The sequence below is a fragment of the Planctomycetota bacterium genome (assembly GCA_035384565.1).
In the GTDB taxonomy this organism is placed as follows: domain Bacteria; phylum Planctomycetota; class PUPC01; order DSUN01; family DSUN01; genus DAOOIT01.
This window is the reverse complement of the sequence record DAOOIT010000013.1, coordinates 57,672-115,342: the sequence shown is the minus strand read 5'-3', so window position 1 is coordinate 115,342 and position 57,671 is coordinate 57,672. Positions and strand designations below refer to the sequence as shown.

The window sequence follows — 57,671 nt, the reverse complement described above, 5'->3', positions numbered from 1 at the left end:
CGATCAAATCGGAAATCGCGCGGGCGGGCCGCCGGTGCCATCTGCAATACTGGTCGGAGAGGAACGTCCGCCCACGGCTCACGGGATGCCGTAGTACCCGCTGGGCATGCTCCACGTGGTCACCTTCTCCCACTCCCGGATCCCCTCGATGACGTGCTGGACCCAGTCAATGCTCGGGATCCACTCCGCCCTGCCATCCAGGAAGAGCATGTTGCCGCCCCGCTTGCCGTGGTTCGACTTCGCCGTCAGCTCCAGTCCCTTATAGTCCTTGTTCACCAGGATCGCCTGCGTGTTTTCGATGTTCGAGTCGTCGTCGTGCACCAGCCACGCCTTGTTGCTGTTGATGCCGATGTACTGCATGCTGGGGTTGAACTCGCCCGCATACTCATAGCTGAGCTGCGGGGGCGGCGTCGGGGTGCTCGTGGTGAATGTGTAGCCGGAGCTCCACGTGAACGTCAGCGCCTTGCCGTCCCGCTTGTACCGGAGTTCCTTCCACCACTCCTCCTTCTGCTTCAGCTTGCCCGCGACGTCGCGGGTCGTGGGGCAGTTGAAGGCCCGCACATCCTGCACGTACGACTCGGTGACCACGGGCACATAGCGGAAGGTGCCGCCCTTCCGCTCGAAGCGGGCGGAGGGCACCCCCCACAGGGGGCTGAGATCGTCGAAGCTCGTGAACACGGGGTCGGGGATCTGCCGGGTCGAAGTCACCAGCGCCGGCGGCCGGTTCGCGATGAAGCGGCGGTCCCAGTTCACCATGTACGAGAAGAGCCCCTTGCCGATCTGGCTCAGGTTGTTCTTGCAGTAGGTCTCGCGAGCAGCCACCTGCGAGCGGAAGATGGCCGGCAGCGTGATCCCGGCCAGCATCACGATGATCCCGATCACCACCAGCATCTCGACGAGCGTGAAGCCCGTGCGGCGCGCCCTGAAGCCTCTGTGCGGCAAGTTCGAACCCCTCTCTCCCGCCGGCCTCGTGCCGCCCCCCTATGGGCGGCCCGTAATCGCTGGTCTCCACCCTTCTTATATTATCCCATGGGCACTCGACTTGCAAGTGTCACGGGGAATGGAAAAGGGGTGGTGGAGACGTCGGAAGTCCTTCGGGAGGAGGGCAGCCTGCTGGCCGCTTGCCGCAGCGGCCCGCGCCGCTGGCGGAGGGCCAGCTTGACCCCCATCCGCCGCACTCGCCGTTGACGCGAGCGGCGGGAACTGGTAGATCGGTATCATCCATCTGAAAGGAGGACTCGCGATGCTGCGGTTTTCCTGGCCAACGGGGGTCGGGTGTCTTGCGGTCGTGGCGGCGCTGCTCGCCGGCTGCGGCGGCGAGGAGGACCGAGGGGCCGCCGCCGCGCGCGGCGACTACCGGTTCCTCGCCTGGCACGACGACGGGGGCGTGACCCTCACCACCTTCGAGGACCAGGAGGCGATCCGCCTCACGAAGGACCAGCTCGGCGCGATGTTCGGCAAGGGCAAGGTGCCGTTCGCGGGCCAACGCATCGCCATCCTGGTGCTCAACAGCGGCCCCAAGGGCGGCATCTCCGGGCCGCTCTACCGCCTGCGGCCCGCCTGGGAGGAGCTGACGGGCGCCCGCCTCGACATCGTGGAGGTGCCCATCGCCGAACTGCTCAACAAGAGCATCACCGACCTGCGCCTCGGCAGCGGGCAGTTCGACGGCTTCATGCAGGCCTCCTGGTTCATGGGCGAGTATGCCACCCCCGGCTACATCGTGCCCACGGACGCCTACATCCGCGACCCGCGCTTCCCGCGGTGGGACCCCGCCTGGATGCCGCCCGCCCTCCAAACCCTCTACACCTGGGAGGGCAAGTGGTACGGCACGCTCAACGACAGCGACGGCCAGGTGCTCTACTGGCGCCACGACATCCTCTCCGACCCCGAGTGGCACAAGAAGTTCAAGGCCGAGACAGGCCGGGACATGCCCTTCCCCGTCCGGACCTGGCAGGACGTGCTCGCCATCGCGAAGTTCTTCAACGGGAAGAACTGGGACGCGAACGACCCCGAGCCCGACACGGGGATCGTGATGCACTTCCGCGTGAACGAGCAGGGCATGTTCCACTTCATGTCGCTCTCGGCCCCCTTCGTGGTCCTCGGCGGCGACAAGGTCACCCGCGGCACGAACAACTACTGGTTCGACCCCGAGACGATGGAGCCGCTGATCAACCAGCCCGGCCACGTGCGCGCGCTCGAGATGCTCTACGAGCTGTCGAAGTGCGGCCCCGCCGCCCAATCGGCCTGGGACCTGGGGACGGCCTGGGACTGGTTCCTGCGCGGCAAGAGCATCTTCGTCTTCTCGTGGGGCGACGTGGGCGCGCTGGTGCAGGACGCGACCCGCTCGAAGATCAAGGGCAAGCTCGGCGCGGCCATCCTGCCCGGCTCCACCGACGTCTACGACATGAACAGGAACGAGTGGGTGAAGCTCGACACCCCCAACGTCGTGGGCAACACCGTGGGCGGCTCCTGGCACGGCGTCATCTCCGCGAAGTCCAGGAACCCCGAGCTCGTCTACAGCCTCTACGCCCTCATGGCTACCGAGCCGGTGAGCCTGTGGAACGCCAACCGCGGCTGGACGGGGGTGGACCCCGGCGCGAGCATCCACTTCCTGCCGCCGCACGGCACGGCCACGCTCCAGGGCTACCTCGACGCGGGCTGGAACGAGAGCGACCTGAAGTTCTACCTCGACGCCTACCACGCCAACTTCTTCGCGAAGACGATGATGCCCTACCTGCGGATCAACGGGGCCGAGGAGTACTGGCGGGCGCTCGACCAGAACCTCTCGGCCACGATGGTCGGCACGCTCAAGCCCCAGGAGGCCCTCGACCGCACGGCGGCCGAGTGGGCCAAGATCACCGAGCGCCGCGGCCGCGCGGCGCAGCTCAAGCAGTACCAGAGAGCAATTGGCTACAGGAAGTAGGTGGATGGTTGGATGAATGGATGAGTGGATGAGTGGATGGTTGCCACAGAGCCACGGCCATCCGCTCTTCCATCCATCTATCCATCCGCCTATCCCTTGCTCCTCCTTGGACATCCCCGTGCGTCGCCAACGGCACATCCAGCTCCTCTTCATTCTCCCCGCCGTCGCGTGGGTGCTCTGCTTCACCCTGTTCCCGCTCCTCTACAGCGTGCGGCTGTCGTTCTACAGCGCCAAGGTGGGCGAGCCCGAGCAGTTCGTCGGCCTCGCCAACTACGCCGCGTTCCTCCACGACCGACGGGCCTGGGAGTCGCTCGGCGTCACGCTGGTCTTCGTGGCCTGCGGGGTCACGGCCCAGCTCGTCCTGGGCATGGCGCTCGCCCTGCTGTTCCACCGCCCCCTGCCGGGGCGCGGCGTGCTGCGGACGCTCCTGACCGCGCCGCTCTTCGCCACGCCCATCGCCGTCGGTTTCCTCTTCCGCACGATCTTCTACGAGGAGGGGGGCCTGGCCAACGGTCTGCTGGGCACGAGGATCCCCTGGCTCTCGAACCCCCGCTGGGCGCTCGCCTCGGTGCTGCTGGTGGACATCTGGCAGTGGACGCCGTTCTGCTTCCTCATCTTCCTGGCGGCGCTCCAGGGGATTCCCGAGGACTACTACGAGGCGGCGCGGCTCGAGACGAGGAGCGGCTGGGCGCTCTTCCGCCGCATCACGCTGCCGATCCTCATGCCCACGGTCACCCTCGTGCTGCTCCTGCGCCTCACCGAGGCGTTCAAGGTGCTCGACATCCCCTACACCCTCACGGGCGGCGGGCCGGGCACCTCCACCCAGGTGCTCAGCCTGTACGCCTACTTCGTGGGCCTGCGCAACCTCAACTTCGGCTACGCCTCGTGCGTCTCGGTCGTCATGCTCCTCCTGGTCACCGGGATGATCCTCGTGCTCTTCAGGCGGATGAGGCAGGTGTACCAATGACGCGCCGTGGCTCGCGGCACTTCTCGAGAGCCTTCCTCGCCGCGCTCGCCTTTGCGGTGGCGGGCGCCGTGTTCCTGCCCTTCTACTGGGCGATCAGCCTGAGCCTCCGGCAGCAGAGCCAGACGTTCACGGTCACGGGGCTGGGCGTGCCGTTCGTGCAGTACCAGCCGACGCTCGACAACTGGCGGGCGGAGCTGGCGACGGGCGAGATGCAGCGGGCGCTGGCCAACAGCCTGATCATCGCGGTGTCCACGGCGGCCATCGTCGTCCTGGTCGGTGCGCCGGCCGCCTACGCGGTCGCGCGGTTCCGGTTCCGATGGCCGTCGAACGAGGACCTCACGCTGTGGTTCCTCTCGCAGCGCGTGCTGCCGCCCGTGGCGACGGCGGCGCCGCTGTTCCTCCTCATCCACTGGCTCGGGCTGCTCGACACGCGGACGGGGCTGGTGCTGCTCAACGTGACGTTCAACCTGCCCCTCGCCGTGGTCATCCTGCGCCAGGCGTTCCTCGACCTGCCGGTGGAACTGGAGGAGGCGGCGATGGTGGACGGCGCGGGCCACGGCACGATCTTCCTGCGCATCTGCCTGCCGCTGGCCGCGCCGAGCCTGGCGGCGGCGGTCCTCATCGTCATCGCCTTCACCTGGAACGAGTTCCTCGCGGGGCTGATGATCGGCTCGCTCCACGCCAAGGTCATCCCCGTCCACATTGCCGGGGCCGGCGACACGCGGGGCGTGCAGTTCTGGTTCGTGGCCGTGCGGTCGCTGATCGCCATCACCCCTCCGGTGATTCTGGCGTTGCTGGCGCAGCGGTACATCGTGCGGGGGCTCACGTTCGGCGCCGTGAAGGGGTGAGCAGGCCCTCGCGCGGCGTCCGCGACCCGCCAGCCTGGTGGCGGAAGCCTTGCGCCGATCCCACGGCGCGGGGGGAGGCCGAGGCCCCGAACCGAGGGGCCGCGTCGTTCTTCTGCTTGACAAGCGTCGGCGATTCCGGGACCATGCTACACAATGGCGTTGGAGGAATGGCAACCGCCCAGCCGAATGAAGGGGGGCCTCCGGCGCACGCCTCCGATGGCGGGGAGGGGCGGAGTGCCGGCTTCAGCCCCTGTCCCTGACCTCCCGCGGGTTCGCAACCCGCGGGAGGCTTCAATGGCCGACTTCCGCCTCAGTCGGTGGTGCGTCGGGTTACGGACTGGTTCCTCGAGCGGCTCGGCATGACGGGGCTGCCGGCGGGCGGCGCTGAGGGCGCAACATGCTGATCGAAATGCTTCCTCCCGTGCGTCGGGAGGCCGTGACGGAACGCGATGCCGAGCCGCGCAAGGCCTACGTCGAGCTCACGACGGCCTGCAACCTCGACTGCCCGATGTGCCTGCGCCGCGCCTTCGAGGAGCCGGGCGGCGAGATGGCGCTCGCGACCTTCCGCCGCGTGGTCGAGCAGTGCGCGGAGCTCCCCGCGCGGGCGACGCTGAGCTTCGGCGGCTACGGCGAGCCGATGGCGCATCCGCTCTTCGCCGAGTTCCTGGCCCTGGCCAAAGGCGCGCGACTTCAGGTCGAGGCCGTCTCCAACGGCCTGCTCCTCACGCCCGAGCGAATGCAGCAGCTCTTGGAGTTGCGGCTCGACAAGCTGATCGTCTCGCTCGACGGCGTCAGCGGCGACGCGAGCCAGAACCTGCACGCCGGCACGTTCCCCGAGGTGGCCGAGCGCCTGCGGGAGTTCCACCGCCTGCGCCTCGCGCGCAGAGCCGAGCGGCCCGAGGTCGTCGTCGAGTTCGTCGCGACGAAGCGCAACATCGCCGAGCTGCCGGCCCTGGTGCGCCTGGCGCCCCACCTGGGCTTCACCGGCGTCGTCGTCACGAACCTCGTGCCCCACACGCCCGAGCTGGCCGCCGAGGTGCTCTACGAGCAATGGGCCACGCCCGCGCGGCGCCACCTCGCCACGCCGTGGGATCCCGTGGTCGAGCTGCCGCTGCTGGACGCGCGGTCGGCGGCGAGCGCCGTGGCCGAGCGGCTGCGAGGCGCCGGCGCGCGGCTGTGGATCAACGGGGCCGACGTCTCGGGGGCCGGCCCGCGCTGCCGCTTCGTGGCCGAGGGGCGGCTGGCGATCCGCTGGGACGGCGCCGTGAGCCCCTGCCTGCCGCTGCTCCATTCGCACACCTACTACTTCCGCGACAAGGCCAAGCGCCTCCGCCGCTACGCCCTCGGCAATGTGAACGACGCCAGGCTGCGGGAGCTCTGGGGCGGCGCCGAGTACCGCGCCTTCCGCGCCCGCGTGCGCGAGTTCGCCTTCGCGCCCTGCATCGAGTGCGGCGGCTGCGACCTGCGGAGCGACAACGAAGAGGACTGTTTCGGCGACGACTTTCCCCGCTGCGGCGAGTGCCTGTGGGCGGCGGGACTCGTCCAGTGCCCCTGACCGACGGAGCGAATCATGCAGAAGCTCAAGGTGCTGTTCCTGTGCACGGGCAACTCGTGCCGCAGCCAGATGGCCGAGGGCTGGGCGCGCCACCTCAAGGGCGCCGTGCTCGAGGCCTACTCGGCCGGCATCGAGACCCACGGCCTCAACCCCCACGCCGTGCGCGTCATGGCCGAGGCGGGCGTGGACATCTCGCGCCAGCGCTCGAAGCACGTGGACGAGCTGAAGGGCGTGGCCTTCGACTACGTGGTGACCGTGTGCGGCCACGCGCACGAGCACTGCCCCCTGTTCCCCGGCAAGGCCCGCGTGGTGCACGTGGGCTTCGACGACCCGCCCCGCCTGGCCAGGAACGCGAAGTCCGAGGAAGAGGCCCTCGGCCACTACCGCCGCGTGCGCGACGAGATCCGCGCCTTCGTGGAATCCCTGCCCGAGAGCCTGGCAACGAAGGAGTGACGCGATGACCAGGATTCAAGTGCTCGGCCCCGGCTGCCCCAGTTGCGCCAAGCTGGCCCAGAACGCCGAGGCCGCCGCCAAGGCCCTCGGCCTCGACTACCAGCTCGAGAAGGTCACCGACATCATGAAGATCCTCGAGTTCGGCGTGATGATCACCCCCGCGCTCGTGGTGGACGGCAAGATCAAGGTCGCCGGCAAGGTGCCCTCGGTCGAAGACGTCCAGAAGCTGCTTGCGTGAGAGCAGGCGTTGTGGCACGATAACAGAGGGCGGGCGCGTGAGCCGCATGATCGCACGACGCCTCATCGCTGGTCTACTCCTGGCCTTCGCCGCTGTGAGCGTGGCGGCGCTGGTGTACCTCGAGGTGCGCCCGCCGCGGGCGGCCGAGACCGGCAAGGTGCACGGGCCGGCCAACGGCGTGAGCGTGTACTACTTCCACAGGATGACGCGCTGCGCGTCGTGCCGCAAGATCGAGGCCGTGTCGAAGCAGGCCATCGAGCGGGGCTTCCCCCAGGCCCTCCGCGAGGGCCGCCTCGAATGGCACGTGGCCAACTACGAGACCCCCGAGTACGAACCCATCGGCAAGAAGTACGGCCTCTTCACCAGCACGCTCGTCGCCATCGAGTTCCGCGATGGCCAGGAGGTGCGGGCGAAGAGCCTCGACGAGACGTGGGACCACCTCGATGACGACGCGGGCCTGGTCGCCTACGTGCAGAAGGGCGTGGGCGAGCTGCTGGGCGAGGGCGCCGGGACCGCCGCAGAGGCCGCGGGCTCGACGGGCTTCCTCCTGGCCCTGGCCACGGCGCTCTGGCTGGGTGTGCTCACCTCGATCAGCCCCTGCCCGATGGCGGCGAACATTGCGGCCATCTCGTTCATCGGCCGCCGCGTGGGCAGCCCGCGGCAGGTGCTGTTCTCGGGCCTCCTCTACACGCTCGGGCGCATGCTGGCCTACGTGGTGCTCGCCGCGCTCATCGTGGGCGGCCTCCTCTACAAGGCCGAGGTGTCGGACGTGCTGTCGAAGTACCTCAACCGCGTCCTCGGCCCCATCCTCATCGTCGTGGGCGTAGTGCTGCTGGGGCTGGTGACCGTCACGCTCCGCGGCTTCGCGCCCGGCGAGAAGACCCAGCAGCGCGTCGAGCGCATGGGCGTGTGGGGCGCCGGCGTGCTGGGCATTCTCTTCGCCCTGGCCTTCTGCCCCATCTCGGCCGGGCTGTTCTTCGTGAGCCTCGTGGGGCTGGCGCTCGCGCACCAGTCGCGGGCGCTCCTGCCTTCGGCCTACGGCCTCGGCACGGCGCTGCCGGTGGTGGTGTTCGCCTTCGTGATCGCGCTGAGCGCGCAATCGCTCGGCAAGGTGTTCAACCGCCTCTCGCAGTTCGAATGGTGGGCGCGCAGGGCCACCGGCGCCGTCTTCCTGCTGGTCGGCGGATATTTCTGCCTCACCTATATCTATGGGGCCCTCTAGCCCAAGGCCACAGGCCCTTGGGGGAGGGGGACCACGAGGACGCTTCCCCGCGCGTCGCCCCGCGGAAAACCTGCACATTTTTCCTTTGCATTTGCAGCGGGAATGGTATAATGCCCGTAATCTCCCCGATGATCCCCGTCTGCGCTGCGCCTTGTGCCTCGTCCCACAGTGAGGGGCATTACGGAGAAATCTCGATGACGGACGCCCGTGTGCGCTGGTTGGCCGTGGCCCTGCTCGCGTGTGTCGCCGCCGGTTCCACAGGATGCACCTACCTGTCGCGGCAATGGAGCGACGCGAAGCAGATGATGGACCTCGGTTTCACCTTCTCGAAGAAGCCGCAGTTCGGCCTCTACGCCAACTGCCCGATGGTGACCCCCCTCGGCTACAGCAAGGTGGACGGCTATTTCGTGGGCATGGGCGGCGGCAAGTTGGGCGCCGGCGAGCACCGCCAGAACAACGCCGGCCTCCTCTTCTGGGGCCGCGAGGAGAATAGCTGGAAGGGCTTCGACAAGGGCGACGAAGCCGTCACCGAGAGCCACAGGGCCGGCGTCGTCGGCCTCGCGCAGAACGTCAAAGAAGGCAACGCCAAGTACCGCCCCGCCTGCGTGCACTACCTTCATCTCGGGTTCGTCGGCATCATGTGGAACCTGAACTACTACAAGATGGCCGACTTCTTCACCGGCTGGTTCGGCTATCGCGCCTTCGGCGACCGCAACGAGGTCAAGCACGACGACCGCGTGGCGGAGGCCGGCAACCTGGCTCCCGCGCCCGTGGAGCCGCCCGCGCCGGTGGCGGCGCCCGCCGCCAAGCCCCCCGTGGCCGCCACTGCCGCCGAGCCGGCCCCACCCGCGGCGCCCGAGAAGGCCGCAGCCGCCGCTCCCGCCAGCCCGCCTGTCGCGGCCCTGGCCGATGCCGCCGGGCCGCTGCCCAACGACATCGCCCTCGCTGTGGCGCGCGACGTGGCGGCCGTCAAGGCCCAACTGAAGCCGCCTGCCGCGCCCGCCCCGGCCCCGCAGATCGCCCGCTTCAGCCTCGAGCAGCTCGTGCCGTAGCGCCCCCGGCGGCCTTGCCTTTCGCCCCGCTCTCCGCTACACTGCCTCCTGGCCCCCCAGGAGGCAGCGCATGCTGTGCGCCCGAACCAGCCCCGTCGCCGCTCTCGCCCTCGCCCTCGCGACGCGCCTCGGCCCCGCCGCCGACTGGCCCCAGTTCAACGGCCTTAACCGCGACAACAAGTCGGCCGAGACCGGCCTCCTGAAGGAATGGCCCGACGGCGGCCCCAAACGGCTCTGGACCGCCAGGGGCCTCGGCCACGGCTTCGCCGCCGTCGCCGTTGCCCACGGCCTCATCTACGCCACAGGCAACGTCGGCGGCGACACCCTCCTCACCGCCCTCCGCCTCGACGGCACCGTGGCCTGGACCGCGAAGAACGGCCCCGCCTACCAGCGCGAGCACCCCGGCACCCGCTCGACCCCTACCGTGGACGCCGGCCGTCTCTACCACCTGAACGCCGACGGCGACCTCGCCTGCCTCGACGCCGGCTCGGGCAAGCCCCTCTGGGCCATCAACATCCTCAAGAAGTTCAACGGACGCAACATCCGCTGGGGCCTCGCCGAGTCGCCTCTCGTGGATGGCGATCGCGTGATCGCCGTCCCCGGCGGCGAAGAGATCAGCATCGTCGCCCTCGACAAGCTCACGGGCGAAACCGTCTGGACCTGCCAGGGCATCGGCGAGTTGCCCGGCTACTCCTCGCCCATCCTCATCCAGCACCAGGGCCTTCGCCAGATCGTCGCCCTCATGGCCAAGGCCATCGTCGGCGTCAACGCCCACACGGGCGAACTCCTCTGGAAGATGGCGCACGAGACCCCCTACGACGAGAGCATCTTCACCCCCCTCTTCCACGACGGCCACCTCTACTTCGCCACCGCCCACGCCCGCGGCAGCCGCCTCCTCAAGCTCAACGTCCAGGGCACGAAATGCTCCATCGAGCTCGCCTGGAGCACCGACAAGCTCGACAGCCACCACGGCGGCGTCATCCTGCTCGACGGATACCTCTACGGCTTCTGCCACGGCAACTACAAGCCGCGCTGGGACTGCCTGGAGTGGACGACCGGCAAGCTCACCCACTCCGAGCCCACCGGCGTCAGCGGTTCCGTAACCTACGCCGACGGAATGATTTATGCGATGGACGAGCGCGGCCGCGTGATGCTCATCAAGCCCTCGCCGACCGAGCGGCGGGTCGTCAGCGACTTCCAGTTGCCCAAGGGCGGCCCTGGCCCCTTCTGGGCGCACCCCGTCGTCAGCGGCGGCCGCCTCTACCTCCGCCACAGCGACGCCCTCCACGCCTACGACATCCAGGCGAGATGAGCCCCCGGATGCGCCGTTTGGCCATTCTCGGCCGTCCGGATCAGACTTGCACGGGGTTCTCCGCTTCCAAAGCACCCGTTTGCCCATCCTCGACCTTCCCGCTGGGAGAAACCCAGACTCCCCGGCCCCGCGACTCGCCGATCGCCTGTTCTCAGCCTTTCAGCCCAGAGTCGCTCAGACTCCCCAGACTCGACCACTTCCGAGCCCTCTGGGGTCAGGTCTCAACCTGCAACTTAGGAAACCACGGACATTAGGACATTGTAGGACATCACGGACATTGTGCCGGACATTGTGCCTGTCACACCGCTGACATGCAACTACCATACAGCAAGCGACTTATGCGAGTTCATGTCAACGCATGGCCGCAGTGAGCACTCCATGCCGGGCTCCATCGAGCGTGAGGCCTTGTGTGGTCTGGCCTTTGTGCTATACTGCCCTGGTCACAGGGAGATGCCAGATGTCGCGCGCGCCCAGGTTCACGTATGCCGGCGCTCTTCATCACGTCACGCTGCGGTGCAACAACCGCGAGTTCCTCTTCTCCGACGCCTCGTTTGGGCGCTTCCTCGACGTGCTCCAGCGCGCCCGCGGCAAGTTCGCCCTCGCCCTCTACCACTACTGCCTGATGACCAACCACGTGCACCTCCTCTTCGAGGTCGGCCGCGACGATACGCTGCCCAAGGCCATGCACTGGCTGGGCACTACGTTCGCGCGCGAGTTCAACAGGGCCGAAGGCCGACACGGCCACCTGTGGGAGGGACGCTACCGCAGCACGATCATCGAGGACACCGCCTACTTCCTCCGCGCGATGGCCTATGTGGACCTCAACCCCGTGCGTGCGGGAATGGCGCGCGCCCCGGCCGATTACCCCTGGAGCGGACACCGCGCCCTGCGCGACCAGGACGGTGAGAGCCTGGCGTTCCACCCCCTCTACACTGCCTTGGGAGCGGACGCTGCCGCGCGCTTCCGAGCCTATGGCGAGCTGCTTGCTGCCGAGGCGGCGCGGCCCGCAGCCAGCTTGGCGACCACCCATTTCGTGGGCACGCCGCGCTTCGTGCGCCGAATGGAACATCGGTTCGGCCTGGACCGGCCGGGAGTGAGCATCGTGCGTCGTCCACTGGGCCTTGGGGTCTTCGCCTCGGGCCCCCGTCTGGGCGACCCGCGACGGAGGCGATGACATGGCGAGCCATAACCTATTGCAAGGCAGTGACTTGCATGTCAGCGGTGTGACAGGCACCGCGATGGTGTGACAGGCACCGCGATGCCGCGATGACAATGCCCGATGGGGTGTGGGCCGGAATTGTGGGCGGCGGCGGGAGCTCCGAAGGAGCGAAATAGGATAGCCCAGGGCAACGCCCTGGGAACAAGACCGCCCCGCGGCAGCCCTGACAGGGCGGAATCGAGAGCTTCTATCTCGCCCCTTCAGGGCTGGACCCGTGGATCCCGCTGACCCCAGGGCGTTGCCCTGGGCTATCCCATGCGAGCCCTTCAGGCTCCAGAGACAATCACCCTGCCTACAATTCCGGCCCACACCCTTCCTTTCATTCCCTTTTGACTGGCCGCTGGCCTGCATGTACAATGCAGAAGATAGCCCCGGTCCGGTGCGCCCACCGCCACCCAGAGGAGCGCGATGATGAGAGTGTGGCAGTTGATCCCCGCCGGCCTCCTGGCCCTCTCCAGCCCCCTGCTCGCCGCCGCCCCGCCGCCCTATTACGTCAAGAAGGCGACATGGCAGGAGACGCTGCTCGCCTCGCGCGAGGCCCTGGCGAAGCACGAGGCCGATGCGGCGGCCAAGCCCTCCACCGAACCGGCCGCCAAGGCCGCCCCCAAGCGCTCCGACCTCGAACTCGGCACGTGGTACATGATCGGGCCTTTCTACCCGCCCAACAAACAGAAGGACTTCACGCTCGCCTTCCCGCCCGAGAAGGAGGCCGCCCTCAACAAGTACGATGACCTCTCCGCCGCCCTCGAAGGCGGAGAGGGCGGAAGGCCCGCCTGGCAGGACGCCCTCGCGAAGTCCTACGGCAACCTCCGCTGGAAGGCCTGCCCCCAGTTCGACGACGGCGTGCCTCACGACCTGTCGGCCGGGGCCTACGGCTCCACCTATCTCTACCGCACGATCAAAGCACCCCGCGACATGACGCTCACCGCCTACTTCGGCAGCGACGACGGCCTGCGCGCCTGGCTCAACGGCAAGCTCCTCATCTCCAACGACGTGCCCCGCGTCGCCGCGCCCAACCAGGACACGGCGAAGCTCGAGCTGAAGAAGGGCGACAACCATCTGCTCCTCAAAATCCACAACAACAGCGGCGGCCACGGCTTCTACTTCCACACCCAGCCCAACCCCGCGGGCGGTGTGGCCACCCGGCGCGACCCCAAGCAGATCGCCCGCGACGAACTCTGGAACCTCGTGAGCCGCGACTTCGGCGAGCCGTCCGCCGCGCGCGAGATGGCCTGGGAGCGGCAGGACAACATCTGGAACGCCGACTGGACGCCTGGCGACCTCGCCGCGCTGGCCCGCCGCTACGTGGCCGCCACCCGCATGCCCTCGATGGCCAAGGAAGCCGAGGGCGCGGCGGCCGGCGTGAAGGCCCCCGCCGACCTCGCCAAGGTGCGCGAGCCCTACTACCGCTCGCTCCGCGTCGAGGAAGCCTCCGCTCTGGTCAAGAACTTCAACTTCAAGGCGCTGCGACTCGCCATCGAGGACCTCGGCGAAACCTACCCCGAAAAGTACACGCGGGGCAAGGAGTTCCTCGGCCGCCTCGACGCGCTCGAGAAGGCCGTGGTCGGCATCGCCGAGGCCAAGGGCGACCCCGCCGCCGTGAAGAAGCTGGCCGAAGTGGGCGACGAGATCAGCAAGCTCCGCACCGAAGCCCTCCTCACCTGCAACCCGCTCCTGGACTTCGACAAGCTGCTCGTCGTCAAGCGCAGCAACCGCAACCTCGGCCTGCCCCAGAACTGGGTCACCAACGCCGACGTGCCGCGCACCGGCTACGACAACGAAATCGCCGTCGTCTCGCCCGTCCGCCCCGGCGCCCAGCCCACCACCCTCTACCGCCCCCCCAAGGGCGAGTACGTGGGCGACGTGGACCTCCACTGGGACGCCGATCGCCTGATGTTCTCGTCCGTCGGCACCCACGGCCGGTGGCAGGTCTTCGAGATGAACGCCGACGGCTCGGGCCTCCGCCAGGTCAACCCCGGCCTCGAACCCGACGTGGATAACTTCGACTCCTGCTACCTGCCCGACGGGCGCGTGATCTTCGCCTCCACCCGCTCGTTCCACGGCGTGCCCTGCGTGGGCGGCGGCTCGCCCGTCGCCAACCTCGTCCTCCTCGACCCCAAGACCGGCAAGGAGCGCCAGCTCTGCTTCGACCAGGACCAGAACTGGTACCCCGCCGTGCTCAACAACGGGCGCGTGCTCTACACCCGCTGGGAGTACAGCGACACCCCGCACTACTTCACCCGTCTGCTCTTCCACATGAACCCCGACGGCACCGAGCAGATGGAGTACGCCTTCTCGAACAGCTACTGGCCCAACAGCACCTTCTACGCCCGGCCCGTCCCCAACCACCCCACCAAGGTCGTCGCCATCATCTCCGGCCACCACGGCGTGCCGCGCATGGGCCAGCTCCTCATCTACGACCCCGCCAAGGGGCGCCACGAGGACCAGGGCGCCGTGCAGCTCATCCCCAGCGACGCCAAGCCCGGCCTCGCCCACATCGCCGACGGCCTCGCCGATCCCGCCTGGCCCAAGTTCCTCCACCCCTACCCCCTCAGCGACAAGTACATCCTCGTCTCCTGCAAGCCCACGCCCCAGGCCGAGTGGGGCCTGTACCTGGTGGACGTGTTCGACAACATCCTGCCCATCCTCGAAGTGCCCGGCTACGCGATCCTGGAGCCGGTGCCCTTCCGCAAGACGCCCAAGCCCCCCGTCGTGCCCGACAAGGTGGACCTCTCGAAAGACTACGCCACCGTGTACCTCAACGACGTCTACTTCGGCGACGGCCTCAAGGGCGTGCCGCGCGGCACGGTGAAGAGGCTGCGCGTCTTCGAGCCCCACTTCGGCTACAACGGCATGGGCGGCCACATCAACATCGGCATTGACGGCCCGTGGGACGCCCGCCGCATCCACGGCACCGTGCCCGTGAACGAGGACGGCTCGGCCATCTTCAAGGTGCCGGCCAACGCCCCCATCGTCGTCCAGCCCCTCGACGCCGAGGGCAGGGCCGTCCAGGTCATGCGTAGCTGGTACACCGCCATGCCCGGCGAGTTCGCCAACTGCGTCGGCTGCCACGAGCGCCAGAACACCACGCCCACGCTCCGCCGCACCCTCGCCGCCACGCAGAAGCCGGCCGACATCGAGCCCTGGCGCGGCCCCTCGCGCCCCTTCAGCTTCCTGCGCGAGGTCCAGCCCGTGCTCGACAAGCACTGCGTCGGCTGCCACGACGGCAAGCCGCGCCCCGACGGCAAGACCCTGCCCTGCTTCGCCGACACCGCGAAGGGCGCCGGCGGCTTCGCCAAGTCGTACCTCGCCCTCCACCCCTACGTCCGCCGCCCCGGCCCCGAGAGCGACTACCACCTCCAGGTGCCCATGGAGTGGGACGTTTCGACCAGCGAGCTCGTGCAGATGCTCCAGAAAGGCCACCACGGCGTGAAGCTCGACGCCGAGGCCTGGGACCGCCTCTACACCTGGATTGACCTCAACGTGCCCTGCCACGGCACGTGGACCGAGCACCGCGGCAACATCGAGAAGATTGCCCAGCGGCGGCTCGAGATGCGCACCAAGTACGCCAACCGGCCTGAAAACTACGAAGTGTATCCCACGCCCGCGCCCGAGCGCCCGGCCTTCGTGAAGCCCGAGCCCGTGCCCGAGCGCAAGCCCTTCGCCGGCAAGGTGCCCGGCTGGCCCTTCGACCCCGCCGAGGCCAGGAAACGCCAGGAGGCCCTCGGCCTGCCCGTCGAGGCGAAGGTCCCCCTCGCCGACAACCTGGCGCTCGACCTCGTGCTCATCCCCGCCGGCGAGTTCGTCATGGGCTCGCACGACGGCTACCCCGACGAGCACCCCCAGACCCGCGTGAAGATTGACAGGCCCTTCTACCTGGGCAAGGTCGAGATCACCAACGAACAGTACGCCGCCTTCGACCCCCAGCACGACAGCGGCTACATCAGCGTCTTCAACAAAGACCACTCGGACCGCGGCCGCGCCGTCAACGGCCCCAAGCAGCCCGTCCTCCGCATCTCCTGGAAGCAGGCGATGGACTTCTGCTACTGGCTGAGCCAGAAGACGGGCCGCAAGTTCACCCTCCCCACCGAGGCCCAATGGGAGTGGGCCGCCCGGGCCGGCACCGACACGCCCCTCTACTGGGGCGACTGCCAGGCCGACTTCGGCAAGTTCGCCAACCTGGCCGACGCCCGCGTGAACGACCTGTGCATCCGCGACTCGCCGAAGTGGATCCCGGCCATCATGACCGTCAACGACGGCTCCTGCGTGCCTGACAGCGTGGGCAAGTACGGCCCCGCCTCGGCCAACGCCTTCGGCCTCCTCGACATGGCCGGCAACGTGGCCGAGTGGACGCTCAGCACCTACAAGCCATACCCCTACGTGGACGGCGACGGGCGCAATGCCCCCAGCGACAGCGGCCGCAAGGTAGCCCGCGGCGGCTCCTACTACGACCGCCCCTTCCGCGCCCGCAGCGCCGTCCGCTTCGACTATGCCGCCTGGCAGTGCGTCCACAACGTCGGCTTCCGCGTCCTGTGCGAGGCCGACGGCAAGAAACTCGCCTCGGCCGACGCCAGGTGACCGGCCGCGTCCCGTTTCGCACCCGCAACCCCGAGGGGCAGGCCGCCCGGCCTGCCCCTCGCCGCTCAGGGCGCGCCCCACTTGCAATCCGCGGGGGGCGCGTTATACTGCACCTCGGTTCGGATCCGGCTTCTCTCGGTCGCCTGGGCAAGGAGCGCAAGAAATGAAGCGGCGCCAGTTCCTCGGGGCTTCGTGCATGGCAGGAGCAGCGGCGATGGGCAACACAGTGGCAGCGGGCGCGGAGGCGCCTCCGGCAGGCGCCAAGGAGTTCCTCGAGCTGCGCCTCTACAAGGCCACGGCCGGAGCGATGCGCGAACGGCTCGACAAGTTCCTGGCCGAGGCCGCCCTCCCCGCCTGGGGCCGCCTCGGCATCGGGCCGGTCGGCGTCTTCGCCTGGGCCGATGGAAAAGAGGCCGACCTCTACGTCCTGCTGCCCCACAAGACCCTCGAGTCGTTCGCCACGGCGCCCGCCAGGCTGGCGGCCGACGCCGTCTACCAGAAAGCCGGCGCCGCCGCCCTCGACCCCCCCAAGAACGAGCCGATCTACTCGCGCATTGAGACCACCCTGATGCTGGCCTTCGACAGCGTGCCCACGGTCGAGACGCCCACCAAGAAGGACACGCGGGTCTTCCAGCTCCGCATCTACGAGAGCCACTGCGACGAGCGCGCCCGCCGCAAGATCGCCATGTTCAACGACGGCGAGGTGGCCCTCTTCCGCAAGGTGGGCATGCCGCCCGTCTTCTTCGGCCAGACCCTCGCCGGCGGCAAGATGCCCAACCTCACCTACATGCTCGGCTTCGACGACGAGGCCGCGCAGAAGGCCGCCTGGGCCAGGTTCCTCGCCCACCCCGACTGGGACAAGATGAAGAACGACCCGCAGTACAAGGACACGGTGTCGAACATCACCAACCTCCTCCTCAAGCCGACCGCCTACTCGCAGATTTGATCTGATTCCGCCCCGAAGGCATCGAGGCCTTTGGAGGGGGGGCCTTGCCGAGAGGTGAAGCCGTGGTTGACCTTTCCGAGCACGTTCGCCGCGTGGCGATGGAGGCGGGAGCCGACCTGGTGGGCTTCGCGCCCATTTCGCGGTTCGAGGGCGCGCCGCCCGAACTGCACCCACGCACGATCTTCCCGCAGACGCGCACGGTCGTCGCCGTCGCGGTCCGCCAGTTGCGCGGCGCACTCAAGGGGGCCGAAGAGGGCACCTACTGGCAGGCCTACAACTGCGACTCCTACTGGTACCTCAACGAGATCGTCGGCCCGAAGATCCTCCGCGCCGTCGTGCTCTTCCTCGAGGACCGCGGCTTCACCAGCATGCCCGTCCACAACCCTTTCCACCCCCACACGGGGCGGCGGATTCGCGCGGACCAGCCCGCCGGGCCCGACGGCATGGTGTCGCTGCGCGTCGTCGGCGTGGCGGCGGGGCTCGGGGAGCTGGGCCACTCCAAGCTGCTCCTCACCCCGCAGTTCGGCCCGCGGCAGCGCGTGTTCGCCGTCTTCACCGACGCCGAGCTGGAGCCCACGCCGCTGTTCCAGGGCAGAATCTGCGACGGCTGCCAGAGCTGCGTCCGGGCGTGCGAGGCGTGCGCCATCGGGCCGCAGCGCGAGGTGAAGTTCACCATCGAGGGCCGCGAGTTCGCCCATGCCCCCTTCGACCCCAGGGCCTGCGCCCGCGTGCACTGCGGCGACGACCCGCGCTTCTCGCCCTTCTGGACCGGCACGGAGAAGGAAGGCGAGCGGCCCAGCTACAGCCGCTTCCTCACCGACCGCTTCCGCCACCTCTCGATTTGTGTGGGCCGCGGCTGCCTGCGCGCCTGCCTCGACCACCTCGAGAAGACAGGCCGCATCGAGGCCGCTTTCAAGGCCCCGCTCATCGAGCGCGAGCGTTGGAAACTCGACGGCCCGCCGCCGAGGCCGTCAGGCGGCTGAGCCCCCCAGGTGGCCGAGGGCGAGGAGGGCGTAGAAGGTGTACTCGGCGTCCGGCTCCTCGTCGAGGGCCAGACCGAGATAGCCACCCTCCTCGGTGCGAAGACTCTCGACAAAGGCGACGCACGCCTGCCGTAGGCCGGCCGGCAACTCCCCCAGGCCATCCAGGGCGTGGAGGGCGGTGGCAGTCGAGAGCAGATCGGGCAGGGGGGCAGCCGCGGTCGCGAAGAACCCGCCCTCGGGCGCGGCACGGGCGAGCAGCCAGCCCACGGTCGCCGGCTCCACATTCCTCCCCAGTTGCTTCAGGACGCTTACAGCAGCCGCCGTGGCGGGCGTGGTGCCCGAGCGGAGGGGGCGTTCGTTGGCGTAGCTGCCGTCGTCGCGCCGCAGGGCGGCGAGGCAGTCCGCAACCTCCCGCAGGTTTGAAACCTGCGGGAGGTTCATGTCCTCCAGCGCGCCGAGAGCGAAGAAGCAGCCATAGGCCGTGCCGTGCTCGGCGCCGGGGGCGGGGCCATAGCCGCCGTCGGTTGAACGATGAGCCTCGATACGCTGGCGGCAAGCCTCCCGCAGGTTCCCAACCCAAGGAAGGTCCTCGCCCGGCAGGGCGGCCCAGCAGCGGGCGAGGCAGGCCAGGTGCACGAGATCGAGGTCCTCCCCGCCACCAAACGAAGCCAGGTAGCGGCGGAGCGGGCCGGGCTCGGGCGGTTCGCCCAGGGCCGCGAGGCCCTGGACGGCGAAGGCGGTGTAGTAGAGGTCGCTGGCGCTGCCGCGGCCGCGGAAGCCGCCGTCGGGGTTCTGCTGCGCCCGGAGGAACGCGGCAGTGGCGAGGCACGAGTCGCCGAGCAGCCTGGGCGCACGGCGAGCGGCCTCGAGCATGCCCTCGCGTAGGGTCACGTTTGGATCTCGTTGAAGATCTTGCAGATCACCCGGCGCAGCAGGCCCTTGAGGCTGGCGTTCTCCACGGGGCGCAGCGAGCGCACCGCCTCGTCCTTGTACGACGCCAGCATCTGTCGCGCCGCCTCCTCGACCCCCAGGGCCTTGAGCACCGAGCGCAGCTCGGGCAACCGCCGGCTCACCTGCGACGGCACGCGCCACAGGGCATCCAGCAGGTCCCTGGCCTGTCCCGTGGCGCGCTCGTGGGCGAGGGCGAGGATGATGGACGGCCCCGGGTTCTGCGCCTGCGCCGCGGAGCCGAAGAAGTCGTCCATATCGTCCCGCACCTGATAGGCCACGCCCAGGGCGTCGCTGCACTCGTGGAGCACCTGCCACACGCCGTCGCTGGCGCCCGCGTAGAGGGCGCCGAGCTGGAGGGCGACCTCGAAGGCGGGCGCCGTCTTCTGGCGGAAGATGGCGAGCACCTGCTCGGTGGTGAGGGGCTTGGGGGCGCGCGCCCAGGCCAGTTCGTCGCCCTGGCCGAGGCACAGGCTGCGGTGGCCGCCCGCCGCGGCGGCGAGCATGGCCGCCTTCTGGGCGTCGCCGGCCCCGCAGGCGGCGATCAGGCGGTAGCCCTCGCCGAGCAGCAGGTCGCCGACGTTGAGGGCGATAGGGATGCCGTGGGCCTTGTGCAGGGTGTCGGCGCCGTAGCGCTGCGGGTCGTCGTCCTCGATGTCGTCGTGGACGAGTGAGGCCTTGTGGAAGCACTCGACGGCGACGGCGATCTTGCGGAAGTCGGCGGGCGTAGGGGCCTCGGGGTCGTCGCGGCGCGCCTGGTAGGCGCACAGGGCGAGGAACGGGCGCCAGCGCTTGCCGGCGCGGCCCAGCCACTCGCGGGCCAGGCGCTCTGTTTCGGTGCCGGCCGGGCCGAGCACGGCCGCCAGCGCCTCGGGCTCGAACCAGGCTTCCACCTCGGCCCGCAGCGCATCGAGGTCCAGCCGCCGCGTGCGGTCGGCGCGCGTGAGCTGAAGGGTGTCCCACACCCAATCGAGGTCGGCGCTGGTGTAGGCGCAGCCGTCGTTGAGCAGGGGGATGGCGAGGCCGGGCACGGCCGCGGCCTCGGTGTAGGGGAAGATGCGTTCGAGGCCGGCCAGGCAGCCCACGCCGATGACCGCCTCGATCTTGCCCTCCTGGATGAGCGACATGACCACCGTGGTGCCCTCGGCGACGAGCACGACGTAGCCCAGGCGCTCGGCCTCGGTCTGAAGGTCGTGGATCACACAGCGGCCACAGTGGCGGCAGAGGAGGCCGAACTCGTCCACCTCGGCCTGGCAGTGCTCTTTGTCGCGCAGGCACTGGGGCAGGAGCAACAGGCGCCGCTCGAAGGGGATGCCAGCCAGGGTCTCGCCCCAGGCGGCGTTGCTGACGAGCACGGTGACGAAGTCGCGGAACCGCGGCTCGCTCGCGGCCCGCGCGATCACGCGGAGGGCGTGGCCCTTCAACTCGTCGAGGGGCAGGGGCGGCACGAGCTGCTCATCGGCCACGTAGCGGCGCGCCGCGGCCAGCAGCCGCTCACGCTCGGCCTTGGTGGCCGGCACGCTGTCATGCGTCGGCCGCGCCCAGGGGGCGGCAGGGGCATCGTGTGTGATCGCCTCGGGCTTCGCCAATCCGTGAGTTCCTGTGCCTCTCAGGAGAGGATGGATGGATGAGTGGATGAATGGATGTGTGTCAGGCAATCATCCACCCACCCAGCCATCCAATCATCCCCTTCCGGCAATCTGCTTGCGCACGCGGACGAAGTTCCGCCGCCAGGCCCGTGTCTCGGTGCGGCCGAGCACCTGGATGAGCGCGCGCTTGAACCACGACACGCCGCCGGCCCGCTGGTTGTCGGCGTAGAGCTGCGGCACGGACCGGAAGTTGATCTCGTAGCACGCCGTGTAGAGGTCGAGCTGCTCGGGCGTCATGGCGGCGAGTGTGAAAGGCTCGCCGGTGCCCGCGCGAACGGGCTCGTGGAAGACGGGGAAGGTGACGCATCGCTTCGTGGCCAGCCGCCGCACGAGGCGCAGGGTGCGCGTCGCGTCGTCGGGCGATTCCCCGGGCAGGCCGAGCACGAAGCTGAACACGGGGAAGAAGCCGTTGCGGGCCAGGCGGTCGCCGGCGTCGGCCACGGCATCCTCCCAGTCGTCGGGCGCGATATGCCCCAGCTTGCCGGGGCTGTGGGCCTTCACCAGGCGGCCGTTGGCGCTCTCGACGCCGAGGTTGAGCCACAGGTAGTCGCTGTGGGCCTCCCAGGTCAAGAGGCGGCGGATCTCCTGGAGCTGCGCGTCGTCGAGCTGGAGCACCGACGAGACGTTGGCGTGGTCAATCTGCATGAAGCGCAAGCCTCGCACGCGGCGCATCTCGGCCAGGAGCCCGCGGAGCTTCTCGAAATCCACCTTGTGCCCCGTCGCGCCGTAGCGGAGGAAGTCCTCGCTGCCGCTGACGACCGAGCGCACCCCATTGTCCACATTTGTGGCGAGGTCTGCAACGATGGTCTCGGGCGGCAGGTGGCCCATCCGCTGGTAGGCCATCGTGCAGAAGCTGCACCCGTTGCCGCAGCCGCGCGAGAGCTCGACCACGCCGAGCAGCGATGCACCGGCGATGGGGCGGATGCGCTCGATGCACGGGGCGGTTTCGGCCACGCGGGCGGGCGCCGCCTTGCCGTTCACCAGGTCCATCACGAGGCCGGGGCCGGCGTTCTCAAAGTAGCCCTCGAACAGGGCGTCAATGCCCTGGGCCTCCTCGGGGTGTTGCACGTATTGCCAGGTGCCCGCCCCGCCCGCGAGGATGCGAAAGCCGTGCTTCGCCTTGGCCTCGCGGAGCCGGGCCATCATGCGAGCCGTCCAGCGCCGCGTGTACAGCTCGCCGCTCCAGAAAGCCGACGTGGTGGTGTTGCTCATCCCGCGCCCCAGTGGGTCGCTGGAGCTGACGCCGACGACCTTGACCCACGGGCCCAGGAGGCGGGGAAGCGCTTCGGGAGTGGTGACCACCACGTCGCCGCGCGTGAGCGGCGTGTGGACGAGCAGGGCCGATTCCACGCGGCGCAGGCCCACGGGGGCCGTGCGGGCGCGGCCCTGCGCATCGGTGGCCGCGCGGGGCGACACGAGCAGGCGCATGGCCAGCTCGGGCACCTTCGTCGTCTGCATCGTGGCAAACACGCCCTCGAAGAGCACCTTGTAGTCGGCGCTCAGCGTGCGATCGGCCACGAGCACCACGGCGGGGCGAAGTGACCTGCCATCGGTTGTCATCGCTCGCGGTGTCAGACCTACTTTATTCGATCATTCGAGTAACTGAATAAAGTAGATCTGACACCTATTGCTCCTTTCTGGCGGCGCGCAGCCTGGCCTGGATGTCGCTGAGCGAGAGGGTCTTGATCACCTCGGGCGGAATGCCCAGTTCCTTCTCGAGCTGCTCGGTCATGCAGGGGCAGAGTTTCGCAGCCTCGCCCTCGGGGACGGGGGGCTCGGCGGCGGCCCTGGCGCGCTCGCTGCGGCGGCGGAGAGCAGAGTAGACGTCGCCCCGCCCCAGGCGCTTCGGGTCCACGCGCACCGCGCCACTGGCGAGGTGCTCGGCGGTCACCTCGTCGCCGTTGATGGGACTCGTCTTGTGTTTGGGGAAAATGATGGCGACCTGGGGGCAGATGCGCGCGCAGGCCGGGCAGTTCGTCTTGCAGTTCTCCGGGTTCCTCACCTCCACATTGCCACCGGCATCGAGAGCGTAGACGCCGAAGAGGCAGAAATTGAGGCACTGTTGGCAGCCCGTGCAGCGGGAGCGGTCAATGACGGGGAACCACGGGACCCAGTGCGATTGCGGGTTGCGGATCGCGGATTGCGGATTGGGAGAGGCTGCCGTCGGCGGTTTGTGCTGGGCGATGTGGGCCACGACGGCTTCGGGGGTCTGCGTGCGCAGGTTGAGAATCTCGGCCGCTCCGGGCAGCGGGTTGCCGGCGTAGGCGAAGAGCCAGCGGACGGCTCGCGGGTAACAGGCGATGATCACGGCCTCGCCGCCCTCGGCGATGGCCCTGAGCAGCGGGGCGCGGCGGGCTGCCAGCCCGCACAGGTCGGGCACAGCCTCGTAGGCCACGCCGGCCGCGCGCAGGCGCTCGGCGACCTCGGCCTTCGTCGCCTCGGGCACAAGGTCGGTGAAGGCGCATTCGCACAGCACGAGGCGGGTGGGGTCGGACATGGCAGCTCCTGGTCTCAGTCGCGGGGGGGGCCGCCCGTGGCCCCCGCGCGGTAGTTCCTTTCGACCTCTTGCGGTGTGAGCGCGCGGCTGTAGAGGGCGACGAGGCGAAGTTCGCCACGCCACGGCCGGTCGCGCGTCAGCTCGTTGCCGAGCGCGAAGCGAAAACCAGCGTCCCAGTTGCTCAGGTCGCCCGGCACGGTGCCGGTGGCCGCGGGTTGGCCGTTGATGTAGAGGATGGCCCTACCGTCAGCGGCACGGGTGTAGACGACGTGCGATAGCCGCGCCGCCGCGCCGCCCCGCGTGGCGAGCGCGGGGCTCATGCCGTTCTCGCCGGTCCGCGTGGTGCGCAGGCGCACCTCGTACCTGTCGCCCTCCTGCCCGAGCGTGAAGTTGCGCTTGTAGGGGTCGGCCGAGAGCGACACGATGCGTGCGGGGCCATCCTGCGTGATGTTGGCCGGCGCGAGCCAGGCCTCGATGGTGATTTCGTTGGACGCGCGGCAGGCTTCGACGAGTCTCGCCGGCGGCTCGTCCGATTCGGCGATGCCGTCGGCCTCGAACGTCAGGCTGCCGGGGCCAAGCTTGCCGCCTTGCACGCGAAGGCCCGGCGCCGTGCCCTTTTCGAAGCCGTACGCTGCGACGAGCCCCTCGGTCGCCCGTTTGGCCGGCCCAGTCTGTGTGGGCAACTCGACCGGCGGCGGCTTGGGCGGCTCGGCGACCTTTGGCGGCGGCGCCTCGGGCGACGAGGCGCCCGGGGCCACCGAGTAGACCACGAGATTGCCGTCCCGGTCCTTGCAGCACAGCACGCCGTCGGCCAGCGCCACGTGAGGGTAGCACGTGCCGGGCACCACGCGGTCGAGGCGGGCCAGCTCGCGGTACTCGTCGGCCAGCGCGTCGAGGAGCACGAGCTTCCGGCTGCCGAAGACGATGAGCTTGCCGTCGGCCGCCGTCACCAGGCACGAGCCGTTCGTGAAGTCGCCGCCTCGCCACTTGAGCTTGCCCGTCGCCAGCTCGATGCACTGCAAGGGCTTGTTGATGAGAAACACCCGGTCGCGGAAGACGACCGGGCTGCTCGACACGCCGTGGGACCTCGAGGTCCACACCTCGCGCAACCCATCCATCGTGGCCTCGAAGAGCGTCGAAACAGAGTGGTTGTACTCGGAGGTGATGAGAAGGCAGCTGCCGGCGACGGCGGGGGTGGAGATGTTGCAGGCGAACTCGGTCTGCCAGGGCGCGGTCGCGATGGTTCGGCCTTCGTGGCCCGGGTCCAGACGCATCACCACGAGGTGCTGGAGCGCGAGGAGGGCGAGGCAGGGCACGTCGCCGACCTTCAACTCGACCGGTGTGCCCGTGTGGCCGGCGGGGCCGTGGAATTGCGAGGCCCAGCGCCGCTCGCCCGTGCGTTTGTCGAAGGCTATCACAGTGCCCGTTGGAGCGCCGACCTCGACGAGCAACAGGTCGTCGCGCACGAGGGGGGACGTGGGGTAGCCATAGTCGCGTCGCCCGCCGCCCACGTGAGGGCGCTGGGGAGCCTTGAACTGGTCGTAGAGGTTGAGCGCCCAGACGGGCTTGCCGCCTTGAGCCGTGTTCCAGCAGCGGAGATCGCCGTCAATGCTCAGCGTGTAGAGCAGCCCCGTGGCGGCGTCGAAGGCGGGGGTGGACGATGGGCCGCCGTACTCGCCCTCGTCGCCGGTGGCGTGGCGGCCGTAGCGCGGGGCACGGGACGACTGCCGCCACAGCTCGGCCCCCGTGCGCGCGTGGAAGCAGTGGAGGGTGTCTTGCCCGTTCCACCAGCCGGTGGCGTAGAGCATGCCGCCGACGAGGATGGGCGAGGAACAGCCCATGCCGAGGCGGGCGCTCCAGAGCTTCCTCGGCGGCCAGCCGCCGGGCCAGCCCGAAGCCTCGGGCACCACGCCATCGCGGCTGGGGCCGCGCCAGTGGGGCCAGTCCGCGGCTGGCGCCGCAAGCGGCAGGACACAGAGGGCGATGACGGTGCTGGCCCTCATTGGCACTGGCCTCATGCTACTCCGGCCGCCAATCAGTTTGCAGTATCCCGAGCCACGGTGCATTGGTCAAGGCCTCAAGCGTAGCTGCAAGCGTCCCGCTTGCGATGATGTTCGACAAGCGAGACGCTTGTCGCTACGCCGAGAGAACGCAACCTGATTCGCGGCCGGAGCAGTAGGATGATGGTGGCCGCCTTGGGCAGCGCGCCAACGGCATTCTCTCAATTATAGCGGATGGGCGGGGGAAGACCAAAGAGAGATTCCGCCCTACTCGGGCAGGCCGGCCAGGGCGAGGTCCTCGGCGAACAGGCAGCGGGCCAGGTGGCCCGGCACGATCTCTCGGAGTTCGGGCACCTTCTGGCGGCACTCGGGCTGCGCGTAGCGGCAGCGCGGATGGAAGTGGCAGCCGCTGGGCGGGCGGCTCGGGTCGGCAACCTCGCCCGTCAGGAGCACCCGCTCGCGGCGGCGTCCCGGCTCGGGCACGGGCACGGCCGACAGCAAGGCTTCGGTGTACGGATGCCTCGGGCGCGCAAACAGGGGGTCCACCGCGGCCAGTTCCACGAGGCGGCCGGCGTACATCACAGCCACTCGGTCCGAAATATGCCGCACGACGCCCAGGTTGTGGGCGACGAAGAGATAGGTGAGGCTCAGGCGCTCCTGGAGTTCCTGGAGCAGGTTGAGGACCTGGGCCTGGACTGAGACGTCGAGGGCCGAGACCGGCTCGTCGGCGATGATCAGCTTCGGGTGAAGGGCGAGCGCGCGGGCGATGCCGATGCGCTGGCGCTGCCCGCCGCTGAAGGCGTGCGGGTAGCGCCGCATGTGCTGAGGCTTCAGCCCCACCTGGAGCAGCAGCTCGCGCACGCGCTCTTCGCGCTCGCGGCGGCTGCGCATGCCGTGGACCAGCAGCGGCTCCCCGACGATGTTCTGCACGGTCATGCGCGGGTTCAGCGACGAATAGGGGTCCTGGAAGATCATCTGCATGTGCCGGCGCAACTCCTTGAGCTGCGCGGGGGGCAGGGTGCGGACGTTGACGGTCTCGTCGCCGACGCGGAAGAAGACGTCGCCGCTGGTCGGCTCGATGGCCCGCAGGATGCAGCGGCCGACGGTGGTCTTGCCCGAGCCGCTCTCGCCCACGAGGCCCAGGCACTCGCCTTCGTGGACGTCGAACGTCACGCCGTCCACCGCGCGCACATGGCCGATGACCTTGCCGAAGAGGCCGCCGGCGACGGGGAAATGCTTCTTGAGGTCGCGGACGCTGAGGAGCGGGGACGCCACGGCTGCCATCTCAGTTCCCCTCCTGCGCGTGGCACGCGACGAAGTGGCCGGGGTTGACTTCGACGAGCGGCGGCGGATCGCCCTGATCGCACAGGCCGCGCCGGGCGTCGGCACACCGTGGGTGGAAGGGGCAGCCCGGGATTCGCTCGAACGGGTCGGGCACGGAGCCGGCGATGACCTGAAGCCGCGCCTTGCGGCGCGTGCCACGGCCGGGGATCGAGCGCAGCAGGGCGCGGGTGTAGGGGTGCTGGGGGTCGTCGAAGAGGGCGGCCGTGGGCGCCCGCTCGACGATGCGCCCCCAGTACATCACCGCCACCTCGGCGGCCGTCTCGGCCACGACGCCAAGGTCGTGGGTGATCAGGAGGATCGACATGCCGAGCTCGGCCTGCAACGTGCGCATGAGCTCGAGGATCTGCGCCTGGATGGTCACGTCGAGGGCCGTGGTCGGCTCGTCGGCGATGAGGAGCGCCGGCCGGCACGAGAGGGCCATGGCGATCATCGCGCGCTGGCGCATGCCGCCGCTCATCTCGTGCGGGTACTGGCGGTAGTGGCGGTCGGGGTCGGGCATGCCCACGCGGCGGAGCATTTCGACGGCCTGGTCGCGCGCCGCGGCGCCCCGCTTCGGCGTGTGGAGTTCGATGGCCTCCCGCACCTGGCTCCCGACCGTGTGGACGGGGCTGAGCGAGGTCATCGGTTCCTGGAAGATCATCGCAATGTCCTTGCCGCGGATGCGGCGGATTGCCTCGCCGTCCTCCTTGAGGTCGGTCAGCACTACGTCGCCGTCCTGGCGATGGAGGACGATCCTGCCGGCGACGATGCGGCCGGGCGGCGAAACGAGCCGCAGGATGGCGAAAGCCGTGACGCTCTTGCCGCAGCCGCTCTCGCCCACGAGGCCCAGCGTCTTGCCGCGCGGCAGCACCAGGTCCACCCCGTCCACGGCGTGCACCGTCCTTTCGTCCAGGAAGAAGCTCACGCGCAGGCCGGCGATCGTCAGAAGGGGAGAAGACGTGGGGTCCATAGCCTATCTCGCATAGGGGTCGGCGGCGTCGCGGAGGCCATCGCCGACGAAGTTGAAAGCCAGCACGGTGAGAATCACGAAGGCCACGGGCGTGAGAAGCCAGGGATGCAGGGCCACGGCCTGCACGTTCTGGGCCTCCTTGAGGAGGACGCCCCAGCTCGTGATCGGCGGGCGGAGGCCGAGGCCGAGAAAGCTGAGGGCCGTCTCGCCCAGGATCATTCCGGGCACGGCGAGAGTGAGGCTGACGATGATGTGGCTCATGAACGATGGGAGCAGGTGGCGCCAGAGGACTCGCCATTGGCTGGCGCCGCAGAGGCGCGCGGCCGTGGCGAAATCCTCCTCGCGCAGGGCGAGGATCTTGCCGCGCACCTGGCGGGCGAGGCCCGTCCAGCCGAGGAACGAGAGCACGATGGTGATGCCCAGGTAGACCTTCAGCGGCGACCAGTGGGCGGGCAAGGCGGCGGAGAGGGCCATCCAGAGCGGGATGGAGGGGAAGGAGCGCAGGACCTCGATGATCCGCTGGATTGCATTGTCCACCCACCCGCCGAAGTAGCCCGAGATGCCGCCGATGGTGAGGCCGAGCAGGAAGCTCATCGTCACGCCGATCAGGCCGATGGTGAGCGAGATGCGCGAACCGTAGAGGATGCGCGAGAAGAGGTCGCGCCCGAGCGAGTCGGTGCCGAGCAGGTAGACGGTGCCGCCGCCCTCGGCGCCGAAGAGGTGGAGATCGGTCTCGAACAGCCCCCAGAAGCGGTACCGCGGGCCGCGGACGAAGAGGCGGATGGGATGGCGGCGGGCGCGGTCCTCGGCGTAGAGCTTGCGCAGCGTCTCGGGGTGCCGGGCGCACTCGAGCGCGTAGACGAACGGGCGCAGGTGGAACCCGTCGTCCCCGAAGAACCGCAGGCGCTGCGGCGGGGCGTAGGCGTTGGCCACGTCGCGGTGCTCGAGCGTGTAGGGCGCCAGGAACTCGCAGAAGACGGCCACGAAGTAGAGGTTCAGAATGAGCAGCGCGGCGACGACCGCGAGCTTGTGCTTGCGGAACTTCCACCACATCAGGCGCCACTGCGAAGCCGTGCAGACCTGGTCGCTGGCGGCGGCCTCGGCCGACGAGGGCTCGGGCGGCGCATCGGCGAGATGTTCTTCGACCTCGAAGGCCATCTACTCTCTCCGCGTCCCATAGCGGATCCGGGGATCGAGCCAGAGCAGCAAGAGGTCAGACACCAGCGTGCCCACGACCGTGAGGAAGCTGAGCATCATCACCATCGAGCCGGCGAGGAACATGTCCTGGTTCATCAGCGCCTGGAGGAGTCGAGGCCCCGTCGTCGGCAGGCCGAGGACGACCGACGTGATGGTCGCGCCCGACACGATGGCGGGCAGCAGCCAGCCGATGGTGCTGATGATGGGGTTGATGGCCACGCGCACGGGGTACTTGAGGAGCAGCTTGAGGCGGCCGACGCCCTTGGCGCGGGCCGTAAGGACGTATTGCTTGCGCAGCTCGTCGAGCAGGTTGCCGCGCATGATGCGGATGAGGCCCGCCGTGCCTTCCAGCCCCACGATGAGCACAGGAATCCACAGATGCTTCAGCAGGTCGAGCGCGCGGGCGAGCGACCAGGGGGCGCTCTGGAACTCGGGCGAGAAGAGCCCGCCCGCGCTCACGCCGAAGACGGTGTAGCCGATGTACATGAAGATGAGCGCCAGGAGGAAGCCCGGCGTGGCCAGCCCGATGAAGCCGAGGAACGAGAAGGCGTAGTCGCCCCACGAGTACTGCCGCACAGCCGAGTAAATGCCGATGGGGATGGCGATGGCCCAGGTGAAGAGCAGCGTGACGACCGAGATGATCACGGTGAGGAGCAGCCGCTCGCCGATGAGCGTGGCGACGGGGCGGCTCTCCTCGAACGACATGCCCAGGTCGCCGCGGAGGAGCATGCCCTCCATCCAGAGCAGGTACTGCACGTGCAGAGGCCGGTCGAGGGCGTACTGCTTGCGGAGCGCGGCCACCTGCGCCTCGTCCACCGTTTCGCCCGTCTCCTGGAGCGCGGCGATGTAGGACGTGAGGTAGTCGCCCGGCGGAAGCTGGATGATGGCGAACGTGATGATGGAGATGGCGAAGAGCGTGGGGATCATCCAGAGCACGCGGCGGAGGATGAGGGCGAGCATGGCTCAGGGTCCCTCCATCGCGTAGCACTCGGGGGCGGTGTTGCCCGGCGAGCGGAAGATCCAGCCGTAGACGGCGACCTCGGGGACGTTTCGCATCCGGTCGCTGGCGAGGACGAGCGTGGGCACTTCGCCGATGGTGCCGATGACCCAGAGGTTCCGGCGGTTGAGTTCGACGATTTCGCGGAAGAGGCGGCGGTGCTCGGCCTCGTCGGGCGTCTGCTGGATCTGGCGGTAGAGTTCGATGCAGCGGCGCAGGTCGCCCTCGGGCTCGACGCCGCCCTTGCCGGCCGAGGTGAACCATCGGGCATAGCCGATGGCGTGCACCGATTCGGCGGAGAAGGGGAGGAACCAGCGGGGGTCGAGCAGCGGCACGAGCTCGTCGGCCGCCCACCACACGCCCACGTGGTGGAGGAGGGCGGCCTTGCGCGTGTAGAAGAGCTGGCGGGCGGTGATCTTCAGCTCGGTCTTCACGCCCACCTGGGTCCAGTCGTGGGCGACCATCTCGAGCATCTTGGCGTTGCCGGTCATCGAGGTGGTCTCGATGAAGATGGCGAGCGGCTGGCCGTCGGGGCGGAGGCGGACGCCGTCGGCATTGCGCCGCGCGAGGCCCATCTCGTCGAGCAAGGCGTTGGCCCGCGCGGGGTCGTAGGCGATGTGCGCCCGCTCGTAGTCGGGCGCGCGATAGGGCGAGGCGGCGGGCGGCGCGCACTGCCGCGGGGTGCCGATGCCGAAGAAGCAGACCTCGTTGATGTCGGAGCGGTTGATCGCGTGCGAGAGGGCGATGCGGAAGCGCGCGTCGCCGAAAATCTGCCGCAGCACGGGGTCGGTCTTCTGGTTCAGGTTCAGGGCGAGCTGGATGGCGCTGCCGCCCGCGGTGATCCAGTGGAGGACGCGGTAGCGCCCCTTCGCCCGGTTCTCCATGAAAAGCGGGTAGTTGGCGAAGTCCATGTGGCGGCTCTGCATGCCGGCCTCGCCGTTGATCGCCTTGAGATTGATCGTCTCGACGTCGAAGATGGCGAAGCTCACGCGGTCGAGATAGGGGAGCTGGCGGCCGTCGGGGTCCACCTTCCAGTAGTAGGGGTTGCGCTGGAAGACGACGGGGATGGCGGCCGGGTCCTGGATCGTCCAGGCCCAGAGGCGGGGGCATTCGGGGTTACGCCAGTCGCGCCGCTCCCAGAAGAGCTGGTACCAGAAGTGGAAGCCCTTCTCCTTCGCCCGCGCCTCGAGCTGGTCCTGGGGCACGTAGGTGGCGTGGAACTGTTTGAGGTAATGGGCGGGATAAGTGAGGAGCGGGTAGCTGAGGCCCGCGGCCATCGCCTGGAGGAAGAGGCCGTGCGGCTCCTTGAAGGAGAAGCGGACCGCGTGGCCGTCGAGCTTCTCGAGCTTCATCAGCTCGCCGCCGCGGCGGAAGTCCACGGGGGCCACGGGCGTGAGCTCGGGGTGCTGGAGCACGTCGTTGTACCAGAAGAGCAAGTCGTCGGCGGTGAAGGGCGCGCCATCGGACCAGCGCACGCCGCGCCGCAGCCAGAAAGTGTAGGCGCGGCCGCCGTCCGCGATCTCCCAGCGGGTCGCCAGGTTGGGCAGGATCTCGCGGCCCATCGCGTCCCAGCGCACCAGGCCCTCGTAGGCCACGCGCGCCTCGTAGACGCCCACGTCGTTGGTGTCGGTGGCGAAGCGTGCCCAGGTGCCGCCGTAGGGGCCGCGCTGCTCGGGCGGCACGATCACCAGCGGGTTCTCCGGCAGGCGGTCGGCCACGGGCGGCAGCTCGCCTGCCTTCACGCGCGCCGCCAGCATCGGGGCCTCCTGGAACGCGCGGCCCTGGGCCGGCAGCCACTCGGCCACGGCGTGCACCGCCTTGGGCGCGGTGGGGTTCCGCTCGGGCACCTGCACGGCGTCGAAGGCGTCCAGGCGTGTCCTGCCCGCGCCGGCGAGCGCCCAGGCGGCGCGGCCCAGCAGTTCCACGATCACGAGGAGCCCGAGCGACACGGCGAGGAAGCAGCCCAGGATGACCAGCGTGCGTTTCACGGTCGCGCCTCGAGAAGGGGATGCTGCACTTTACCGGCCAGGCGAGTTCCATGCAAGCGGACTTGCAGGGCGGCGGCCACAGGCGCGGAGGTCCGGCGGGGCCGTCCCCCTGCCTGACGCGGTTCCTGGTGTTGACCTTCGGCACATCCGTGCGTACGATACTGGGCGAGCACCGGGCAAGGTCCATCACAGGAGCACTCCCCATGATCAGCCCTGCCGATGTCATTGTGCTTTCGGTCGCCCTGGCCGGCGCCGTGGCACTGGCCGCCGAGGGGTCCGCGCGACGCGAGGCGGTGGCGCTCCGGGCCAGGCCGTTCGACCTCAAGCAGGTGCGTCTGCTCGAGGGACCTTTCAGGGACGCGCAGGAGCGTTGCCGCAAGTACCTGCACGAACTCGACTCGGACCGCCTGCTGCACACCTGGCGGCTCAACGCGGGCCTGCCGTCGTCGGCGAAGCCCCTCGGGGGCTGGGAGGCGCCAAACTGCGAGCTCCGCGGCCACTCGCTCGGCCACTACCTGTCGGGCTGCGCGCTGATGTACGCCAGCACGGGCGACGAGGCGCTCAAGGCCAAGGCCGACGCCCTCGTGGCCGAACTGGCCAAGTGCCAGAAGGCCCTCGGCGCGAGCGGCTACCTGAGCGCCTTCCCCGAATCGTTCATTGACCGCGTGGAGGACTGCAAGCCCGTCTGGGCGCCCTACTACACGCTGCACAAGGTGTGGGCCGGCCTCCTCGACATGCACCGCCACGGCGGCAACGCCCAGGCCCTCGAAGTTGCCACGAGAATGGCCGCCTGGCTCAAGGCGCGCCTCGACAAGGTGGACGACGCCCGGATGGAACGCATCCTCAACCACACCGAGCAGGGCGGCATGAACGAGGCCCTCGCCAACCTCTATGCGGCCACGGGCGACCCCGCCCACCTCGCCCTCGCCCGCCGCTTCGACGAGAAGCACTACACCGAGCCGCTGGCCCGCGGCGAGGACCGCCTCAAGGGCGAGCACGCCAATTCCTTCATCCCCAACATGATCGGCTCGGCCCGGCAGCACGAGTTGACGGGCAACCCCCGCGACCGCCAGATCGCCGAGTTCTTCTGGAACCAGGTGGTCGGCGCGCGCTCCTACTGCACCGGCGGCACCTCGAACAACGAGCACTGGCAGGGCGACCCGCATCAACTCGCCCACCAGCTCGGCGACTGCACGCAGGAGACCTGCTGCACCTACAACATGCTCAAGCTCACCCGCCACCTCTTCGAGTGGGAGCCGCAGGCGAAGTACGCCGACTACTACGAGCGCGCCCTCCTCAACAGCATCCTGGCCACGCAGGACCCCGCGACCGGGATGATGATGTACTTCGTGCCCCTCGCCCCAGGCCGCTGGAAGACCTTCAACCTGCCCAACGACGCCTTCTGGTGCTGCACGGGCACGGGGTTCGAGAACCACGCGAAGTACGGCGACAGCATCTACTTCCACGACGAGGCGGGCATCTGGGTCAACCTCTTCATCGCCTCGGAGCTCCACTGGCCCGAGAAGGGCATCCGCCTGTGCCAGGAGACCCGCTTCCCCGAGCAGGAAGGCACCACCCTCATTGTGCGAACTGAGAAGCCCGTTACCCTCGCCCTCCGCATCCGCGTACCGTATTGGGCGGCCAAGGGCGTTCGCGTCGGGGTCAACGGCCCGCCTCGGCCTCTATCCCTGGAACCCGCTCCGCCCAGCTACTTCGTTGTGGAACGCACCTGGTCCGATGGCGACAAGCTGGAGGTCTCGTTGCCGATGAGCCTCCACGCCGCGCCCATGCCGGACGACAAGACCCTCGTGGCCTTCATGTGCGGGCCGCTCGTCCTCGCCGGCAAGCTCGGCGGCGGCGAACTCATCAAGGACCTCACCTACACGGGCCAGAACTGGTATCGCTTCCCCGCCGACAAGATTGCCCCTGCGCCGCCGTTGCTCACCGAGAGCGATGATGCGACGACGCTGCTCAAGCCCGCCGAGGGCCAGCCGCTGACCTTCCGCACGGCCGGCCAGGCGCAGGATGTGACGCTGATACCGTACCACAAGCTCTTCGGCGAACGCTACGCCGTCTACTGGCGCGTCTACCGCAAGGGCAGTCCTGAGCACCGGCGCGCCCTGGCCGAAGAGGAGGCGCGCAGACAGCAGCAGGCCCGAATCGTGGACGAGGTGAAGATCGGCGACGCCGAATCCGAGAAGGCCCATCGCCTTCAGGGCGAGCGGACGGCCAGCGGCACGGCCTTCGGACGAAACTGGCGCCACGCCACCGACGGCGGCTGGTTCAGCTACGACCTCAAGGTGCTGCCCGATGCGCCGCTGGCGCTCGCCTGCACGTGGTGGGGTGACGAGGCGGGCAACCGCAAGTTCGACATCCTGATCGAGGGCACCCGCCTGGCCACCGTCACCCTCCTGCACAACAAGCCGGGGCAGTTCTTCGAGGAGGAGTATCCCCTGCCCGCCGACCTGACCCGCGGCAAGCAGGCCGTCACGGTTCGCCTCCAGGCCCATGCCGGCCACATCGCCGGCGGCATCTTCGGCTGCGCGGTGCTCAAGGCGAAGCCGGCGGAGTGAGATCCGCCACGGCGGGGTGTCGCGCCAGGCGCGTCAGCGTGACAGACTCTTGCCCGCCTGGACCCTGAGTGCCCACACCGCCGTGGGCTGGCCATAGCCGCCGGTGACGAGCAGGCAGAGCTTGTGGCCGGGGTCGTAGACCAGGTTGTAGTTCATGCCGCAGCCGAAGGGCAGGGTGGCCGTCGGAACCTGCTCCCAGGCATCGGCGGTGAGGTCATACAGCCAGGTCTCGGCCTGGAGCTTCGCGCCTCGGTCGTCCAGCCTGCGGTCTGCGAGAACGACTGTGCGGCCCGCCGCGGCATCGAAGCACATGGGGGTGTGCTGGTCCTTCGGCGGGCGGTCGCCGGGGGTGGGCATCTTCTTGTGCTCGCCCGTGGCGGGCCAGTAGGCGGCGATGTCGTTGGCGTCCTCGTTGCTGCCGAAGACGACCAGTGCCTTGTTCTTCGCATCGTAGGCGGCCGCGGTGTGCCAGCCGAAGAAGCCCTTGGGGGCGACGCGCCTCCACTCGCGCGGCTCGCCGGCCAGCTCGAAGACGCCGTCGGGGCGGTAGCCGATCACGGCCTTGCGGTCGCTGTCGTAGGCCGCGCAGTAGGGGAAGAAGTGCTCCGGCTTGCAGGCGAGGGGGCGCCACTCGCGCCCCTCGAGGTCGAAGGTCCAGGTGGGATGGCGCTGGACCTTGGGCCACTGCTCCTTGAGGGCGTTGGTGAAGCGGCCAGGGACCATGTGGGCGGGGTAGCAGGCGACGACGAGCTGGTCGCGTTCGGGGTCGTACACGAGCGCGCCGAAGGTGTGCATGGCCCAGGGGTGTTCGCCCTTCGGGCCGGCCACGGGGAGGCCCTCGGCGTTCACGGTGTAGGTTTTCGGGTCGTCATCGGGGTACAGGCGGCTCCACACGCAGGCGACGGGGTCGAAGACGAGGGGGCTGTTCGTCCAGTCCTTGCCGTGGGTGTTGCTGCCGAAGAGGACGAGGAGGCCGCGTCGGGAGTCGAAGGCCGCGCCGCCATGCTCCTGGCGCTGGAAGCGCACGGGGTCGGCGGGCCCCTGCTCGTGGAGCTTGTGCCAGCGGTTCGGTTCGAGGGCGAGGAGCTTGGGGTTCAGGGGCTGCGCGCCGCGTGCTGCCGCCGCGGCGAGGAGGGCGAGGGTGAGACCGTGGTTGCGGAACGATGAGGACGTGAGCATCGGCCAGGTTCCCGGCGAGGGTCAGTGGGTCAACGGACGCTCGGGACAGGTTCGGAACACCTGCCTCCTGGCTTGATGTTACCCCGGTCGGGCAGCAGAGGCAAGGCCCGCGGAGGGCAGTTCCACTCGGAGGCGGTTGCGATGTCACCTTGGGCTTTCGCCAGCGGCAGGACCTGAGGGCCGTCCGAAGGTATTGGAACCTTCGGGACGGAACTTGAAAGAAGGGGGTCTTCGGGGTTTGCTGATCCTGCCTCGACTGGCCGGTGCAGGGCGTGGGCATGCCCTCTCCCTGCGGACCTGGCGGTTCCTGGGGAGGGCCCTGCCGAGGGGCTGGCGGGCGCAGCCTGCGCATGCTGTATCAACCCTGTGAGGGGGGAAGTGATACAGCATGGATAGAAGGACGAGGATTGGCGATTCTCGCGGTTCCGGCCATACCTGCTCATCTGGGGGATGAGCAAGCATGTGAGCGGGAATGCCCGGAGGGCGTAAGGCGTTGGGGTATAGAGGGTTATGGGACGGTCCTCACTGGCGCCACATCTCCCGTCGCGCGCTCCCCAACGGGGCCGCGTCAGGATGGTCAAACCGTGGCGAGTCCGACATCTGAAGCCTCAGGCAAGCGGTCCGCCCGCAGGAACGTCCGACATCGCAATCGCCGCATAGCGAGTGCCGAGCAGTTGACAGGCCACGGGCCGGCCAGCTACAATTGGCGTGAATGCACGGGGTCTCCCCTCGGGTGGTGTTGAGCCGCGTCTGCGGCAGTTAGGCCAGGCTATGAGGGTACCCAGGCACATCGGCGTCATCCCCGACGGCAACCGCCGTTGGGCGCAGTCGCGGGGCATGACCAAGGAGAAGGGCTATGCGCCCGGCGTCGAGCCCGGCCTCGCCCTCTTCCACCTCTGCCAGCAGGCGGGGGTCAAGGAGATCACCTACTACGGCTTCACGATGGACAACACGAAGCGCCCCACCGTGCAGCGCCGCGCCTACACCGACGCCTGCATCCAGGCCGTGGAGGCGATGACGCACGAGGACGTGGCCCTGGCGGTCGTGGGCAATGCCGAGTCCCGCATGTTCCCCAAGGAGCTCCTCCCCTACACCACGCGGCGCACCTTCGGCAAGGGCGGCACCAAGGTCAACATCCTGGTCAACTACGGCTGGGAGTGGGACCTGAACCACCTGCGGGGCACAAGTCCCGCGCAGAAGAACGTCATCAAGCACCTGCGGTCGGCCATCGTGTCGCGGGTGGACCTCATCATCCGCTGGGGGGGCCGGCGGCGGCTGAGCGGCTTCCTGCCCGCGCAGTCGGTCTACTCCGACTTCTACGTGGTGGACGCCCTGTGGCCCGACTTCAAGCCCGAGCACTTCTACCAGGCCCTGAAGTGGTACCAGGAGCAGGACATCACGCTGGGGGGCTGAAGGCCGGGCATTCCTGCTTCATCGTGACGGCGAGGGGTCTTCGCCATCCCGCAGGGCGAGGGCGCCGGTGGGACAGGCCGCGACGCACGCGGCCGCGGTCTTGCGCAAGCCCTCGGCAATCGGCCGGTCGAACGGCACGCCGACCACCACATCGAAGCCGCGGCCGATGAAGGTGAGGCCCAGCTCCTCCTTTTCCCTCGCACAGACCTGGATGCAGAGCCCGCAGCGGATGCACTTGCCCGGCTCATAGAGAATCTGGCTGTGCTGGCGGTGCTGGACGAAGGTGCGGCGTTCGCCTTTGAAGCGGCTCGGGCTGGCCTCGAGCGCAGCGCTCCAGCGGCGCAGGCGGCAGGCGCCGGGCTTGCGGCAGTCGCAGTGCAGGCAGCGCAGGGCCTCGGCGCGCGCCTCGGCCTCGGTGAGGCCGGCCGCCAAGCCGCCCGAGGGCTCGACACGCGGAACGTCGGAAGCCTCGGCGAGGAAGGCGGCCATCTCGCCCTCCTTGAGCTTGCCGATGTGGGTGGAGAAGGCGTGATGCGTGATGCGTGATGCGTGAGAGGAGCCAGAGAGGAAGGCGCTGATCGAGGACGCGGCAGCGCGGCCGTCGGCGACGGAGCGGACGGCCATCTTCTGCGGCCGAATGGCGCCGCCCGCGGCGAAGACGCCCGCGACGGGCGTGGCCAGCGTCTCGCGGTCGGCCTCGACGCCCGTCTTCGAGGCGGGCAGGCCCAGGCGCGCGGCGTCGCCAGGGCGCAGTTCGCCCGCCGCGACCAGAATCGCATCGAAGTCGCCCTGAAGTTCGGCGATGCTCTCGACCCGCTGGCCGAGCCGCAACTCGGCGCCGAGGCGCGCGACGAGGGCAATCTCCGCGTCGAGGGCGGCTCGCGGCAGCTTGTCCTCGGGCACGGCATACTGGAGCATGCCGCCCGGCTTCGCGTGATCATCGAAGAGCGTCACGCCGTGGCCGTCCCGAAGCAGGTACCAGGCGGCGGAGAGTCCGGCGGGGCCGGCGCCGATGACGGCCACGCGCCTGCCCGTGCTGGGCCTGCGCTCGGGCAGCCACGGCTCGGGCGCGGCGAGATCGGCATCGCCGACGATGCGCTTGAGCAGGCAGATGGAGAGCGGCGCGTCGTGCTGGCCGCGCCGGCAGCCCTTCTCGCACGGGGCGGGGCAGATGCGGCCGAGCACCGAGGGCAGCGGGATGTGCTCCTTGACCGTGACGACGGCGTCGCGGAGGCGCCCCGCGGCGATCTGGCGGATCATCAACGGGATGTTCATGTGGGCCGGGCACACGGCGTGGCAGGGGCCGATGCAGTCGCCCAGGTGGTCGCTCAAGAGCAGCTCGAGGGCCATCGTGCGCGCGTCGCGCACCTCGTCGGTCTCGCTCTCGACCTCCAGGCCGTCGGCGGCCACGGTGGCGCACGAGGGCACGAGGCCCGGCTTGCCCTTGAGCTTCACGACGCACACGAAGCACGAGGTCGAGTGCTCGAAGCCCTCGAGATGGCAGAGCGTGGGGATCTCGATGCCGAGCGCATGCGCGGCATCGAGCAGGGTGGCGCCAATGGGCACCTCGACAGGGCGGTTGTCAATCACGAGCCTCGGCATGACTTAACCCAACAGGACCGATAGGACAGACGGGACCAAGCGGCCTACTCCACCTTGATGGCAGCCACGGGGCACAGGGCCTTGCAGGTGCCGCAGCGGATGCACTTCGTGGCGTCAATCGCGTGTTTCTCGTAGGGCGTCATCGGGATCGCATCCACGGGGCAGTGCTGGGCGCACAGCGTGCAGCCGATGCAGTCGTCGGTGACGACGTACTGGATGAGGGCCTTGCAGCGGCCGGCCGGGCAGCGGCCGGCGATGTGGGCCTCGTACTCGTCGCGGAAATAGCGGATGGTGGTGAGCACGGGGTTGGGCGCGGTCTTGCCCAGGCCGCACAGGCTGCCCTTCTTCACCATGGCGGCGAGGTGCTCGAGCTCCTCGATGTCGCCCTTGCGCCCCTCGCCGGTGCGCAGGCGCTCCAGGATGTCGAGCATCCGCCGCGTGCCGATGCGGCAGAAGGTGCAGCGGCCGCACGACTGGTTCTGCGTGAACTCGAGGAAGTAGTGCGCGATGTCCACCATGCAATCGAGGTCGTCCAGCACGACGAGTCCGCCCGAACCCATGATGGCGCCGGCGGCGGTGAGGGCCTCGAAGTCCACCGGCACGTCGCTGAGGCTGGCGGGCAGGCAGCCGCCCGAGGGGCCGCCGATCTGGACGGCCTTGAAACGCCGCACCTCGCGGGGCGCGGCCGCGGGCAGGCCGGCGCAGGGCGGCGCCTGGCCCACCCCGCCGCCCACCTGCTCGACCACCTCGCGGATCGAGATGCCCATGGGCACTTCGACGAGGCCGCCGCGGGCCACCTTGCCGGCGAGGGCGAACACCTTGGTGCCTTTGCTGGTGGCCGTGCCGATGGCGGCAAACGCCTCGGCGCCGTGCCGCAGAATCCAGGGCACGAGCGAGTAGGTCTCGACGTTATTGATCAGGGTGGGCTTGCCCCAGAGCCCCTTTTCGGCAGGATAAGGCGGGCGGAGTCGCGGCATGCCGCGCTTGCCCTCGATGGAGGCGAGCAGCGCCGTCTCCTCGCCGCACACGAAGGCGCCGGCGCCCTCCATGATCTGGAGCCGCAGCGAGAAGCCGCTGCCCAGGATGTTCTCGCCCAGGAGGCCGCGCTCGGCCAGCACGCGGAGCGCCTCGCGCACGCGGCGGACCGCCAGCGGGTACTCCTCGCGGATGTAGAGGTAGCCCTCGTCGGCCCCCACGGCAAAGGCTGCGATGATCATGCCTTCGAGCACGCGATATGGGTACGACTCGAGGAGCATGCGGTCCATGAACGCTCCGGGGTCGCCCTCGTCGCCGTTGCAGACGATGTGCTTCTTCTCGCCCTTCGCCTTGCGAACGAGGTCCCACTTGACGCCGGTGAGGAAGCCGGCGCCGCCGCGGCCGCGGAGCCCGCTGCGCCGAATCTCCTCGATGATCGCGTCCGGAGTTTGCGATTCAGAATTCCGGATTCCGGAGTTCCCTCCGCACTCCACGCTCCGCACTCCGCACTCGCCCACTTCCTGGGCGACCCCAAGACAGCGGCGCAAGGCCACAAAGCCATCATGTGCCAGATACTCGTCGAGATCGGTCGGGTCAATCTCGCCGCAGTGTTCGACGGCCAGGTGCTTCTGCGGGCCGAGGAAGGCGGCCACGTGGGGGTCGCGCACGTCGAGCGCGTAGCGGGTCACGGGGGTCCAGGCGGCATCGGTGTAGAGCCGGTCGAGCAGGTTGGCGGCAGCGACCTTGAGGCGCCGGCCGAGGCTGCGCGGGCGGAAGTGGCGCAGCACGATGGCCTCCACGTCCTCGGCCTTCACCTGCGCGTAGAGGGCCGTGGGCTTCCCGGGCCGCACGATCTCGACGAGCGGCGTCTGATGGCACATGCCCACGCATCCCACGCGCTTGATGCGGGCGCGCACGCCGCTATGGGCCAGGGCGGCCTGAAGCGCGTGCTCGACCTTGCCGCTGCCGCGCGCAATGCAGCACGAGCCGAGGCCGATGCGAATCTCCGCCCCGTCGCCCTCGTGCTCGGCCGGGCGGTCGGCCCAGTGCTTCTGTTCGCCTGTGCGGTCCAGCTCCAGGAAGTCGCGCAGCACAGCCGGCACGCGGTCGGGCGTCAGATGGCCATAGGTCACCTCGTCAATCTGCACCACCGGCGCCAGCGTGCAGCACCCCAGGCAGGCCACCTTCTGAAGCGTGAAGAGGCGGTCGGGGTCCGTGTCGTCGCCCTCGGGCACGCGCAGGTGGCGCACGAAGGCGTCGTGGACGAGTCCCGCGCCCTTCACGTGGCAAGCGGTGCCCACGCACACGCGCACGAGGTGCTGGCCCATGGGGCGGTGGCGGAACTGGCTGTAGAAAGTGGAGACGCCCATGAGGGCGGCGGGGGTGATCTCGGTGGTCTCGCACACCCGCCGCAGCGCCTCTTCGGGCAGATAGCGGTAGTGCGCCTGGATGGCCTGGAGGATGGGGATCACCTTCTCCGGGCCACGGCCGATCCCGGCGACCACCTGGTCAACGAATGTGAGGTCCAGTGCGCTCATCGTATTCCTGCACGAGGAGGAATGGACGGGCGGATGAATGGATGAATGAAAGACCGGCTCTGGCACTCATCCAACCATCCATTCATCCGTCCATCCTCCGTCCGCTTCACTTCTTGCCGATACAGAACAGATGCTTCTCGCCTCGAAGGATGATCCGGCCATCGAGAAACGCCGGGGTCGTGCGGCAGCCCTCGCCGAGCTTGCAGCGGCCGAGTTCCTTGAACTCCCGGGCGGCGGCGACGAGGATGGTGACGCCCTTCTCCGTGGTCACGAACACCTTGTCGCCCGCCAGGCTGGGCGAGGAGGAGCAGTTCTCCTCCAGGTCCTTCTCCCACACGCGCTTGCCGGTCTTGGCATCGTAGCAGGTGAGCGTGCCGCCGGTGGAGAGGGTCCAGAACAGCTCGCCGTTGGTGAGCGGGCTGGCGATGTCGGGCAAGCCGTCCTCGGCCTTCCACAGGATGTGGGTCTCGGTGACGTTGCCCGAGCCGTCGGTGCGCACGGCGCTGGCGTAGGAGCCTGCGTTGGCGGCGTAGGCTACGCCGTTGGCGTAGACGGGCGACGGGGCGATCTCGCCGCCGAGGCACTCGGCCCGCCACAGCTCCTTGCCCGAGGCGGCCTCGTAGCCGCACAGGAACGGGTCGCCGCAGACGATGATCTGGTCGCCCTGGCCGCTCTTGGCGATGATGGGGGTCGTCCACGTCTGGGGCGTGTCGCGCTTGGTCTCCCACACGGTGCGGCCGGTCGCTGTGTCGAGGGCCATGAGCTTCGACTTCTTGTCGTCGGCGGTGGCTTGGTCGTAGAGCACGAGCAGGCGGTTGCGCCAGAGGGCGAGCGACGAGGCGTGGCCGTAGCTGTTCTCGGGCGTGCCCAGGTTGCGCGCCCAGGCGCGCTGGCCCGCAAAGTCCACGGCCACCACGTCGCCCGTGGCGAAGAGGGCGTAGACGCGGGCGCCGTCGGTCGCGGGGGTCGAGGGCGCCCACTCGACGCCCTCCATCGTCTTCGGCCGCTGGGCGGGGCTGCCCGGGATGCCCGTGGCCGCGTGAGTCCAGAGGAGCTGGCCCGTCGCCACATCGAAGCAGTAGAGATCGAGCCTCTCCTTGCTCGAGCCGGTGAGGAACACGCGGTCGCCCCACACCACGGGCGAGCTGGGCGCGTTGAGCGGGACCGCGGCCTTCCAGAGAATGCCCTGGCCGGTCGCGCCGTCCCAGGCCGTGGGCGCATTGGCGTAGGCGGCCACGCCGAGGCCCCATGGGCCGCGGAAGCGGGGCCAGTTCCCCGCCACCTCGTCGTCGGAGGGGTAGGTGGCTGCCGCCTCCCCTGCCCCCTCGCGGCGCCCGAGGATGCTCGAGGCCGTGAGCGCGAGGCCCGCGGCTCCGAGGACCAGCAGAACACCGGTGGCGGCGACCGACCAGCGCGACGCCTGCGCCAGGCGGTCCGCCCAGCCGGGCATGGCTCCGGCGCCATGAGGCTTCGGCAGCTTTCGTCGGAGGACACTGGCCGCCTTGAGCGCAACGACGCCGACGACGAGGCCCGCGAGCAGCAGCCATCGGCCGGTGTTCGTCGCATGAGAGTACAGGAAGAAGTTGCGCCGCAGCTCGACGTCGAGCGCGCGGATGCGCTCCTTGAGGCCCTCGTTCATCGGGTCGCCGCGCAGCGCGGCCTTCAGCTCGGCGAGCCGGTCGGCCGTGCGGATGTCCTCGGCCTGGCTGCGCAGCGCGTCCACCACCATGAACCCGCTCACCACGGCGGAGAAGACGCCTGCGACAATCGCCGTGGCGATGGCGGCCTGGAGCCAGGCGCGCTTCGCTTCGGGCGGCTGGGCGCTGGCGCGGGTGGTTGCCTGACCCATCACGTCACCTTACCTGGCGGGGGATGAATGGATGGGTGGATGAGTGGATGAATGAGAAGGCGACGCTCGCTCCTCCATCCATCCAACCATCCATTCATCCAATCATCCTCCCTGGGCCTTCTGCCTGATCTCCGCGTCCTTCCGGCGACGCAACTCCACGGGGCAATAGTCATAGCACCGCCCGCAGGCCACACAGGCGCCGCGGTCGGCCTCGTAGTCGTCGCGGCGGCGGCGAATCGAGAGGTGGAGCAGCATGCCGCCGACCACGAGGCCCAGGTAGCCGCCGAAGAGCCGCCCCGCCACGGCGAAGCTGCGCCGCAGCCGGCGGGCCTCGGTGTAGAGTTCCTCGGTCGTGCGCCCGCTCTCGTAGAAGGCGTCGCTGGCGTCGGTCGTGCCCGTCGCCTCGCCCAGTTCCTCGGCCCGCACGCGTTCGGCCGTGGTCACGACCACGTGCATTTTGGCGAACGGCGTGCCCAGCGCCCCGCCCGCCACAAAGCCGGCGGCCGCCAGCACGGGCAGCAGCGCGAGCAGCAGGGCCAGCCGCCGCCGCCCGGCCGCGCGCTCGGCCGGCGTGGGCGGCTCGACCGGCTTGTGAATCGCCCCGAACGGGCAGGCATCCTCGCACAGCCGGCAGCGCACGCACTGGTCGGGCGTGATCGTCACCCGCCGGCCCGAGGCGCGCGACAGCCAGCCCAGCACCACGCCGTAAGGGCACAGGAACCGGCAGTAGGGCCGTCCGATGAACATCCCCACGGCCAGCACCCCGCCGCCGAAGAGCAGCATGCCCAGCGAGCCGCTGAGCCGGAAGAAGCCCACAAAGGGGTCGTAGCGGCAGACGAGGAACGCCGCGCCTGTGGCCGCAAAGAGCACGGCTCCGCCCAGGTAGGCATAGGCCAGCACCCGCAAGCCGCCCTCCAGCCACGGCGCCACCCGCACAGGGCGCACGAGCACCGCGTCCTGCATGGCCCCCAGCGGGCACACGGCGGCGCAGAAGCTCCGCCCGAAGAACACCGTGAACACGAGCGGCAGCAGGAAGTAGGCCAGCACCACGAGCGGCACGGCGTAGCCTGAATCGAAGAGGGCCAGCGTGACGTTCTGGATCGCCCCGATCGGGCACACGCAGCCCTGGCGCCAGAAGCCGAAGTAGACGAGGCAGGCGACCATGAGCGCGAAGACGGCGTTGCGCGAGCGCAGCTTCAGCGCCGCCCACGTGGCCAGGCACAGGGCCACGAAGAGCACCGCCACATCCACCCCCTGCACCGCCGGCGCGGCCGGCGCCGGGTACTGCTCGTGGGGCAGTTGGTGCTGGCTCTCGGTGAACTCGGGCGGCGGAAAGCGTTGCGCGCCCACCGCTACGCCGCACGCGGCCAGCAGCAGAGCCGTCAGGATGAAGCTACGCGCCCTCACGTGGTCGTCCTACCCCTTCTTCGTGGTTGCGGGCGAGTAGCCTGGACGATAGAGGTACCCCGGTTCGGCGGGCACCCGCGAGAAGGCGTCGGCCGGGCAGGCCACGGCGATGCTGCACTCGTTGCAGTTCAGGCAGCGGTCGTGCCGCACCTGGAGGAAGAGCGAGGCGTTGCCGAACGAGCGGCACCCCTCCACGCACTTGCCGCAGCCGATGCACAGCGGCTCGTCTATCTCGTACTCGAAGTACGGGTCCTCCACAAACGTCCGCTTGATCGCGGCCACGGGGCAGAGCTGGTTCTCGGCGGCCGTGGTCAGCTCGTTGGGGTCGGGCTCGAAGTAGCCCGTGCACAGCTCGCAGTAGCCGCACATGGCGTAGGCATGCACGCACTTCACGGCCGAGGGCTTGAGCACGCAGTTGGTCGCGCACTTGCCGCACTGCGTGCACTTGCTGGGGTCGAGCTGCCACACGTCGCGCGTCCTGCTGGTGCGGCGCGCGGCCAGGTAGCCGCCCGTGCCCGCGAGGGCCGCGAGGGCCACGCCCCGCATGCCCTTGCGGAAGAACTCGCGGCGGGGGATGGCCTGCTTGTCTTCTGGCATAGTCAGCACCTCTCTCGGAGAGGATGAATGGATGGGTGGAGGAATGGAAGGATGTAAGAAGGCAACGCGTCTGCCATCCATCCATCCAACCATCCAGTCATCCATTGATCCCCTTCTTCCTCACAAACACCCGCACCCGCCTCGCGGCGGGGTCAAGCACCAGGATCCGCCCCTGGCTGTCCGCGGCCAGGTCGAGGCCGGTTGCATGCTTCTCGAAGCAGTCGGGCGCGGCGACCACGCACTCGAAGGCGCCGTCGTGGCTGTAGACTTTCACCCGCGGCATGCCCTTCTCGGCGGTCACGAACCGCCCGTCGGGCAGCACCGCAATGTCGGTGGGGTTGCAGCAGCCGCTGAAGCCTTCGAGGGCGACCGACGCCTTGCCCCACGACGCCTCCAGATGCCCGTCCGCCGTATAGGCCTCGAGGCGGTGCCGCCCCGGGTTCACCGCCCACAGCAGGCCGTCGCGCCCGATCGCGACGTCCAGAAACGGGCTGTAGACCACCAGGCCGGGGATGTTCCGCTCCTCATCCTTCTTGCCGATCAGGCCGAGCTTCTTGCCCGACAGGTCGAAGCGCAGGATCACGCGATTCCCCGCGTCGGCCACGAACACCGCCTCCTCGCCCACGGCAATGGACGTGACGAGCGCCTTCGCGCCCAGGCTCTCCCACACGGCCTGGCGTTCGCCCCGGGCGTCGAAGACCTCCACGTGGTCCTTCATCCCGACATAGAGCGTCCCATTCTCGGCGACGGCCAGGCAGCGCGGCGCGCCGCCCGTCTTGGTCTCGCCCTCGCGCTTCCCGTCGGCGCGGAACACGAGCACCGTGTCGTCACCCGCCACGAGGACTCTGTCCTTGGCATCCACGGCCAGCCCGCGCAGCTCCTTGAGCGGCACGTCAATGGCCGCCGCCTCGTCGTAGTGGATCAGTTTCGGGTCCACCTTGCGCAGCTCAGTGAGGTCGTAGGTGAAGTCCTTCCCCAGCCCGCTGCCCTCCTCCTTCCCACAGCCGAACAGTGCCAGAAGGCATGCCGCGGGGATGGCTGCCCATCGCAGATCGTAAGCCGCAAATCGCCAATGCTTCATGGCTTCTTCACATCCAGACACGCGATGCGCGTGAAGTCGCGCACAATGAGCCGCCCGCCCGCAATGGCCATCGGCCCCCAGGCGTCGTGGCCGTGGTCGAAGATGGTGGCCTTGCCCAGCGGCTTGTAGCCCACGGGCGTGGCCTCGGCCATCGTGAGCACGCCCTTGTCGTTCATCACGAAGATCAGCCCGTCGGCGACCAGGTAGGGGCCGAGCCCGAAGAGGTTCGCCGACCCGCTCTCCCAGAGCACCTTGCCGCCCAGGTCGGCGCAAGCGAGCTGCCCGTCGCTGCGTACGGCGTAGAGGTTGCCGTCGTACAGGATCGGCGTGTGCTGCGGAGAATCGAAGACCTTGGGCTTCAGCCGATACCGCGTCTCCACGCGGAACTCGTCGTTCTTCTCCTTGAGCTGGAACATGGCGCTGCCGGCGTTGTAGCCGCCCGTGAGGAAGATGCGCCCGTCCTCGAACACCACGGGCGACGGCACCATGGCGATGCTGATCCGCCAGTCGGGCGTCTTCCACAGCAGCTTGCCATCCTCGGCGTCCACCCCTGCCACGCCGCCGCTCGCACAGTAGACGTAGGTGCGGCGGTCCGCGAAGTCCATCGGCACCACCGACGAGTGGGTCATCTTCCAGTGGTCGGGGTTGGGAGTCCTCCAGAGCACCTTGCCCGTTTCGATCTCCACGGCCATGAGCAACGCTTCGGGGCCGCCCACGCCGAGAATCAGCTTGTCGCCATCCACCAGCGGGCACTGGCCGGCGTACCACTGCGGCACCGTGGCGCCGTAGTCCTTCACGAGGTCGAGGATCGGCCACTTCGGCTCGCCCGTCTCGGCGTCGAGGCAGGTGACGTGGCACTTCGGGCCGAGAGCGACCACGTGTTTGTGCGTCACCGTGGGCACAGTGCGCGACATGCCGTGGTTGCGCTTGACCTTCACGGGATAGGCGAAGCGCCAGATCTCGCGGCCGTCGGCCAGCGACAGGCAGCGGAGGGCGTCGGCGTGCTTCTCCTGGTCGTAGTCGAGCAGGTACACGCGGCCGTTGCGGATGGCCGCCCCCGCATAGCCCTCGCCGACATTGAGCCGCCAGAGCACGGGCGGCCCGTCCTTCGGCCACGAGCGGGCGAGCGACGTGTCTTCGCGACTGATGTTGTCGAGTCGCGGGCCGCGGAAGCGCGCCCAGGCGCCGGGCAGCTTGGCCGGCTCGCCGTCGCCCTTCGTGAGCGTGCCCTCCACCTTGCGCGCCACGGCCTCGACCACGCCCGCCGGCCGGTCGGTGCCGGGCACACGGGGCGCGAAGTCGCCGGCCGGCGTGGCGCGCAGCCACAGGACCAGCGCGAGCGCCCCCGCCACGCCAGAGAGCACGGGGATGAGTCGCGGAAGCAGCCTCATACTTCCAAATTACCAGATTCGCCCCGAATCCCCAAGCCCAAATCGCACGTCAAGGGTGGCAACTCCCCCTCCCTGAGGTCGGCGCCCGGGGCCGCTCCGCCCGCCTCGTCCATCACGTCCATCCTGTCCATCGGCTCAGTACCGGATAGCCAATGGACATGATGGACACAGTGGACAGCAGAGAAGCCGCCACTCTCACTCGTTCCTCAAGGCATTCAGCAGCGGGCCGCGGAGCGCGGCCGCGGCGGCCAGCCACGTCCACAGCAGGCCGCTTGCGGCCACGACCACAAGGGTAGCTCCCAGCGATAGATACGGCACATCCGCCCCCGGCGACCGCAGCGCGGGCAGCACGGCGATCACCGCCGACACTGTGCCCGCCACGAGGCCCAGAGCCAGCAGGCCCCAGTGCTCGGCCAGCACGAGCCACACAAGCGCCCGCTTGCGGAAGCCCACTGCGCGCAGAAGTGCCAACTCGTTTCGCCGCTCCATCACGTTCCGCAGCACCACCACGCCCAGCCCCACGCTCCCCAGCAGCATCGCCAGCCCACCAAGTGCTTGGAAAATGGAGAGATACGTGTTCTCAACCGCACCGAACTCCGCCAGACGCCGATAGGCCGGCATGAGTTCCAGGCCCACGTCTTCGAGACACCGAGAGAGTTCGGCGTTGACAGCGTCCATGTGCCCAAGACCGCTGATGACCCTTGCGTGCGGCTCGGCGGCGCGCAGAGCTGCAATCTTCCGAATCTCCTGTCCGGGGCGCTCGGGCATCGGGCAGTCCACCAGGAACGCCCGATACCCCTCATCGGCGGGGAAGAGGCGGATGAACTCATCCTCGGCAATCAACAGGTTGCCCTGGAGAATCGAGTTGGCGATGATCCCCGCGATGAGCACGCGGAACGGACGGCCGCGCCCGTCGGTGTACTCGACCATGTCGCCCACCCCTTTGCCCAGCCCCCAGGTCACGGTCGCCTCGTCGCCGATGGCCGCCACCACGCCGTCCTGAAGCCGCACGTGGAGCAGCTCCCAGCCGTCCTCGTCCGACCGCGTGGGCAGCCACTTGAGGAGGGTGAACGCGCCGCGCGACTGAAGGTCCTCGGACCGCACGCCGAGCAGCCTCGGCGCCTGGGCGCGATTGAGGTTCAGGCAGCTCGCGTCGTCGCCCTCGCGCACGCGCAGCGGCACCACGCTCACGCCCTTCATCACCGCATCGTCGAGGCCGTAGGCCTTACGGCCTTCCAGGGTATTGAGGTCCTCGAAAACAGGCAACGCCGTTTCACCGTAGAAGGCGAAGCCGCCGGTGCCCGACGAGCGCCGCGCTGCGTCGGCCAGCGGGTCCTTGCGGTTCGCGCCCACCGCGAACACGAGGAAGCTCGCGCACGCGAGCAGACCCACCACGGCGAGGCTTCGGCCACGGCGGCGGGTGGCATTGCGCCAGCCGAGAGTGCCGAGGCGCTTCGCAGGCGACACGGTTCGCCTCACGGCCAGGGCCGCGTGGCTCAGCGCCAGGCCGCCGACGAGCAGCAGCGCCCCAGCCCCGAAGAGGCCCATCGCCGCCGCCTGATCGCGCCGCGCGCCCATCGCGGCAACGATGGCCAGCGCCCCCGCAATCGCCACGGCGGCGAGCCAGGGCGCCAGCCGTCGCCGCTTCAGCTTCGGGGCGGCGAGCGTGACGCCCGCGCCGGCGAGCAGTTCGCGCGGGGCGCGCCGCGCCTGCCGCCGCAGTGCGAGCCACATGGCCGCGATGGCCACAACAATGCCCGAGCAACCGCCCAGAAGCAGCGTGACCGTCGCCGCGTGGTACCGAATCGCCGAGCCGGCGACGGCCCCGCGCCATACGCCGGCCAGCGCGCCCACCACGCCCCGCGTGTAGAGCGTGCCCCCGAACGTGCCGGCGACGCCGCCAACGACGGCCAGGATCGCGCCCTCGGCCAGCATGAGCCGCCGCACCTGCCGCGGCGTGAAACCGAGCGCAAGGAGCAGACCCACCTGCTCGGCCCGCTGCTCGATGCCGAAGACGAAGAGCAGCCCCATCAGCAGCACCGCCGCGGCAATGAGGAAGAAGCTCAGGCCCAGGAAGAGCTGGCCGAAATCCAGCGCCTGCGTGCTCGCCCGCAACGCTTCTTCGCGCACGGGACGGAACGCCAGGCCGAAGTCGGCGGGGTCCAGGCTCGCGAGCAGCGTGCGCTCGAGCTGGGCGCGCGGGGGCGGCGCCGGGATGCGAATCGCCGTGAGGTCGCCGAACCGGTTGCCCCAGATCTTGCGCCCGGCGGCCAGGGAGATGAATGCCTTGGGCGTGCCGCGGTGCTTCGCCCAGTAGTCCTCGTCGGCCTTGCGAATCCTCTTGAGGTCAATGGGGATGCCGGGTCGCCAGTCACGACAGTTGTCAATGTCGGCGAGGCCGGGGTAATTCGGCATCAGGTCGCGGTCGCCGGCCAGCCCCTCCATCGGCGCGACGGCGCGGATGCGGAACCGGGCCGTCTGCTCGACGAGCTTGCGGTTCGGCCCGACGGCGTAATAGGTCACCAGAAGTTCGTCGCCCAGCTTCGCCTGGGTGTCGCGGGCGAGCCAGTCGCTGAGGACCACTTCCTTCTCCGAGAGATCGGGCGGCAGGAATGGCGGGGGCGCGCCGGCCTCACTCAGGGGCCCGAGGGCAGCCACCATCGAGTACGGCACCCAACGGCCCTCGATGCGCAGCTCGTTGACGAAGTACGTCAGCACGCCGAGGGCGTTGGGAAACGCCTTGGCCGCCGCGGCGCCGGTGGCAGGGTCCAGGAAAATGCGGTCGGTGCGAAGCTCGGCCACGCCCTGCGCGGGCAGCTCGCGCAGTTCTAGCCCGAGGTCGGCGAGCGTGCAACTGGCCTTGAGCGCAGCGTCGGCTGCGGCGGGCGGCGTCGGGCCGGCCGCGCCGCCGACGAGGAGCAGGTTGGCGCGCCCGGCCTGCCCCACCCGCTTCTGGAGGAGGCGCAGCGGCACGAAGGCATTGTGGGGCGCCACCTGGTTGGCCTGGAGGCCGAAGCGGCCGCCCTGGGCGTCGCTCACGATGCCCGCGACGGCGAGCCGCATCGCCACGGTGGCATCCTCGGTGGGCACCAGCGGCGCGTCGCGTGAGAGCATGCTCGGGTTGTCCATTCGCAGCAGCACGTCGTCGCCCTCGCGCACGCCGAGCTGCGCGGCGAGCCGCTCGTTCAGGAAAAGGCCGTCCGCAGGGCCGCCCTTCACCGAGCCCGCCTCGACGGGCGCGTCGATGATCCCCGGCTCTCCTTCGGAACCGGCAAGCGCCCAGAAGCGGCTGTCGGCACCGAGGACCTGGACGTTGTTTGCCCGCGCCGTGCCGTCGGAGTTGGCGGCCACGCCGCGCAGGCGCAGCACGGGAGCCACCATCGCGCGTTCCTGGGGCGAGGTCCGCAGCCGCTTCTCCACGTCGGTGGCCAGGCGCTCCTCGAAGAAGCGGCTCCCCGCGTCCAGAGCTGCCTCGATGCCGCCCAGCCGCGCGAGCGCGGTCGCGCGCAGGGTGTAGCGCACCGAGTCGCCCACGGCCAGAGCGCCGACGAGCACCGCCGTGCTCACCAGCGCGCCGAGCACGACGCCCGCGTGGGTGCGCCAGTAGTGGCCGAGGGAGCGGAGGATGAGCAGAAAGATGGACATTGCGACTGCCGACAGGGCCGATGGGACGGACGGGACCGATAGGACCTACGGAGGAGCGGCCCTCAACTCGCCTTCGCGCAACGCGAGCACCCGCCCCATCTTCGCCGCCAGGTCCAGGGCGTGGGTGACCAGGATGAGGGCGACCCCCTCCTCGCGGTTCAACTCGACCAGCAGGTCGGCCAGATTGTCGGCCGCGGCGCGATCGAGGGACCCCGTTGGCTCGTCGGCCAGGAGCAGGCTCGGGCGATTGATGAGGGCGCGCACCACCGCCACACGCTGCCGCTCGCCGCCTGAGAGCTGCCCAGGGAAGTAGCCCAGCCGCTCGCCGAGGCCCACCCGCGCGAGCAGGCTTCGCGCCCGCGCCTCAGGGGCATCGCCTCTGCCGCCAGCCACCAGGGTGGGCACCAGCACGTTCTCGAGCACGGTGCACTGCGGCAGCAGGTGATGAAGCTGGAAGATGAAGCCGATCTCGCGGTTGCGCAGCAGGGCGAGGGCCTGGTCGTCCAGAGCCGAGAGGTCCTGCCCCTTGAAGTGCACGGAGCCGCCCGACGGGCGGTCGAGCGCGCCGATGAGGTTGAGCAGCGTGCTCTTGCCGCAGCCCGACGGCCCCACGATGGCGAGCGACTCGCCGTCCTCGACCCGCAGCCTCACGCTGCGCAGCACAGGCGGGGCCGCGCCCTCGGGGCCCTCGTAGCGCTTCGACACGTCCACCAGTTCGAGCAAGGGGGCGGCAGCAGACATTCGGGCTCCTGCGGTCTGCGTCCCTTCTGTCTCTCCCATCCCTTGAGTCTCTTGTGTAGGAAGGAGACAGAAGGGACTCAAGGGACAAGAGGGGCGGATCACCTCTTCACAAGGGCGCTGTAGACCTCCATCGTCTTCCGCGCTGTCACCTCCACGGCAAAGTCGCGTCGGACGGCTTCGCGGCCGCGTGCGCCGAGTGCGCGGGCGCAGGCGGGGTCGGCGAGGAGGGCGCCCAGCGCGGCGGCGAGCGGCTCGGGGCCGTCGCCGTCGTAGAGCACGCCCCCGCCCGTGGCTTCGACCAGCTCGGGGAACGCGCCCCGGCGCGGCAGCGCCACGGGCACGCCCGCGGCCAGCGCCTCGATAACATACATGCCAAACGCCTCGGGATGCCGCGAGGGCACCGACAGCACCGACAGGGTGCGCAGGAACGCCTGGCGCTCGGCCCGCTGGAGGTTGGGCAGAAACTCCACGGCATCGGCCGCGCCGGCTTCCGCCACACGATGGCGCACGCCGCGGAGGAACGGCTCGTCGGCCGTCGTCCATCCACCCGCAAGCCGGAGCCTCAGGCCGCGGAACTTCGGGCGAAGAGCCAGAAACGCCTCGGCCAGGAAGTCCACGCCCTTTTCGGGGCAGAGGCGCTCGAGGAAGCCGAGCACGGGCGGGGCGCCTGTGACGGCAGCGGACCGGTCGGACCTGTCGGACTCGTCTGCCTCGTCGGACCTGTTCGATGGAGGCCCGAAGCCCCCGCGCGCGTCTGGGGCGGGCGAGTAGCCTTCCACGGGAATGCCGTTGTGGACGACGTGCACCTTCTCGGGCGGCAGGCGCAGACGCTCGCGCATCAGGCCCGCGTAGTAATGGCTCACCGCGATGAAGGCGTCCACATGAGCCGCCCGCTCGACAATCGCGTCGTAGGCCTGCGCGCGTTGCGGCTCGGGCAACCCGTCGAGGAAGATATCCTCGTCCTGAAGCACGCACACGACCGGCACGCCGAGCCGCTCGCGCAGGGCGCGGGCCGCGCCGATGAGCAGGCAGTTGGAGAGGGAGACAACATCGGGCTTCTGCTCGGCAGCGAGCCATTCGATCAGGCGCTCGAGTTCCCTGGCCTGATGCCCGTGTTCGCCGCGGAGCATGGAGAGCGTGGTGTCGGCGAGGTCGCGGGCGCGGGTCATGCCCGCGCGCTTCGCCGCCCAACGGAGCAGCCAGGGCGCGTCGAGCCAGCGCGTGAGCCCGCGCGGCAGGCGGCGAAAGAGGGCCGACTTCTGCTCGAGGTAGACGTTGATGCCGCCGAAGAAGACCGGCGCGGCCGGCACGCTGGTCGGCTCGTCAATCTTCAGGGGCAGGTAGAGGGGGACCATGAGCGGGTCGTGGCCGAGCCTGGCCACGGCGCGGATGAGCGCGGCGTCGCGCAGGCAGTTCTCGCAGTAGAAGCTGCCGCCAGCCCCCGGCATCAGGTAGACAATCCTCATCGTCTCGCCCCAAAGGCGTAAACCGTGCCATCCTCGGAGCCGACAATCACTTTGCCGTCGGCTACGGCCGGCGAGGCGATGACCGGCTCGCCGATCTCGAAGCTCCACACCTGCTTGCCGTCGGCGAGGCGCACGAGGTAGAGGCGCCCGTCGGCCGAGCCGAAGACCACCTTGTCGCCGCAGATGACGGGCGAGCTGTCCACCTCGCCCCGCGTGCGGAAGGCCCAGAGCGGCTTGCCCGAGTCGCGGGCGAAGCAGTGGAGGCGCCGGTCGCGCGAGCCGACCACGATCCGGTCGTCGCCAATGGCGGGCGAGGCGAAGAACGGCTCGCCGCCCTGGCTCTCGTGCTTCCACACGATCCTGGGGTCCGCCGTATCGGCGCAGAACAGGGCGCCGCCGTAGTTGCCCACGAATACGCGGCTGCCGGCCATGGCCGCCGAGGCGGCGATGTACGAGCCAGTCTCGATGGCCGCCAGCTTCCGGCCGTCCGCCACCGCCACCACGTGGATGAAGGCATCGCAGCCGCCGAAGGTGATTCGTCCGTCCGAGACCGCCGGTGCGCCGTTGACGTAGTTCTGCGTCGCATACGTCCACACGGCCTTGCCCGTGGTGGCATCCACGCAATGGAGCTTGTTGTCGTAGCTGCCCACGAGCACCCAGGTGCCCTTGCCTTCGGGCGCCGGCACCGTGTTCGCCCCGCCCATGATCTGGCCGCCGGTCTCGTACTTCCAGCGGAGCTTGCCCGAGGCCGCGTCGAGGCAATAGAGAAATCCCGCATCGCAGCCCACGAACACGCTGTCGCCGGCCACGCAGGGCGCGGCCTGGACCGAGTCCTCGGCCTTGAACTCCCAGAGCGGCTTGCCGCTGGCCAGGTCGAGGGCGTAGAACTTGGCGTCGTTGGAGCCGACGAAGACGCGCCCCGCCGCGATGGCGGCGGAGGACTTCACGGCGTCGCCCGTCTTGAAGCGCCAGAGGAGCGCGAGCGCGTCGGGCAGGGCGCCGGCGGCGCGGCCGCTGAGCGCCGCGTCGCCGCGGAAGATGGGCCAGTCCGCCCCCGTCGCCGAAGGCGGCTGCGCCACACAGAGCGCCCACACCGCGCATAAGAGGGCCATTGCGGAGAGCGGTTTCATGCCAGCATGCTAGCGCGCTCGCCGTGTGAGTTCAAGCACGCGTCCGAGCGCGCCGACGGCGAAGATGAGGGGATAGAGCCTCTCGTAGTACCACAGCTTGGCGAAATAGAGGCCGATGGGCGAAGGGGCGAACGAGCGACCGCCATCGGTGCGTTCCAACAGCCAGCGGGCGCCCGAGGCGATCGCGGGTTGGGGACTGGGGGTGGCGGACGGCGAAGAGAGGGCGGCGAAGCGGCAGAGGGCATCGAGGGCGAGGGCGGTTTCTTCAATGCTGGCGGGCACGCCGGGCGCGCCGCCCCAACCGCCGTCGGGATTCTGGGCCGAAAGGAGCCACGCGGCCCCACGCTGTAGGGCGTGCGTGTCTGCGCGCGGCACTCCCGCAAGGGCCATGATCACTCGGGCGGTGCCATAGGTGGGGTTGGCCTCGTCGGGCGCCGCCTCGTTGCCGAACCACAACGGCACCCACGAGCCGTCGGCGCGCTGGGAGCGCTCGAGAAAGCCGAGCGCGCGGCGCATCGCGCTGGCTACGCCGACGCAGAGGCGCGGCGGCAGGGCGTCGTGCCAGGCGTTCCAGGCCTGGAGCGCGTGGGCCGTGAGGTCGGCGGCGCTGCGGTCGAAGGGCAGCTTGCCCCAGCCGCGGCAGAAGGTGGGAATGCCGCCGTCGCGGTTCTGAAGACCGAGGAGCCACCGGATCCCCGAAGCGACTGCGGAGTGAGGAGTGCGGAGTGCGGGATGGGAAGAGGATGGATGGATGAATGAATGAATGAATGGCCGGGTCGGGCATTCGTCCACCCCTCCACTCATCCAACCATCCCCGCCTGCTAGCTGCCGTAGCGCAAGGAGCGCGCCGGCGGTATCATCGGCGTCGGGCACGCCCCCGCTGAGATCGGTCCACGCCCAGCCGCCGGGCTCGGCGTGGGTGTAGGGGTGCTCGACGCGGTGCTGCTGGGCGAGGAGCCAGCCGAGAAGAGGCCGTCGGGCTTCCTGGGGCAACGCGTCGCCCAGGGCATTGACCGAGAGGGTAGTCGTCCATGTGGCGAGATTCGCGTCAATCGGCCAACTGCCATCGGGGCGCACGGTCTGGCGCAGGAACTCGGCCGCTCTCGTGGCCACCGGGTGCCCCGCCTGCCCAAGGCTCGCGAGGCTCATGGCCACGAAGCTGGTGAGGGGCACCGCCTCGAGGAAGCCGCCGCTTTCGGGCTGCGTGCCCTGGAGCACGCGGAGCGTTTTCGCGCGCACGGCGTGTCGGACAGCGCGGGCGAGGGGATTGCGCGGCGGGGCGTGGCGGAACCGCGCCTGCCCGATGGCGATGAGGGCCGGCAGCGCGTAGCTCACCACAGGCAGCCGCAGCCACTTGTAGAGGCGGTGCGGGAATGCGGCCAGCTCGAAGGGCAACGGGGCCACGTGTTGCCAGGCCGCCCTGCCCTGCCCCAGCCGCCCGGCCAGCGCGCACAGGGTGAGGATCGGCGCGGAGAATGTGCGGTCGTTGCCGTAGCGCGCGGCGATGGCCGAGGCCAGGCGCTCGGGCTCCAGCCCGCCTGCGGCCCGGCCGAGCCAGGACTCCGCGTGGCGACAAGCATCTCGTGTGTCCTTCTCCGCAAGCGGGATGCGTGCGGCGACGGCACCGAAGGCGCCCCAGACGAGGGCCGTGGTGCTGAGGTTGGACCGCGACTGGACGGTGTCACCCCAGCCGCCGTCGGGGCTCCGGTGCTCGGCGAGCCAGCGAATCCCCTTGCGGATCAGCGGCTCGTGCGCGGCGGGGTCCATCAAGGCGAGCGCGGCCACCGCCGTGGCGGTTGAGAGCGCGCTGCTCGAGAGCTCGCCCAGCCAGTGGCCATCGGGGCTGCGCGCCTCCAGCAGCCGTTCGCGCGCGGAGGAGACTGCTTGTGCCAGAGCCTGGATGTCGAGCGGTGGTGGCACGGGGTCAGGCCCAGAAGACGAGGCCCACGTCGTGCGGGCACGCGAGGTCCTCGTGGCGCGGGAGGACTCGGAAGACGCTGCCGTGTCGGCCGGCGGTGCGGCAGGCGACCTGGGCGGCGTAGCGCCACTCGCCGGGCCGGCCGGCGCCCTCGCAGGCCATCTCGATGATGTTGGGCTCCACGATGGTGCGCCGGGCGTCGAGCCGCCCCTCGTAGAGTTGCACCGTGACTTCCTCGGGCTGCACGTCGCCCAGGAAGAACCGGGCCTGAACGGGGAACTGGTCGCCCACCTTGACCTCGTCGGGGGGCTCGGCCAGGACCTCGAGGAGGCGAATCTTGCCCCAGCGGTCGCGCAGGCGTTGCTTCCAGGCGGCGAGCGCGGCGGCGCGGCGCAGGTCGTCGGCCAACAGCGTGCGGCCGCGCCGGATGCCCGGCACGTAGAACCGCTCGGTGTACTCGTGCACCATCCGGTTGGTGTTGAACACGGGGTTGATGGTGCGGAGCGCGGCTTTCATCATCTTCACCCAGCCGTTGGGCACGGTGTCGCTGCCGCGGTCGTAGAAGAGCGGGATCACCTGCTTCTCGAGGAGATCGTAGAGGAGCCGGCTCTCGACGGCGTCGCGCCGCTCCTCGTCGGCGTACTCTTCGGCGTGGCCGATGGCCCAGCCGTTGCCGGGCACATAGCCCTCGTCCCACCAGCCGTCGAGCACGCTGATGTTGAGGCCGCCGTTGGCGGCGATCTTCATGCCGCTGGTGCCGCTGGCCTCGAGGGGGCGGCGCGGGGTGTTGAGCCAGGCGTCCACCCCGCTCGCCAGGTAGTGAGCAAGGCACAGGTCGTAATCTTCCAGAAAGACGATGCGGCGGCGGAACTCGGGGGTGTGGGCCTCGGCGACGATGTCGCGGATGAACTCCTTGCCGTGGACGTCGTGGGGGTGGGCCTTGCCGGCGAAGATGAGCTGGACGGGCCGCTGCCGGTCGCTGAGGAGGCGGAGGAGGCGTTCGCGGTCGCGGAAGAGCAGCTTGCCGCGTTTGTAGGTGGCGAAGCGCCGCGCGAACCCGATGGTGAGGGCCTCGGGGTCGAGCACTTCGGCCGCGGCCGCCACCTCGTCGGGGCTGGCGCCGCCTTGCGCAAGCTGGGCGCGAAGGCGCGCGCGCACGATGGCCACCAGCCGCTCGCGACGCCGCTCGTGCGTGCGCCAAAGCTCGGCGTCGGGTATCCGGTCCACCCGCTGCCACACCGCGTGGTCCACCGGACGGTCCATCCAGTGGGGGTCGAGGTAGCGGTCGAGAAGCGTGGCCA

40 protein-coding genes (1 of these 40 only partly in view) are annotated in these 57,671 nt (G+C 69.5%); 15 read left to right on the top strand and 25 right to left on the bottom strand.

Features of this window, described 5'->3' with window-relative positions; genetic code table 11:
• Positions 1-78 precede the first annotated feature (78 nt).
• Positions 79-942 carry a type II secretion system protein gene (locus PLE19_07175; GenBank protein HPD14712.1) on the bottom strand — a complete coding sequence of 288 codons (864 nt, stop codon included), beginning with the start codon at positions 940-942 and terminating at the stop codon, positions 79-81.
• 301 nt (positions 943-1,243) lie between these two features.
• On the opposite strand from PLE19_07175, the gene PLE19_07170 reads away from it, so the two are divergent.
• From PLE19_07170 to PLE19_07110, 13 genes are all read left to right on the top strand, one after another.
• The gene (locus PLE19_07170) at positions 1,244-2,923 is read left to right on the top strand and encodes an extracellular solute-binding protein (protein HPD14711.1); all 1,680 of its coding nucleotides are present in this window, start codon (positions 1,244-1,246) and stop codon (positions 2,921-2,923) included.
• 118 nt (positions 2,924-3,041) lie between these two features.
• Positions 3,042-3,890, top strand: a complete 849-nt coding sequence (locus PLE19_07165) for a sugar ABC transporter permease (protein ID HPD14710.1) — start codon at positions 3,042-3,044, stop codon at positions 3,888-3,890.
• A complete protein-coding gene (locus PLE19_07160) occupies positions 3,887-4,738 on the top strand; it encodes a carbohydrate ABC transporter permease (protein HPD14709.1) in 852 nt (283 codons plus the stop codon). The genes PLE19_07165 and PLE19_07160 overlap by 4 nt, the downstream gene beginning before the upstream one ends.
• Before the next feature lie 397 nt (positions 4,739-5,135).
• Positions 5,136-6,293, top strand: a complete 1,158-nt coding sequence (locus tag PLE19_07155; protein ID HPD14708.1) for an SPASM domain-containing protein — start codon at positions 5,136-5,138, stop codon at positions 6,291-6,293.
• A 15-nt stretch (positions 6,294-6,308) separates the two neighbouring features.
• Positions 6,309-6,746, top strand: coding sequence for an arsenate reductase ArsC (locus tag PLE19_07150; GenBank protein ID HPD14707.1), 438 nt, complete (start codon positions 6,309-6,311; stop codon positions 6,744-6,746).
• Between the two features lie 4 nt (positions 6,747-6,750).
• Positions 6,751-6,984: a thioredoxin family protein gene (locus PLE19_07145; GenBank protein ID HPD14706.1), complete on the top strand. Its 234-nt coding sequence runs from the start codon at positions 6,751-6,753 to the stop codon at positions 6,982-6,984.
• A 46-nt stretch (positions 6,985-7,030) separates the two neighbouring features.
• Entirely contained in the window at positions 7,031-8,206 is a 1,176-nt protein-coding gene (locus tag PLE19_07140) for an aromatic aminobenezylarsenical efflux permease ArsG family transporter (protein HPD14705.1), read from the top strand.
• A gap of 194 nt (positions 8,207-8,400) precedes the next feature.
• Complete coding sequence (locus PLE19_07135; GenBank protein ID HPD14704.1) at positions 8,401-9,258, top strand: hypothetical protein; 858 nt, start codon at positions 8,401-8,403, stop codon at positions 9,256-9,258.
• 70 nt (positions 9,259-9,328) lie between these two features.
• Positions 9,329-10,570 (top strand): PQQ-like beta-propeller repeat protein, encoded by a 1,242-nt coding sequence (locus PLE19_07130; GenBank protein HPD14703.1) that lies wholly within the window; start codon positions 9,329-9,331, stop codon positions 10,568-10,570.
• A 457-nt stretch (positions 10,571-11,027) separates the two neighbouring features.
• A complete protein-coding gene (locus tag PLE19_07125; protein HPD14702.1) occupies positions 11,028-11,744 on the top strand; it encodes a transposase in 717 nt (238 codons plus the stop codon).
• Positions 11,745-12,200: 456 nt separating this feature from the next.
• Positions 12,201-16,367: an SUMF1/EgtB/PvdO family nonheme iron enzyme gene (locus tag PLE19_07120; protein HPD14701.1), complete on the top strand. Its 4,167-nt coding sequence runs from the start codon at positions 12,201-12,203 to the stop codon at positions 16,365-16,367.
• 163 nt (positions 16,368-16,530) lie between these two features.
• Positions 16,531-17,313: an NIPSNAP family protein gene (locus PLE19_07115; protein HPD14700.1), complete on the top strand. Its 783-nt coding sequence runs from the start codon at positions 16,531-16,533 to the stop codon at positions 17,311-17,313.
• 44 nt (positions 17,314-17,357) lie between these two features.
• Entirely contained in the window at positions 17,358-18,296 is a 939-nt protein-coding gene (locus tag PLE19_07110; GenBank protein ID HPD14699.1) for a hypothetical protein, read from the top strand.
• Here PLE19_07110 and PLE19_07105 read toward each other — a convergent pair.
• The 10 genes from PLE19_07105 to PLE19_07060 form a co-directional block, all read right to left on the bottom strand.
• Positions 18,285-19,187, bottom strand: a complete 903-nt coding sequence (locus tag PLE19_07105) for a prenyltransferase/squalene oxidase repeat-containing protein (GenBank protein HPD14698.1) — start codon at positions 19,185-19,187, stop codon at positions 18,285-18,287. The two genes, PLE19_07110 and PLE19_07105, sit on opposite strands and share 12 nt — an antisense overlap.
• Positions 19,184-20,833 (bottom strand): polyprenyl synthetase family protein, encoded by a 1,650-nt coding sequence (locus PLE19_07100; protein ID HPD14697.1) that lies wholly within the window; start codon positions 20,831-20,833, stop codon positions 19,184-19,186. Before PLE19_07100 ends, PLE19_07105 begins: the two co-directional genes overlap by 4 nt.
• Before the next feature lie 93 nt (positions 20,834-20,926).
• Complete coding sequence (locus tag PLE19_07095) at positions 20,927-22,453, bottom strand: radical SAM protein (GenBank protein HPD14696.1); 1,527 nt, start codon at positions 22,451-22,453, stop codon at positions 20,927-20,929.
• Positions 22,454-22,517: 64 nt separating this feature from the next.
• On the bottom strand, positions 22,518-23,390 hold the full coding sequence (locus PLE19_07090; protein HPD14695.1) for a ferredoxin family protein: 873 nt from the start codon (positions 23,388-23,390) through the stop codon (positions 22,518-22,520).
• A gap of 14 nt (positions 23,391-23,404) precedes the next feature.
• Entirely contained in the window at positions 23,405-25,393 is a 1,989-nt protein-coding gene (locus PLE19_07085) for a PQQ-binding-like beta-propeller repeat protein (protein HPD14694.1), read from the bottom strand.
• 264 nt (positions 25,394-25,657) lie between these two features.
• Entirely contained in the window at positions 25,658-26,674 is a 1,017-nt protein-coding gene (locus PLE19_07080; GenBank protein ID HPD14693.1) for an ATP-binding cassette domain-containing protein, read from the bottom strand.
• Between the two features lies 1 nt (position 26,675).
• Positions 26,676-27,683, bottom strand: a complete 1,008-nt coding sequence (locus tag PLE19_07075; protein ID HPD14692.1) for an ABC transporter ATP-binding protein — start codon at positions 27,681-27,683, stop codon at positions 26,676-26,678.
• 3 nt (positions 27,684-27,686) lie between these two features.
• Positions 27,687-28,841, bottom strand: a complete 1,155-nt coding sequence (locus tag PLE19_07070) for an ABC transporter permease (protein ID HPD14691.1) — start codon at positions 28,839-28,841, stop codon at positions 27,687-27,689.
• Positions 28,842-29,840, bottom strand: coding sequence for an ABC transporter permease (locus PLE19_07065; protein HPD14690.1), 999 nt, complete (start codon positions 29,838-29,840; stop codon positions 28,842-28,844).
• Between the two features lie 3 nt (positions 29,841-29,843).
• Positions 29,844-31,865, bottom strand: a complete 2,022-nt coding sequence (locus tag PLE19_07060; protein HPD14689.1) for an ABC transporter substrate-binding protein — start codon at positions 31,863-31,865, stop codon at positions 29,844-29,846.
• 203 nt (positions 31,866-32,068) lie between these two features.
• Here PLE19_07060 and PLE19_07055 point away from each other — a divergent pair, with 203 nt between their 5' ends.
• Complete coding sequence (locus PLE19_07055; protein HPD14688.1) at positions 32,069-34,438, top strand: glycoside hydrolase family 127 protein; 2,370 nt, start codon at positions 32,069-32,071, stop codon at positions 34,436-34,438.
• Positions 34,439-34,471: 33 nt separating this feature from the next.
• Here PLE19_07055 and PLE19_07050 read toward each other — a convergent pair whose 3' ends face one another.
• Entirely contained in the window at positions 34,472-35,617 is a 1,146-nt protein-coding gene (locus PLE19_07050) for a hypothetical protein (protein HPD14687.1), read from the bottom strand.
• 771 nt (positions 35,618-36,388) lie between these two features.
• On the opposite strand from PLE19_07050, the gene uppS reads away from it, so the two are divergent.
• Positions 36,389-37,030, top strand: coding sequence for a polyprenyl diphosphate synthase (uppS, locus tag PLE19_07045; protein ID HPD14686.1), 642 nt, complete (start codon positions 36,389-36,391; stop codon positions 37,028-37,030).
• An 18-nt stretch (positions 37,031-37,048) separates the two neighbouring features.
• Here uppS and PLE19_07040 read toward each other — a convergent pair whose 3' ends face one another.
• The 13 genes from PLE19_07040 to glgP form a co-directional block, all read right to left on the bottom strand.
• Positions 37,049-38,632: a 2Fe-2S iron-sulfur cluster-binding protein gene (locus PLE19_07040; protein ID HPD14685.1), complete on the bottom strand. Its 1,584-nt coding sequence runs from the start codon at positions 38,630-38,632 to the stop codon at positions 37,049-37,051.
• Between the two features lie 44 nt (positions 38,633-38,676).
• Complete coding sequence (locus PLE19_07035) at positions 38,677-41,145, bottom strand: NAD(P)H-dependent oxidoreductase subunit E (protein HPD14684.1); 2,469 nt, start codon at positions 41,143-41,145, stop codon at positions 38,677-38,679.
• A 106-nt stretch (positions 41,146-41,251) separates the two neighbouring features.
• Positions 41,252-42,994 (bottom strand): PQQ-binding-like beta-propeller repeat protein, encoded by a 1,743-nt coding sequence (locus tag PLE19_07030; GenBank protein HPD14683.1) that lies wholly within the window; start codon positions 42,992-42,994, stop codon positions 41,252-41,254.
• Between the two features lie 102 nt (positions 42,995-43,096).
• Positions 43,097-44,401, bottom strand: coding sequence for a 4Fe-4S binding protein (locus PLE19_07025; GenBank protein ID HPD14682.1), 1,305 nt, complete (start codon positions 44,399-44,401; stop codon positions 43,097-43,099).
• A 9-nt stretch (positions 44,402-44,410) separates the two neighbouring features.
• Positions 44,411-44,998: a ferredoxin gene (locus PLE19_07020; GenBank protein HPD14681.1), complete on the bottom strand. Its 588-nt coding sequence runs from the start codon at positions 44,996-44,998 to the stop codon at positions 44,411-44,413.
• A gap of 97 nt (positions 44,999-45,095) precedes the next feature.
• Entirely contained in the window at positions 45,096-46,079 is a 984-nt protein-coding gene (locus PLE19_07015; GenBank protein ID HPD14680.1) for a hypothetical protein, read from the bottom strand.
• A complete protein-coding gene (locus tag PLE19_07010; protein ID HPD14679.1) occupies positions 46,076-47,470 on the bottom strand; it encodes a PQQ-like beta-propeller repeat protein in 1,395 nt (464 codons plus the stop codon). The genes PLE19_07015 and PLE19_07010 overlap by 4 nt, the downstream gene beginning before the upstream one ends.
• A 195-nt stretch (positions 47,471-47,665) precedes the next feature.
• Positions 47,666-51,115 (bottom strand): ABC transporter permease, encoded by a 3,450-nt coding sequence (locus PLE19_07005; GenBank protein HPD14678.1) that lies wholly within the window; start codon positions 51,113-51,115, stop codon positions 47,666-47,668.
• A 45-nt stretch (positions 51,116-51,160) separates the two neighbouring features.
• Complete coding sequence (locus tag PLE19_07000) at positions 51,161-51,856, bottom strand: ABC transporter ATP-binding protein (protein ID HPD14677.1); 696 nt, start codon at positions 51,854-51,856, stop codon at positions 51,161-51,163.
• Positions 51,857-51,954: 98 nt separating this feature from the next.
• Positions 51,955-53,322 carry a glycosyltransferase family 4 protein gene (locus tag PLE19_06995; GenBank protein HPD14676.1) on the bottom strand — a complete coding sequence of 456 codons (1,368 nt, stop codon included), beginning with the start codon at positions 53,320-53,322 and terminating at the stop codon, positions 51,955-51,957.
• On the bottom strand, positions 53,319-54,434 hold the full coding sequence (locus tag PLE19_06990) for a PQQ-binding-like beta-propeller repeat protein (protein ID HPD14675.1): 1,116 nt from the start codon (positions 54,432-54,434) through the stop codon (positions 53,319-53,321). The genes PLE19_06995 and PLE19_06990 overlap by 4 nt, the downstream gene beginning before the upstream one ends.
• Positions 54,435-54,461: 27 nt before the next feature.
• Positions 54,462-56,372, bottom strand: coding sequence for a prenyltransferase/squalene oxidase repeat-containing protein (locus PLE19_06985; GenBank protein HPD14674.1), 1,911 nt, complete (start codon positions 56,370-56,372; stop codon positions 54,462-54,464).
• Positions 56,373-56,376: 4 nt separating this feature from the next.
• Positions 56,377-57,671: the 3' portion of an alpha-glucan family phosphorylase gene (gene glgP / locus PLE19_06980; protein HPD14673.1), read on the bottom strand. The gene runs 1,279 nt beyond the window's last position; only the last 1,295 of its 2,574 coding nucleotides appear in the window; its start codon lies off the right edge, out of view — the gene reads right to left on this strand; the stop codon is at positions 56,377-56,379.

Coding starts and splice junctions, on each gene's coding strand:
- PLE19_07130 (HPD14703.1), top strand. CDS start 9,329: ATGCTGTGCGCCCGAACCAGCCCCGTCGCCGCTCTCGCCCTCGCCCTC.
- PLE19_07075 (HPD14692.1), bottom strand. CDS start 27,683: ATGGACCCCACGTCTTCTCCCCTTCTGACGATCGCCGGCCTGCGCGTG.
- PLE19_07015 (HPD14680.1), bottom strand. CDS start 46,079: ATGAAGCATTGGCGATTTGCGGCTTACGATCTGCGATGGGCAGCCATC.
- PLE19_07030 (HPD14683.1), bottom strand. CDS start 42,994: ATGGGTCAGGCAACCACCCGCGCCAGCGCCCAGCCGCCCGAAGCGAAG.
- PLE19_07170 (HPD14711.1), top strand. CDS start 1,244: ATGCTGCGGTTTTCCTGGCCAACGGGGGTCGGGTGTCTTGCGGTCGTG.
- PLE19_07090 (HPD14695.1), bottom strand. CDS start 23,390: ATGTCCGACCCCACCCGCCTCGTGCTGTGCGAATGCGCCTTCACCGAC.
- PLE19_07070 (HPD14691.1), bottom strand. CDS start 28,841: ATGGCCTTCGAGGTCGAAGAACATCTCGCCGATGCGCCGCCCGAGCCC.
- PLE19_07160 (HPD14709.1), top strand. CDS start 3,887: ATGACGCGCCGTGGCTCGCGGCACTTCTCGAGAGCCTTCCTCGCCGCG.
- PLE19_06995 (HPD14676.1), bottom strand. CDS start 53,322: ATGAGGATTGTCTACCTGATGCCGGGGGCTGGCGGCAGCTTCTACTGC.
- PLE19_07145 (HPD14706.1), top strand. CDS start 6,751: ATGACCAGGATTCAAGTGCTCGGCCCCGGCTGCCCCAGTTGCGCCAAG.
- PLE19_07080 (HPD14693.1), bottom strand. CDS start 26,674: ATGGCAGCCGTGGCGTCCCCGCTCCTCAGCGTCCGCGACCTCAAGAAG.
- PLE19_07135 (HPD14704.1), top strand. CDS start 8,401: ATGACGGACGCCCGTGTGCGCTGGTTGGCCGTGGCCCTGCTCGCGTGT.
- PLE19_07120 (HPD14701.1), top strand. CDS start 12,201: ATGAGAGTGTGGCAGTTGATCCCCGCCGGCCTCCTGGCCCTCTCCAGC.
- PLE19_07055 (HPD14688.1), top strand. CDS start 32,069: ATGATCAGCCCTGCCGATGTCATTGTGCTTTCGGTCGCCCTGGCCGGC.
- PLE19_07050 (HPD14687.1), bottom strand. CDS start 35,617: ATGCTCACGTCCTCATCGTTCCGCAACCACGGTCTCACCCTCGCCCTC.
- uppS (HPD14686.1), top strand. CDS start 36,389: ATGAGGGTACCCAGGCACATCGGCGTCATCCCCGACGGCAACCGCCGT.
- PLE19_07125 (HPD14702.1), top strand. CDS start 11,028: ATGTCGCGCGCGCCCAGGTTCACGTATGCCGGCGCTCTTCATCACGTC.
- PLE19_07085 (HPD14694.1), bottom strand. CDS start 25,393: ATGAGGGCCAGCACCGTCATCGCCCTCTGTGTCCTGCCGCTTGCGGCG.
- PLE19_07005 (HPD14678.1), bottom strand. CDS start 51,115: ATGTCCATCTTTCTGCTCATCCTCCGCTCCCTCGGCCACTACTGGCGC.
- PLE19_06990 (HPD14675.1), bottom strand. CDS start 54,434: ATGGCCCTCTTATGCGCGGTGTGGGCGCTCTGTGTGGCGCAGCCGCCT.
- PLE19_07065 (HPD14690.1), bottom strand. CDS start 29,840: ATGCTCGCCCTCATCCTCCGCCGCGTGCTCTGGATGATCCCCACGCTC.
- PLE19_07020 (HPD14681.1), bottom strand. CDS start 44,998: ATGCCAGAAGACAAGCAGGCCATCCCCCGCCGCGAGTTCTTCCGCAAG.
- PLE19_07040 (HPD14685.1), bottom strand. CDS start 38,632: ATGCCGAGGCTCGTGATTGACAACCGCCCTGTCGAGGTGCCCATTGGC.
- PLE19_07035 (HPD14684.1), bottom strand. CDS start 41,145: ATGAGCGCACTGGACCTCACATTCGTTGACCAGGTGGTCGCCGGGATC.
- PLE19_07150 (HPD14707.1), top strand. CDS start 6,309: ATGCAGAAGCTCAAGGTGCTGTTCCTGTGCACGGGCAACTCGTGCCGC.
- PLE19_07115 (HPD14700.1), top strand. CDS start 16,531: ATGAAGCGGCGCCAGTTCCTCGGGGCTTCGTGCATGGCAGGAGCAGCG.
- PLE19_07095 (HPD14696.1), bottom strand. CDS start 22,453: ATGACAACCGATGGCAGGTCACTTCGCCCCGCCGTGGTGCTCGTGGCC.
- PLE19_07155 (HPD14708.1), top strand. CDS start 5,136: ATGCTGATCGAAATGCTTCCTCCCGTGCGTCGGGAGGCCGTGACGGAA.
- PLE19_07010 (HPD14679.1), bottom strand. CDS start 47,470: ATGAGGCTGCTTCCGCGACTCATCCCCGTGCTCTCTGGCGTGGCGGGG.
- PLE19_07140 (HPD14705.1), top strand. CDS start 7,031: ATGATCGCACGACGCCTCATCGCTGGTCTACTCCTGGCCTTCGCCGCT.
- PLE19_07000 (HPD14677.1), bottom strand. CDS start 51,856: ATGTCTGCTGCCGCCCCCTTGCTCGAACTGGTGGACGTGTCGAAGCGC.